General features: G+C 51.1%; 45 protein-coding genes (1 of these 45 running past the window's edge). 22 read left to right on the top strand and 23 right to left on the bottom strand.

Annotated features, from left to right (window positions below; all coding sequences use genetic code 11):
• Nucleotides 1-774, top strand: the 3' portion of a protein-coding gene (locus CHB92_RS11215) for an SDR family oxidoreductase (RefSeq protein WP_089319305.1). The gene continues 111 nt to the left of window position 1, outside the view; the window shows 774 of its 885 coding nt (coding positions 112-885); its start codon lies beyond the left edge, outside the window; its stop codon occupies nt 772-774.
• A gap of 85 nt (nt 775-859) precedes the next feature.
• On the opposite strand, the gene CHB92_RS11210 is transcribed toward CHB92_RS11215, so the two are convergent.
• The 5 genes from CHB92_RS11210 to CHB92_RS11190 form a co-directional block, all read right to left on the bottom strand.
• Nucleotides 860-1,492 (bottom strand): hypothetical protein, encoded by a 633-nt coding sequence (locus CHB92_RS11210; RefSeq protein WP_089319304.1) that lies wholly within the window; start codon nt 1,490-1,492, stop codon nt 860-862.
• Between the two features lie 162 nt (nt 1,493-1,654).
• On the bottom strand, nt 1,655-4,855 hold the full coding sequence (locus CHB92_RS11205) for an efflux RND transporter permease subunit (RefSeq protein WP_089319303.1): 3,201 nt from the start codon (nt 4,853-4,855) through the stop codon (nt 1,655-1,657).
• 36 nt (nt 4,856-4,891) lie between these two features.
• The gene (locus CHB92_RS11200; RefSeq protein ID WP_089319302.1) at nt 4,892-6,037 is read right to left on the bottom strand and encodes an efflux RND transporter periplasmic adaptor subunit; all 1,146 of its coding nucleotides are present in this window, start codon (nt 6,035-6,037) and stop codon (nt 4,892-4,894) included.
• Between the two features lie 15 nt (nt 6,038-6,052).
• The gene (locus tag CHB92_RS11195) at nt 6,053-7,384 is read right to left on the bottom strand and encodes a TolC family protein (RefSeq protein WP_089319301.1); all 1,332 of its coding nucleotides are present in this window, start codon (nt 7,382-7,384) and stop codon (nt 6,053-6,055) included.
• A 155-nt stretch (nt 7,385-7,539) separates the two neighbouring features.
• Complete coding sequence (locus CHB92_RS11190; RefSeq protein ID WP_089319300.1) at nt 7,540-8,109, bottom strand: TetR/AcrR family transcriptional regulator; 570 nt, start codon at nt 8,107-8,109, stop codon at nt 7,540-7,542.
• Nucleotides 8,110-8,358: 249 nt separating this feature from the next.
• Between CHB92_RS11190 and CHB92_RS11185 the strand changes: the two genes are divergently transcribed.
• Entirely contained in the window at nt 8,359-8,922 is a 564-nt protein-coding gene (locus CHB92_RS11185) for a COG4315 family predicted lipoprotein (protein ID WP_089319299.1), read from the top strand.
• Between the two features lie 74 nt (nt 8,923-8,996).
• Here the strand turns inward: CHB92_RS11185 and CHB92_RS11180 are convergent, their stop codons facing one another.
• The gene (locus CHB92_RS11180; protein ID WP_089319298.1) at nt 8,997-9,611 is read right to left on the bottom strand and encodes a hypothetical protein; all 615 of its coding nucleotides are present in this window, start codon (nt 9,609-9,611) and stop codon (nt 8,997-8,999) included.
• A 402-nt stretch (nt 9,612-10,013) separates the two neighbouring features.
• On the opposite strand from CHB92_RS11180, the gene CHB92_RS11175 reads away from it, so the two are divergent.
• The gene (locus CHB92_RS11175; protein WP_089319297.1) at nt 10,014-10,409 is read left to right on the top strand and encodes a hypothetical protein; all 396 of its coding nucleotides are present in this window, start codon (nt 10,014-10,016) and stop codon (nt 10,407-10,409) included.
• Between the two features lie 183 nt (nt 10,410-10,592).
• Here CHB92_RS11175 and CHB92_RS11170 read toward each other — a convergent pair whose 3' ends face one another.
• Nucleotides 10,593-13,235, bottom strand: a complete 2,643-nt coding sequence (locus CHB92_RS11170; protein ID WP_245842494.1) for a DUF5686 and carboxypeptidase regulatory-like domain-containing protein — start codon at nt 13,233-13,235, stop codon at nt 10,593-10,595.
• 424 nt (nt 13,236-13,659) lie between these two features.
• Nucleotides 13,660-14,112, bottom strand: a complete 453-nt coding sequence (locus tag CHB92_RS11165; protein WP_089319296.1) for a YkvA family protein — start codon at nt 14,110-14,112, stop codon at nt 13,660-13,662.
• A gap of 180 nt (nt 14,113-14,292) precedes the next feature.
• Here CHB92_RS11165 and CHB92_RS11160 point away from each other — a divergent pair, with 180 nt between their 5' ends.
• Together CHB92_RS11160 and CHB92_RS11155 are read left to right on the top strand one after the other, a co-directional pair.
• Nucleotides 14,293-14,901 (top strand): SRPBCC family protein, encoded by a 609-nt coding sequence (locus CHB92_RS11160; protein WP_179223018.1) that lies wholly within the window; start codon nt 14,293-14,295, stop codon nt 14,899-14,901.
• On the top strand, nt 14,885-15,421 hold the full coding sequence (locus CHB92_RS11155) for a DinB family protein (protein ID WP_089319294.1): 537 nt from the start codon (nt 14,885-14,887) through the stop codon (nt 15,419-15,421). Before CHB92_RS11160 ends, CHB92_RS11155 begins: the two co-directional genes overlap by 17 nt.
• Nucleotides 15,422-15,743: 322 nt before the next feature.
• Here CHB92_RS11155 and CHB92_RS11150 read toward each other — a convergent pair whose 3' ends face one another.
• The gene (locus CHB92_RS11150) at nt 15,744-17,171 is read right to left on the bottom strand and encodes a PhoH family protein (protein WP_089319293.1); all 1,428 of its coding nucleotides are present in this window, start codon (nt 17,169-17,171) and stop codon (nt 15,744-15,746) included.
• Between the two features lie 288 nt (nt 17,172-17,459).
• Between CHB92_RS11150 and CHB92_RS11145 the strand changes: the two genes are divergently transcribed.
• A complete protein-coding gene (locus CHB92_RS11145; protein ID WP_089319292.1) occupies nt 17,460-17,915 on the top strand; it encodes a toxin-antitoxin system YwqK family antitoxin in 456 nt (151 codons plus the stop codon).
• Nucleotides 17,916-17,948: 33 nt separating this feature from the next.
• On the opposite strand, the gene CHB92_RS11140 is transcribed toward CHB92_RS11145, so the two are convergent.
• The gene (locus CHB92_RS11140) at nt 17,949-18,581 is read right to left on the bottom strand and encodes an RNA-binding domain-containing protein (protein ID WP_089319291.1); all 633 of its coding nucleotides are present in this window, start codon (nt 18,579-18,581) and stop codon (nt 17,949-17,951) included.
• Between the two features lie 170 nt (nt 18,582-18,751).
• On the bottom strand, nt 18,752-19,120 hold the full coding sequence (locus CHB92_RS11135) for a DUF3127 domain-containing protein (RefSeq protein ID WP_089319290.1): 369 nt from the start codon (nt 19,118-19,120) through the stop codon (nt 18,752-18,754).
• A gap of 167 nt (nt 19,121-19,287) precedes the next feature.
• On the opposite strand from CHB92_RS11135, the gene CHB92_RS11130 reads away from it, so the two are divergent.
• Nucleotides 19,288-20,223 carry an isoaspartyl peptidase/L-asparaginase family protein gene (locus tag CHB92_RS11130; protein ID WP_089319289.1) on the top strand — a complete coding sequence of 312 codons (936 nt, stop codon included), beginning with the start codon at nt 19,288-19,290 and terminating at the stop codon, nt 20,221-20,223.
• Nucleotides 20,224-20,235: 12 nt separating this feature from the next.
• Here the strand turns inward: CHB92_RS11130 and CHB92_RS11125 are convergent, their stop codons facing one another.
• Nucleotides 20,236-21,129, bottom strand: a complete 894-nt coding sequence (locus CHB92_RS11125) for a cyanophycinase (protein WP_089319288.1) — start codon at nt 21,127-21,129, stop codon at nt 20,236-20,238.
• Nucleotides 21,130-21,422: 293 nt separating this feature from the next.
• On the opposite strand from CHB92_RS11125, the gene CHB92_RS11120 reads away from it, so the two are divergent.
• A complete protein-coding gene (locus CHB92_RS11120; RefSeq protein ID WP_089319287.1) occupies nt 21,423-21,914 on the top strand; it encodes a YciE/YciF ferroxidase family protein in 492 nt (163 codons plus the stop codon).
• Nucleotides 21,915-22,048: 134 nt separating this feature from the next.
• Here the strand turns inward: CHB92_RS11120 and CHB92_RS11115 are convergent, their stop codons facing one another.
• Nucleotides 22,049-23,947, bottom strand: coding sequence for a M1 family metallopeptidase (locus CHB92_RS11115; RefSeq protein ID WP_245842493.1), 1,899 nt, complete (start codon nt 23,945-23,947; stop codon nt 22,049-22,051).
• 351 nt (nt 23,948-24,298) lie between these two features.
• Here CHB92_RS11115 and CHB92_RS11110 point away from each other — a divergent pair, with 351 nt between their 5' ends.
• The 13 genes from CHB92_RS11110 to CHB92_RS11050 all read left to right on the top strand — a co-directional run bounded on the left by CHB92_RS11110 (nt 24,299) and on the right by CHB92_RS11050 (nt 40,711).
• Nucleotides 24,299-26,053, top strand: coding sequence for a L,D-transpeptidase family protein (locus tag CHB92_RS11110; RefSeq protein WP_089319285.1), 1,755 nt, complete (start codon nt 24,299-24,301; stop codon nt 26,051-26,053).
• A gap of 37 nt (nt 26,054-26,090) precedes the next feature.
• Nucleotides 26,091-26,624, top strand: coding sequence for a plastocyanin/azurin family copper-binding protein (locus CHB92_RS11105; RefSeq protein ID WP_179223017.1), 534 nt, complete (start codon nt 26,091-26,093; stop codon nt 26,622-26,624).
• A 484-nt stretch (nt 26,625-27,108) separates the two neighbouring features.
• Complete coding sequence (locus CHB92_RS11100) at nt 27,109-29,514, top strand: heavy metal translocating P-type ATPase (RefSeq protein ID WP_089319283.1); 2,406 nt, start codon at nt 27,109-27,111, stop codon at nt 29,512-29,514.
• Between the two features lie 138 nt (nt 29,515-29,652).
• Nucleotides 29,653-29,829 (top strand): cbb3-type cytochrome oxidase assembly protein CcoS, encoded by a 177-nt coding sequence (gene ccoS, locus CHB92_RS11095; protein ID WP_089319282.1) that lies wholly within the window; start codon nt 29,653-29,655, stop codon nt 29,827-29,829.
• Between the two features lie 758 nt (nt 29,830-30,587).
• Nucleotides 30,588-32,777 (top strand): cytochrome-c oxidase, cbb3-type subunit I, encoded by a 2,190-nt coding sequence (gene ccoN, locus CHB92_RS11090; RefSeq protein WP_245842492.1) that lies wholly within the window; start codon nt 30,588-30,590, stop codon nt 32,775-32,777.
• A gap of 103 nt (nt 32,778-32,880) precedes the next feature.
• On the top strand, nt 32,881-33,075 hold the full coding sequence (locus tag CHB92_RS11085) for a hypothetical protein (RefSeq protein ID WP_089319281.1): 195 nt from the start codon (nt 32,881-32,883) through the stop codon (nt 33,073-33,075).
• 8 nt (nt 33,076-33,083) lie between these two features.
• Nucleotides 33,084-34,280, top strand: a complete 1,197-nt coding sequence (locus tag CHB92_RS11080) for a c-type cytochrome (RefSeq protein ID WP_245842491.1) — start codon at nt 33,084-33,086, stop codon at nt 34,278-34,280.
• 270 nt (nt 34,281-34,550) lie between these two features.
• Complete coding sequence (gene ccoG, locus CHB92_RS11075) at nt 34,551-35,954, top strand: cytochrome c oxidase accessory protein CcoG (protein WP_089319279.1); 1,404 nt, start codon at nt 34,551-34,553, stop codon at nt 35,952-35,954.
• A 106-nt stretch (nt 35,955-36,060) separates the two neighbouring features.
• Entirely contained in the window at nt 36,061-36,528 is a 468-nt protein-coding gene (locus CHB92_RS11070) for a FixH family protein (RefSeq protein ID WP_089319278.1), read from the top strand.
• Between the two features lies 1 nt (nt 36,529).
• Nucleotides 36,530-37,246, top strand: a complete 717-nt coding sequence (locus tag CHB92_RS11065) for a sulfite exporter TauE/SafE family protein (protein WP_089319277.1) — start codon at nt 36,530-36,532, stop codon at nt 37,244-37,246.
• A 123-nt stretch (nt 37,247-37,369) separates the two neighbouring features.
• A complete protein-coding gene (locus CHB92_RS11060; RefSeq protein ID WP_245842489.1) occupies nt 37,370-38,296 on the top strand; it encodes a universal stress protein in 927 nt (308 codons plus the stop codon).
• 157 nt (nt 38,297-38,453) lie between these two features.
• The gene (locus tag CHB92_RS11055) at nt 38,454-39,794 is read left to right on the top strand and encodes a DUF2254 domain-containing protein (protein ID WP_089319276.1); all 1,341 of its coding nucleotides are present in this window, start codon (nt 38,454-38,456) and stop codon (nt 39,792-39,794) included.
• A gap of 98 nt (nt 39,795-39,892) precedes the next feature.
• Nucleotides 39,893-40,711, top strand: coding sequence for an ion transporter (locus CHB92_RS11050; RefSeq protein ID WP_089319275.1), 819 nt, complete (start codon nt 39,893-39,895; stop codon nt 40,709-40,711).
• A gap of 37 nt (nt 40,712-40,748) precedes the next feature.
• On the opposite strand, the gene alr is transcribed toward CHB92_RS11050, so the two are convergent.
• The 7 genes from alr to CHB92_RS11015 all read right to left on the bottom strand — a co-directional run bounded on the left by alr (nt 40,749) and on the right by CHB92_RS11015 (nt 51,790).
• Nucleotides 40,749-41,900, bottom strand: a complete 1,152-nt coding sequence (gene alr / locus CHB92_RS11045; protein ID WP_089319274.1) for an alanine racemase — start codon at nt 41,898-41,900, stop codon at nt 40,749-40,751.
• Between the two features lie 6 nt (nt 41,901-41,906).
• Complete coding sequence (locus CHB92_RS11040) at nt 41,907-43,064, bottom strand: amidohydrolase (protein ID WP_089319273.1); 1,158 nt, start codon at nt 43,062-43,064, stop codon at nt 41,907-41,909.
• A gap of 253 nt (nt 43,065-43,317) precedes the next feature.
• Entirely contained in the window at nt 43,318-47,640 is a 4,323-nt protein-coding gene (locus CHB92_RS11035) for a PAS domain-containing hybrid sensor histidine kinase/response regulator (RefSeq protein WP_089319272.1), read from the bottom strand.
• Nucleotides 47,641-47,807: 167 nt separating this feature from the next.
• Nucleotides 47,808-49,166, bottom strand: coding sequence for a sigma-54-dependent transcriptional regulator (locus CHB92_RS11030; protein ID WP_089319271.1), 1,359 nt, complete (start codon nt 49,164-49,166; stop codon nt 47,808-47,810).
• A 141-nt stretch (nt 49,167-49,307) separates the two neighbouring features.
• Entirely contained in the window at nt 49,308-49,589 is a 282-nt protein-coding gene (locus CHB92_RS11025; RefSeq protein WP_089319270.1) for a hypothetical protein, read from the bottom strand.
• Nucleotides 49,589-50,422, bottom strand: a complete 834-nt coding sequence (locus tag CHB92_RS11020; RefSeq protein WP_089319269.1) for a DUF1206 domain-containing protein — start codon at nt 50,420-50,422, stop codon at nt 49,589-49,591. Before CHB92_RS11020 ends, CHB92_RS11025 begins: the two co-directional genes overlap by 1 nt.
• 78 nt (nt 50,423-50,500) lie before the next feature.
• A complete protein-coding gene (locus CHB92_RS11015; protein WP_089319268.1) occupies nt 50,501-51,790 on the bottom strand; it encodes an acetyl-CoA hydrolase/transferase family protein in 1,290 nt (429 codons plus the stop codon).
• A gap of 278 nt (nt 51,791-52,068) precedes the next feature.
• On the opposite strand from CHB92_RS11015, the gene CHB92_RS11010 reads away from it, so the two are divergent.
• Nucleotides 52,069-52,656 (top strand): DUF4136 domain-containing protein, encoded by a 588-nt coding sequence (locus CHB92_RS11010; protein WP_089319267.1) that lies wholly within the window; start codon nt 52,069-52,071, stop codon nt 52,654-52,656.
• A gap of 11 nt (nt 52,657-52,667) precedes the next feature.
• Here the strand turns inward: CHB92_RS11010 and CHB92_RS11005 are convergent, their stop codons facing one another.
• The 3 genes from CHB92_RS11005 to CHB92_RS10995 form a co-directional block, all read right to left on the bottom strand.
• Nucleotides 52,668-54,662 carry a monovalent cation:proton antiporter family protein gene (locus tag CHB92_RS11005; protein WP_089319266.1) on the bottom strand — a complete coding sequence of 665 codons (1,995 nt, stop codon included), beginning with the start codon at nt 54,660-54,662 and terminating at the stop codon, nt 52,668-52,670.
• Between the two features lie 116 nt (nt 54,663-54,778).
• Nucleotides 54,779-55,435 (bottom strand): HD domain-containing protein, encoded by a 657-nt coding sequence (locus tag CHB92_RS11000; RefSeq protein WP_089319265.1) that lies wholly within the window; start codon nt 55,433-55,435, stop codon nt 54,779-54,781.
• Between the two features lie 1,262 nt (nt 55,436-56,697).
• A complete protein-coding gene (locus tag CHB92_RS10995; RefSeq protein ID WP_089319264.1) occupies nt 56,698-57,171 on the bottom strand; it encodes a hypothetical protein in 474 nt (157 codons plus the stop codon).
• Nucleotides 57,172-57,671: the final 500 nt, after the last annotated feature.

The raw sequence follows: 57,671 nt of genomic DNA, 5'->3' as shown, positions 1-57,671 counted from the left end.
GAGCTCGGAGCCAATGTTGTTATTTGTAGCCGGAAATTGGAGGTATTGCAGGAGGCGGCCCGGGAACTGGAGCAGGAAACGGGAGGAACTGTACTTCCTCTCGCCTGTGATGTGCGCAAGTATTTAGAAATAGAAACCGTGTTAAAGACCGCTATAGGCAGGTTCGGGAGGGTAGACGCACTGGTTAACAACGCAGCTGGTAATTTTGTGAGCCCCACAGAGCGTCTGAGCCCTAAAGCTTTTGATGTAGTAACAGACATTGTTTTAAAAGGAAGTTACAACTGCACTTTGGCACTGGGCAAACACTGGATCGAGCAGAAGCAGGCAGGTACTGTGCTGAATATTGTGACCACTTATGCCTGGACCGGTTCCGGCTATGTCGTGCCTTCGGCCTGCGCCAAAGCAGGGGTACTGGCGCTGACGCGCTCCCTTGCCTCCGAATGGGCCAAGTATGGCATACGCTCCAATGCCATTGCTCCCGGTCCGTTCCCCACCGAAGGTGCCTGGACACGCCTGTTCCCGAAGCAACTGGCTGATAAGATAGACCCCGTCAAACGCATACCCGTAGGTCGGTTCGGAGAGCATCAGGAGTTGGCTAACCTTGCTGCTTACCTGGTGTCGGACTATGCTTCCTTCGTGAATGGCGAAGTGGTGACTATCGATGGGGGAGAGTGGCTCTACGGTGCCGGCGAGTTTAACAGCTTTGATCAGGTACCACAGGAGATGTGGGACGCCCTGGAAAAACAAATGCGCGGGAAGGGCAAGCCAGAATAGTTCTCCCATAAGGTCAAGGGCGCGAGCCTTATGTCCACGCCCTTGACCTTATGATAAGCTTCTTAGGGATAGATAGAGGGAAATGCTATTGTGTGACAAGTATAACAGCCAGTAGAATATTTACCCCAAGGCCAATGCCCCAGTTTTTCCAGACCTTACCTGATTTGATCTTACGGGCTTGCTTACGGTAGCCGCTTACGTAATCGGGCTGTTCCAGGAGTTCATGGTTTGGCGCGTCGAGGTTGTGTTTCTTAGGTGTGGTAACAGAGCAGGCTACGGCCGGTATCAGTCCGAACAAGGGGTTCACCAGGCTGGATACTAAAGTGCCTGTGCCTGCTGCCTGGTAGCCGTCATAAAAGGCAGTTGCATCAGACTGGCCCTTGGCATAAATAGCCAGGTTTGAAGTTCCTGAACTAGCTTCTGTAATCATTTCGCTTAAGGCTGGTTTTGAAGCTACAGAGGCAGGGGGAGTAGTATCCTCCAGGGCAAAAGCCTCGCTTGTGTTGTTGGCATACTGAATAACAGCTACCTCACTTTTCGGCAAAATATACGTCGGCCCTTCCAGCCTGTCATACTGTTTGTATTTAATCTCCGTGGGGGAGATTTCCAGCACTTTCGCCTCTAGCTTCTCTCCTGTACGTTTCATGATAATGTCCTGTGCTGCAAGCGTAGCGACAGAGAAGAGGAAGACAAGCAGTGTAAGCAGGGTTTGTTTCATAGAAATAAGCGGTTTAAAAAATTTAGAATCGAAAGGTAATAAGGTGATTCCTAAATAGCAATAACACTATACACACTTATGTTAATATTAATATTTGTTAGCCCTAAACAAAAACAGCCCGGCCTACCAGGTCGGGCTGTTCAACTTTTTTAATAATACAGCTTAAGCGTGGGGGTTCACATAAGCCGGGTCTCCTCCTTCATCTGCATCCGGTTTGTAACCAGCCCTTAACTCCGCCAGTTTCTTCTTGCCGTATGCCAGACGGGTAATGACCACAAAAAGCACTGGGACCACAAAAATCGCCAGGAAGGTAGCCGCTAACATACCGCCAATTACTACCCAGCCAATTGTCTGGCGCGAAACAGCACCAGCCCCTGAGGCAATCGCCAGTGGAACCACACCCAGGATAAAGGCCATGGAGGTCATGATAATAGGACGAAGGCGCAGCTTTACGGCCTCAATTGTCGCTTCCAACAGCTCCATGCCCCGGTCTACCCGCTCTTTGGCAAACTCCACGATCAGGATGGCGTTTTTCGCGGCCAGGCCTATCAGCGTGATCATACCGATCTGCGCGTACACGTTATTGTCCAGCCTGGGCAATAGCGTTAGGGCCAGAATAGCTCCGAACATACCCAGCGGAATGGCAAACAGGATCGAGAACGGGACAGACCAGCTTTCATACAGCGCAGCTAACAAGAGTAGCACCAGGATGATGGATAGCGAGAAGATGTAAATAGTACTGCTTCCGGCTGCCAGCTCTTCACGGCTGAGGCCGGAGAAGTCGTAGCCATAACCTGCCGGCAGTACTTCTGCCGCAACCTCCTGCAGGGCCTCCAGGGCCTGGCCGCTACTGTAACCCGGGGCTGCGCTGCCCAGTACTTCCGCAGAGCGGAACAGGTTGTAGTGGGAGATCACAGCTGGGTTCTCTACTACTTTGGAGGTAACCAGCGCACTTAGCGGTACGGACTCTCCCTGCCTGTTGAGCACGTAGTACTGCTTCAGGTCCGAAATGTCCATGCGGTAGGCCGTGTCAGCCTGGGCAACTACCCGGAAATTACGGCCGTAGCGGGTAAAGTCGTTGATGTAGCGGCTACCCATCAGGGAGGACATGGTCGCGTAAACATCCGCGATGTTCACACCCAGTTGTTTGGCCTTCGCCCGGTCTACTTCTACCTGATAGCCAGGGGTGCGGGTATTAAAGAAACTATAAGCCATGGCAATCTCGGGACGCTGGTTGACCGCTCCTAAGAACTGGCCTAGCACGCCTTCAAATTCCTTCAGGTCGCCACCGCCGGCACGTTGCTCCAGCATAAAGCTGAAGCCGCCTGCCTGGCCCAGACCAGGTATGGCCGGAGGGGCGACTACCCGGATGTTCGCTTCCCGTAAGGCAGCAAAACGCTGGTTCAGGGTAGCCATCACGCCTTCCAATTGCTCCGCTGCCTCTTCACGCTCAGCCCATGGTTGCAGTTGCACGAACATGGTGCCGCTGTTCGACTTGAAAGAGAAGTTGATGGCGTTCAGACCACCAATAGCGGTATAGTTGCGGATAGCTGGTATTTCTGCCATAATAATCCCAATGTTCTCTAGAAGCGCTTCTGTTCGGGTAGCAGAGGAGCCTTCCGGTAACTCTACCGCCACGAACAACCGTCCTTCGTCCTCAGTAGGAATAAAGCCAGTTGGTTTTGTGGCAAACAGGCCTACGGTTCCCACATAAAGGCAAACCAGCAGAACAAGTACCAGCGGAGCTGCCTTTATACTTTTGCGTACCCCATGCGAATAAGACTCAGTAGTGCGGGCGAACCAATTGTTAAACCAGTAAAAGAACTTATTGATGCCCCTGGAGTTCTTGTTCACGTTCATCGGTTTCAGCATCAGGGCACAAAGGGCCGGCGTGAGCGTTAACGCCACAAAAGCGGATATAAGAACAGATATTGCAATGGTGATGGCAAACTGCTGGTACAAACGTCCTACAATACCCGGTATAAAGCCCACAGGAATAAACACAGCCGCCAGGATCAGCGCAATGGCAACCACCGGGGCGGTAATGTCCTTCATCGCCTTACGGGTAGCCTCTTTGGCCGAGAGCCGCTCATGGTCAATGTAATGCTGTACTGCTTCTACCACCACAATGGCGTCGTCCACCACGATGCCAATCGCCAACACGAAGCCGAACAGGGTGAGGGTGTTGATGGTAAAGCCAAGCGGGATAAAGAAGATAAAGGTACCGATAATCGAAACCGGGATAGCCAGGATCGGCACTAAGGTAGCACGCCAGCTCTGCAGGAACAGGAACACCACGATAATTACCAGGATCAGGGCCTCGACCAGCGTGTGCACCACCTCATTGATAGATACCTGTACAACCGACACCGTCTCAAAGGAAACTACAAAGTCAACGTCAGCCGGGAAGGCCTCCTTCAGTTCCGCTAAAGCAGCATAAACGCCTTCGGCAGTCTCCAGGGCATTGCTGCCTGGGGCCTGGTACAAGAGCAGAATAGCCGAAGGGTTACCGTTGATGGTAGCTGAGCGGCCGTAGTCGAAGCGGCCGAATTCAATCCGGGCCACATCGCGCAGGTACACCAGACTCCCGTCTTCGGGGTTGGTGCGCACCACGATGTTCTCGAACTCTTCCTGCGTCTGCAAGCGGCCCCTTACCGTGATCGGGTACTGAAAGGCCTGCGTATCGTACTGCGGTTTAGCGCCCACCGTACCCGCTGCTACCTGCAGGTTCTGCTCCTGAATGGCGGCCGTTATCTGGCTGGCACTAATGCCATACTGCGCCAGCTTGTCCGGTTTCAGCCACACCCGCATACTAAAGTCCTGGCCCAGGGCATTGATATCCCCTACACCAGGCACGCGGAGCAAGGCGTCCCGCACAAAGATGTTCGTGTAGTTGTCCAGGAACTCGATGTCGTGGGTGCCCTCTGGTGAGAAGATACCGATCACCATCATGATGCTCGGGTTTCGCTTACGCACCGTTACCCCTAACCTGCGTACTTCCTCTGGCAGGCTTGGCTCGGCAATACTGGCCCGGTTCTGAACGTCCAGGGTGGCAATGTCAATGTCTGTCCCTACCTCAAAAGTAACGGTCATGTTCATCTGCCCCGTACTGGTGTTGGTGGAGGTGATATAAGCCATACCTGGCGTACCGTTAATCTGCGTCTCCACCGGCGTAGCCACCGTTTGCTCCACCGTTTGCGCATCTGCCCCTGTATAGTTAGCCGACACCGACACCGTAGGAGGGGAGATGTCCGGGTACTGCGTCACAGGCAGGTTCATCATGGCCAGGACACCTACCAGCACGATCACGAGGGAGATCACGATGGAGGTGACGGGCCTTCTTATAAATACATCTGAAATCATGTTGCTTTCTAATTTTCTTTAGAAGGGTATTGGAAATTAATGCTGGCCTGCTGCCTGTGGCTGACCTCCCTGTGGGGCGTCCAGCTGCACTTTAGCACCCTGGCGCAGGCGTTGTATACCTTCCACTACAATCTGCTGGCCTTCTTGCAGGCCTTCCCGTACCACGATGTCGCTATTTACACGCGTGCCTAGTTGCACGTTCTGCTGTACCACGGAGTCTCCCTGGATCACATACACAAAGTACTCGCCCAACTGCTCCGTAACGGCCTTGTAGGGGATCACCACTTGTTCGCCGATGTCCTGGTTCAGCACATCCACGCTCACGGTCATGCCCGGGATCAGCACACGGTCGGGATTCGGAAACTCTACCCGTACCGTGGTCGTGCCGGACTGGCGCCCAATGGCCCGGTCAATGGCCCGTAATTTGCCGTTGTAAGGGTATACCTCCCCGGTATTGAGGCGAATAGAGAAAAGGGAATCGGGTTGGTTGCCCTGCTTTAAATTGCTGAAGCGGGCAATTTCCTGCTCGTTGATCACAAAGTCCACAGCGATTGGGTCCATGGAGGAGATCGTGTTCAGGACGGGCGTACCCGGTGATACCTGGGCGCCCACCCTTACTTTGGAGATACCGATAGTCCCACTAAAAGGAGCTTTGATCACGGAGTAGCCTAAGTCCGTTGCCACAGCCTGTACCTGTGCCTCCGCCGCCGCTACCTGCGACCGCGCCGTCTGTACTTCTGTGCGGGCATAGTCTACCTGCTGCCGGGCAATGGCTTCTTTCTCGGCCAGCCTTTCGTAACGCTCCAGGTCTTTCTGCACCCTGGCCAGGTTAGCCCGGGCGCTCTGCAGGTTTGCCTGTGCCTGCTGATAGCCCGCCTGGTACTTGCTACGGTCGATCTCGTAGAGCTTTTGCCCGGCAGTTACCTGTTGTCCGTCCTGCGCGTAGATGTCCGTGATGTAACCGGCAACCTGTGGTCGCAGCTCTACTTCCTGGAGCGCTACGACGGCTCCGGGATAGGTATCCTTTCCTGTCACGGTTTCTTCTACTACATTGTAGGAACTAACCGGAACAGCCATGGCGGCAGGGTTCACCTGCTGTTGCCCGGCCTCCTCACTACCACAAGACAGTAGGGTAGCAGGGCTGATGATGGCTGCAGCCAGCCAAATGTATTTTCTCTTCATGCTCTTTTTCGCTGATTATGGGTTGATGTCGATGTTACCTAAGGCTCTCTGCAGGTCAAGCTTACTTTCCAGCACGTTGTAGAGGGCGTTATAATAATTTAGCTGGGTGGTGCGTAGCTCCGTTTCGGCCACCACCAGGTCTACATAAGCCTTCACGCCCTCATTGTACTGCAACTGGATGATGTCATACACCTCCTGGGCCAATTCAAGATTCTGCTGCAGGGTGAGCCACGCTACATAGTCACTTTTGTAATTGGCCAGGGCCGTCTGGTACTCTGTATTGATTTCTTTGAGGGTGTTTCCTATCTCTATCTCCAGGCGCGCCTCGCGCAGTTGGGCCACTTTTAGGTTTTGGTACCTGCGGGTGCCCTGAAAAATAGGGAAGGCAACCTGTAAGCCCACGTTGGAGGTAGGGTAGGATTGACTGTAGAGCTCGGCGAACTCGTTATTAAAGTAGAGCCAGTTATAGTTGCCGTAAGCGGAAATCGTGGGCAAAAAGCTCCATTTGCGGTATGCTGTGTTGAGCTCTAGTAAGGCCAGTTGCGTTTGCAGTAACTGCAGTTCTATGCGATCGGTAAACTCCACGAGCTGCGTAGTGTCTATCAAGACTACTTCCTGCATCTGGTCGTAGTCGTACGCCAGGTCCAGATCGGCTTCAATCGGATAACCCATCAGCTGTTTCAGGTAAGCTATCTTGGCGTTCATAGCTTCCTGGGCCCGCTTTAAGTCACTACGGATGTTGCCCAGGGTAATGGCGGCCCGTTGGTAGTCTGTTTTATCTACCAGGCCTACCTCATACCGGCTGCGTGCGTCGTTATACTGCTTTAGCTGACGCTCGAGGTTCACTTCCAGGATCCGAAGCTGCTCCTGCGTCAGCAGCACATCGTAAAAAGCCTTGCTGACGGCCACCACTGTATTGATCTTGGTGAAGGCAACCTGCTGGTCCAGCTGCTGCCTGGTAAAGCGTGCTGCCTTGGAGGCCAGTAACAATTCGCTGCTGTAAAGTACCTGGTTGCCCTGTAACTGCACGCTGGAAGTGTACTTCTGCCCCAGGGTTACTACCTGGTCCCCGAAAGGCTGCTGCTGCAACTTTATGTTGCGCACGCCAGTGTAGCCTGCCGATACCTGTGGGAACCAGCCGGCTAGTTCTGCTTTTATCTCTCTTTCCCCGATTGCCTCATCCAGCAGGGCCTGTTCCACTTCGGCCCTGTTCTTTAGCGCAAAAGCGACGCACTGCTCCAGTGTCAGGCTTTCGGCGTCCTGTGGGAGAGGCGTCTGGGCTTGTACCAGCGCCGGGAACAGCAGGAAGGCAAGCAGGAGTATACATAGTTTAGAGGTTATATTCATGTTTCTGGTTGTTTAGCTAAGTATAAGTGGTCGGGTACCTGCAACTGCCAAAGGCAGAGAGCAGGAATAGTGGCGTAGATAGGTTGTTGCATAGGCACTATAGAGTTTGAACATTAAAATAAATTGGAGAAAGAATTTCGGTAAGGTAGGAGAGCTTACAACGATATCCCTTTCCACAGGATTTCGGCTATTTGCTCTATTTCCGGGCTTTCTTGGTTTATTTCGCCGCGACGGATCATTTTCGCCGTCGTGATTACGTTCGTGAGCACCAGTACACTCAACACTTCTGGGTTTACCCGTCGTAAGTATCCCGCCTCAACCCCGTTGCTCAGGAAGAGTTTTAAGTGCTGGCGAAGCTTGTCATGCCGGTTGTGGCCTATGAGCTCATTATAGGGTGAGTTCACGAACTGCTCGAAAAAGACCAACACCTTGGGGTTTTCTAGGTAAAAGCGAAGCTGACTTCTCCAAACATTAAAGAAGCGCGCCTGGTAAGTCATCTCTTCCTTATCATGCTGCTTTACCGCCTCCATCATGTTGTCCATGATGTAGGTGAAAACTTCGCAGATCAGCTTGTCCTTGCTGTCAAAGTAATGGTAAATGGTTCCTGCCGCAACTCCTGCATTCTTCGCTACCAGGCTCATGGGCGTTCCATGGAAACCTTTCTCTCGGATCAGGTCCAGCGTACTCTCCAGGATGGCTTTTTTCTTTTCTGCTATCTGTTCCATTTTACTGCGCGCGCGTCAACCGAACGTTCATTCGGTGGCAAAGGTAAGATTATTTACCAAAAATTAACAGAGGCTTGAAAGAGGGGAGCAAAGAGCCTGATCTGTCAGTTTTCATTAGCATGGGCAGAAATTCTACTACCCGCTGTGGTTGAGAATTATTAGCCTTCGCATTGCTCCCAGGGGCATAACCTTCAGAATTATGACCCAGTATATTGAATTAAACTTAAGTATATCCCAAAGCAACAGACTATGAAAAACAGCGACAACAGAACTGAAAGCTTCCCTTCCTTTTTCTCCTCGTTTATCTGGCTCAACCTCGTGTTTCTGATGCTGCTTTCTATCCTGATGGCAGGCTGTAACCAGGCTGAGGTAGCCGAGACCGAAACCATTGCGGTGGAGGCAGCAGAACCTGCAGTGGAAGAAGTTGCAGTAACCGCAGACGAAGCAAGGCTGGAGGTGGAAAGCGCAGAGAACCTGGGCGAGTACCTGACGGATGGCAGTGGCCGCAGCCTCTACATTTTCCTGGCCGACTCACCTATGGAAAGTACGTGTTACGATGCCTGTGCCGAAGCATGGCCTCCGTTCACGTCTGAGGGAATGCCCGCGGCAGGACCGGAAGTAGATGTTTCAAAGGTCGGAACGATAGAGCGAAACGATGGTACCACGCAGGTAACCTACGCTGGCTGGCCCTTATACTATTATGTTAAGGATCAGGGCAGTGGCCAAAGAACAGGGCAAGACATAAAAGACCATGGGGCAGAATGGTACCTCATCTCCCCGGAGGGAAACAAAGTGGAGGGAGAGGGACATTAGGGAGATACAACAGAACGTCTTAAAACATTTAGGCAGCTATGCCTGATTCAAGTATACAAAAGAAGTCCGCAAGGCTACCGTAAGGTATAGCTAATCAGCTCTCGTCGCTCCTGTAGCTTGTTTGAGTCGATGTAGTAGGTGTTTGTGCGCACCAGGCCTATGCCAGGTGATACATAATCTTCCTGCTTCCGTACCCGGGGTGCCGTATCATGAGGCGACAAATACTCATTTGAGATCGTAAACAAGGAGCAGGAGAGTTCACCGAGGGAGGTGTTTAAAGTACTTGCCTGTTCACGCGGGGTCGTTAACACCCACAAACTGTAGTGAGGGTATTCGTACCTGTAGCCAATCTGGCCATGGGATGCGCTGGGGTAAATTATCACCGGTTGCCGCCCAGCCAGATTATAGTAGACATAGCCATCGCTGCTGTTTCTAACTAACTGCCCGTCATTCATCACAAACCAGGTGTCGTTCTGGATGATCGTATCGTTAAGTACTGTTTTTCGTTGGTAGCTCGTGTTTAAGACATTGCCAAGGGTATCATAGTACGATAGTTCATACACCCACTCGTTTCCTACCTGTAGCGGCACTTTCTCTTCCACTGGTGGCACTTCGACAACTTCCTCGCAGGAGGAGAGGGATATTTGCGCCAGTATAAGGCAAAGGGCCGTCAAAAGAACTCTGTTCATCGCTTTGTTATGGTTTGGTACTGCTTTAGCAAGAGGAGTCTCTTTTTGTACGTTTCGTTGCATGCGCCTCGGAATTCAGACCCTCACAGCGCCCTTGGTAGTGCCTTTTTTGTGAAAATAGCAAATAATGTTTGGTTTTCTCATATTAATTTCGTATAATATAGTAAATCAAGAGATTAAGCATTCCCAGACAGGAAACCGAAGCCTCATATCGTCTCTCCACAAGGAGAGCCCTGTGGCAGTTACTAGCTTGTAAACGCCCAGGCTTCACCTACAAATGCTCCCCTGCGCTGCTCAACCTTTGCTTTTAGCCGAAGACAGTCTGAATGTAACCTGGCGCTGATGGTGCTTCCTTGTTGTTGGGGTGCTGAGAAACATATTTTAATACTAAAAACAAAATATATGCTATACACGCAAAAAGAAACACAGGACTACGACACCTATGCAGAACAAATTGTCCATTACGCGGAAAGATCAGGATTTGAAGATATAAAAGCTGACTTCAATGGATATGACAGCCCGGCTTCTTTAACCATGGTTAACCGGGGCTTAAAGCTCACCCCTGACTTTACAGCAAAACGCGGCGATAACAAGTACTATTTTGAGTTAGTTGTGAAAGACAAAGACGAAGAGGACCAAAGCAGGTTGGTGAGCAAATGGAAGGCACTGGAGTCGATTGCAAAGATGAAAGGTGGTAAACTCAGGCTCTTCGTACCGCATGGCAGTTACAAGTATGCGGCAGACTTGATTCAGAGCCATGATATAGATGCGCAGCTGATGAAAATGTCGGATCTGTAAGCGATACTCCTCTGTTAAGGTCACCCGTGAAGCGAAACAAGAAGAAGTATTTTCTGCTCAGAGGGTACTTAGAAAGCCTGTTCAAACAGAGCAGGCGCATGCCCCAACTTCATTTTTACGAAAATGCAAAATTATACAGAAAGAGCCGGCCTCAATTGGCCGGCTCTTTCTGCTTTCCTGGGGCTATGGGGTGTTCAACTGAAAAATGGTGGCTACACCGATCCGGAAGCCTAGCTCCTGAAACTGGTGGTCTTTAAAGGAAGCAGCTGCTTCGAGGCGCAGGAACCGGAACACGTTGTCCAGTGCGTACCCTAGTTCATAGTAATGTGGTGATTTACTTGTTTTAAGGTAGTTGAAAAAGATGTTTTCCTTTAAGCCTGCAAAGCGCACTTCGGGGATCTGAGTTAACAGGAATTTACGGAACTTATAATGGGTGTGCCCGGAGAAGTAGCTGCTATTGGAGCTGTACTGGTAGTAGTCCAGCAAGCGGAAAGAGCCGGCGGGCTTCAGGCTGCTCAGGATGGTGCGGTTGCCATCAAAATGCTCGTAATCCATAAAGTACAGGCTGTTGCTATTCAGGAAAGTACCGCCACGCAGCTCAAATTCCAGACGGCCGCGCGCACCGAAGGAGAAAGCATGGTTAACGCCTGCTTCAACCTGGTCGAAGTCCACGTCGCTGCCTGCCACCTTGGCTATTCCTTTCCTATACTGCAACAGCAGCTCGGGGGAGCGGTCCAGGAGCGGTGTTTTTGTGCCATTGTATACGCTGTAGCTAGCACCAGGCCTGTAACTAAGGTTTACCTGCAGCATCAGCGCCTCGTGCCGGGGAAAACCAGTGTCGTCCAACTCAAAGTTATCCGGCAGGCTGGGGGAGAATTCCCGCTCGTCTGAGTAAAAAAGGCTGTAGTCGATGTGGTTGTACACCTGGCTTCTTCTTGCCCACTCCAGGCTGCCGCTTAGTTCTAGGAAGGGGTTGGGCTTGTACGCAAAGCCGGCTTTGGCATACTTCTTTTCATAGAGCTTCATGTAGTTTCGCCGAAACAGGACAGTACTCAGCGTGTTGATGTGCGGATGAATCGGGTCTTCTTCATTGAACTGCGCTACAAAATTGCCCCCTTCCAGGAACAACTCCCGGGAGTTCTCCCCGCTTTTTACCTTGTGCGCAACGCGGGCCTTTGCATAGAAGTCCTCGCTGGCAAAGCCGTACCGCAGGGTAGGCCTTACTTCAAAACTGCGTCGCAGGCTATCGTACTGGTGTTTTAGCTTCGCGCTAAGGTTCACGTTTACGCCTTCCACTGTGTTGTAGTACGCCTGGGCCAGAGTTGGTGCAAGCTGCAGCCGCGTACGGGGCGACAAGTTATAGCCGCCCCCGAGGAGAAGGTGCGAAGGCTTGAACTTTCCTTTCCTGATCACATGGGTAGAGTCTTTGCCTGTCAGGCGTGCCGCGTGTACCTGAGCCAGTGAGTCGTCGCGCTGGTAGCCGCTTACCTCTTTCGGCGTAAGGGGGACCGGCCGGATAGCGGCCCAGTAAGTGGAGTCGCGGCGGGTGGCCAGGCTGTCAATCGTAAAGTTCCTTTCACGGGCTACTTTCGGCTCCGCTTGTTCCTTCAGCGCCTCTTTTTCATACTGCACCATCATCTGGCGGAACTGCTTGCGCGTGACCTTATCTTGCGTAGCCAATTGCTCTATCACCTTATCTGCTTCGGAAGGCTTGGTGGCGGCCACCGCTTTGGGTACATCCTCTACCTTTTCGTCTATAATTTCCGGTGTGGTAAGCAGGTCTTTGTTCAGCACCACCTTGTAATCACTACAAGAGGCCAGGAAGTTAAATTGTCCGCCAAAGCCCATGATCTTCCCGGAGAACTTGTAACGGTGCGTTACAGGCATCCAGACAGATGGCGCAACCTCGGCGAAGTTTTGCTTCACTGTGATGGGGAAGCCCATCAGGTGCACCTTCAGGTCCAGGCTGTGGATAGCCCACTCGTGCTCAATGATGTAGATGTACCCATCAAAAACATTGTCTCCTCTGGAGCGGGGCGTCACCTTTATCTTGTTCACCTCTGCAGCACCTTCCCGGAAGCTGCCTTCGTACTGAAACTTATAGTAGGCAAAAGCCGCACGGGACAAAGGGGATACTGCCTCTACTATTTGATCGTTGTAAAAGCTCTGGTGAATGAAACCGGAGGGAGAGGGAGACCCTTTGTCGTCGCCGGTCGTACGAATGGATACCACCTTTTCCTCTACTTTATTCGGCTGTGTAAACTTGATGATGCTAACTGATTCTTTCGTGTAAGCCTCGTTTAACTTAACGCCCTCCTCCTTTAACTTATTCTTCAAAAAGAAAGGCGCATCTGTCAGCTCTCCGGTGCCTTTGATGTACACCCGCATCTGGTAGCTGTCGTACTGCAGCAGGTGGTATTTCCGCTTGGCGATTGCCTTCCGCATAATGGTGTAAGCCGGGTCTTCTCCCTTGCCTCTTACCTGTACCTCCTTCAGCGCGTAGCCCTGCTCCGTTAGCGTGTACTGCTGGTCCAGCCATCCGTTTTTGATGTCCACCTGTTTTTCCTGCGCCTTATACCCGATGTACTGTACCACCACCTTGTGCGGGCCGGGAGGAAGCTTGATCTCAAACTGTCCGTTCGCGTTGGTCGAGGCGCCATTGTTCAGGTCCGTGATGTAGATGGATGCAAAGGGGAGCGCTTCTCCCTTGCTGTTCCTGACCGTGCCGCGGATGCCCTGCGCCAGCAGGGGAATTTGTACCAGGAGGAGGCATGCCACCCCCACAAGTTTTAAGGAAAGATGCTTCATGCAGTTGTTCTCAAGCATGGTGTAAGGGTTTGTTGTCTGGTAAACGGGGTATTATGCCCTTTACTTCAAGCCTGCACCGGCAAGTGGCATAACCAATACTTGTACAATGCGGGCTAATATTAGCAGGAATAAGTGAAAGCAGACCTATATGCCAGGAAAAATCATTGGTTAAACCTTGTTTAGGTTTAGGATGCCCTTTTGGGACAAATGGTTGCATCGGAGTTGATCTTTTGCCGCCTTTGGTGGCCTTTGCCGGTGTGTTTAGAGAAGAGGTGCTTGGCTGGTGTTGTGGCAGCCACAGTTAACGGAAAGCAGGAGAGGAGCTGTTGAACAGGATGTTTTAGGCGAACAAAGACAAAAAGGCTGCCCTGCAACAGGAACAGCCTTTTATAACAGCCAATGTATTAAACTTATACCTCTTATACGGTAATGGGTACAAAGGTTATAGCGAACCAATGCGATAGTGGTCAAAGTTCTGGTCCGACTCCCATTGCCTGAACTTCACGATCTCTTTCTGGAAGGTGTCCATGAACCAGGCCATCAGGCTGATGTCATCCAATATGCCCAGGGCTGGTAAAAAGTCCGGGATTATGTCCAGCGGGGAGACGAAGTACAGCAACACCGCCACTCCGATGACGAGGGACTTTGTGGCAACGTTGCGGTAGTCGCCGTTCATGTAAGCCTTCACTAGCCGGATAAAGGTTTGCATATAATCCTTTACCTGGTCAAAACCACTTGCCGTGCTTTCGGTGTTTACTAACTTTTTATAAGCAGTGGTGAGCATGAGGCCCATTTTCAGGGGCTTGGCGAACAGGCCGCTTGCCTTGCCCATGAACTTTTTAAAAAGCGGGTTCTGAGAGTAGACAAGGCCTTTATGTATCCAATCGTTTAGCATATCTCTTGTTATTTATTCCAATTATTCTCCTGTACGTGAGCCTAGGCGTATTGGGTGCTTTGGCCGCGGTTACAGTTCTTTTGGCAAGTATACTTAAACTAAAATATTTATGGCTACTCGCTTGTTTCCTTGCTCAAAGGTCCTTTAAATTGGACATGTTATCATAACGATAGTACAAGCTTGAATCAATTCGCCGTGTTAAAAAAAACGAAGCTGAAGTACCTGGTGCTTATAACACTGCCACTGGTTTTGGCAGTACTGCTTGGGGCAACCTACCTCTTGCCTACTGTGCTCCTGATAGAGCACGCTGCCGTGCTTGAGGCTGAACCGGAGGAGGTGTACCCCCTCCTGAGCAACCCGATGGAATGGGAGAAGTGGAGCGTCCGTAACAAAACAGAAGACCCCACCATGATCCACCTTTACGGTGGACCAATGGCTGGCGTAGGGGCCAGGATGCAGTGGAGTGGGGATAAAGTGGGCAATGGCCAGCTAATCTTTACAGAAGAAACGAGTCCCAGTGCTTTAACTTACCTGCAGACAGAGGAGAGCGATACCAACCAAATTACCGGAACCTTTACCCTGGCGGCTACGAGGGGGGGCACTAAAATCGTGTGGCGGCAGCAGGCCAACTATGGCACCAGCCCCCTAAACCGGGTAAAGGGCCTGCTGCTGCGATACAAAAGGGAGAGGGAACTGGAGGCCGGCTTAGCAGGCCTTAAAACATTGTTGAAAAACAACAGTAAGAAAAGCCTTACCAATTCTAAAAAAGCTTATGCCACTTCACGTTAACAAGCCAACCCCAGAGGAATATCCTTCCATGTACCAGCCTTACATGGACCAACTGCCCGCAAACGAAGAGATCCTGCCATTGATGGAGAAGCAGGTGAAGGACCTGCGGGACTTGTTACAGGACCTGCCGGACGAACGGGCAGCGGAAGGTTACGCAGCGGGCAAGTGGTCGGTAAAGGAGCTGTTACAGCACTTAGTCGACTCTGAACGTATCTTTGGCTACCGCGCGCTTTGCTTTAGCCGTGGTGAGGAGACTCCGCTCCCGGGCTATGACGAAAACAAGTACGTCACTACCTCGCAGGCGAATAGCAGAACACTGAAAGACATCCTGGACGAATATGAACTGGTACGGCGTTCGAACCTGGCGATGTTCCAAAGCTTTAAAGAGAAGATGCTGGATAAAACGGGCATTGCCAGTGGCCGTCGCTTGTCCTTGAGAGGGTTGATTTACCTTATAGCAGCACATGAACGGCATCACCTCAATATTTTAAAGGATAGGTATTTGCAGCATCATCAGTAGTTATTTCCGAAGGCGAAATGTAACACCAATGGCGCAGCCTGATAGCGGCTACGGAAGACAACGGTTGCCTGATACAGGCGATAGCAGCGGGCCTGCCTATACTCACTGGTTCTTGGTATAGCCTAGCTTGTCTATTGTTTGTTGTTCACACGAACCTACTGTTGTTTCATCTTTTTGTCGAGCGCATGAACCATTCAGCCGCTTTGCTGGTGTTTTCCCTGCTCTGCCACCGGCGAAAGCAGTGTCAGCCTTTGCTGCTGCAGGAGGCATAAAACAGAAAGGAGGTCATCTTACTGTGACCTCCCTTCTATTTTATGCTGTCTTACAGTAACTCGTTGGCCAGGTTAGCCAGCTCGGAGCGCTCTCCTTTTAGTAAGCGGACGTGGGCGTAGAGCGGATGATTCTTGGCCCTGTCAATCAGGTAGGAGAGCCCGTTGCTCTGGGAATCCAGGTAAGGGGTGTCGATCTGGTAAATGTCTCCCGTAAAAATGATCTTTGTGTTTTCGCCCGCCCGGGAGATAATGGTCTTCACTTCATGCGGCGTCAGGTTCTGTGCCTCGTCCACTATAAAGAAAATGTTAGACAGGCTACGGCCACGGATATAAGCCAGGGGAGTGATCACCAGCTTCTCGAGGTCCACCATATCGCGCAGCTTCTGGTACTCCTTGCTGGTTTCCGGGAACTGATTCTGAATATACTTCAGGTTATCCCACAACGGCTCCATGTAGGGGTTCAGCTTCGACTTAATGTCTCCTGGCAAATAGCCAATGTCCTTGTTGCTGAGTGGCACGACAGGGCGCGCCAGATAAATCTGTTTGTACTCGCGGCGTTGCTCAATGGCGGAGGCCAGGGCCAACAGGGTTTTACCTGTACCGGCCACCCCCTGTATCGAGATCAGCTTGATCTGGGGGTTGAGCAGGGCGTGCAAGGCAAAGGCCTGCTCGGCATTGCGTGGCTTTACGCCAAAGGCTGTCTGCTTGTCTACCCGCTCCAATTGCTTTTCGGCAGCGTTGTAAAAGGATAATACCGAGTTCTTGAAACTTTTGAGAATAAAGAAGTGGTTGTCTGCTGGCGGCGTCTGCAGGACTTTTTCGGGCTCACAGTGCCCCGTCTCATAAAGCTCATTAATGATTTGTGCCGGCACGTCCTCTACCGTATCGTTTCCGGTATAGAGTTCTCCCACATCCTGTATTTTGCCGGTCTCGTAATCTTCTGCCGTCATGTTCAGCGCTCTGGCCTTCAGGCGCAGGTTAATGTCTTTGGTTACCAGGATGACCTTGCAGTCGGGCTTTTCCTGTTGCAAACGGAGGGCAGCATTCAGGATGCGGTGGTCGTTTTTCGTGCCAAAGATGTTTACCGCGTTTACCTCTGCCGCCTCATTCATCAAGACCTTAAAGTAGCCTTTGTTCTTTCCGTTTAGCGGGAGCCATTCCTGCAGGCGGTGCTCCGACGAGAGCTTGTCGATAAAGCGGATAAACTCACGTGCCTCAAAGTTCTTAATGTCGTTTCCTTTCTTAAAATTGTCGAGTTCCTCCAGCACGGTGATCGGAATGGCTACGTCGTGTTCCTGGAAGTTCTGGATGGCACTATGGTCATACAGGATCACAGAAGTATCCAGCACGAAAACCTTTTTTAAGTTCTCCTCTGCGGCTTTAGGGCTTGCCTTAGGTGCTCTTTTGGACTTTCCGTTAGTAGCTACTTTCAAATGAGGGGTACTGGCTTTAGGGGCTTTGGGGGTAGGAGTGGCCATAAGCTTCGGGTTTAGGGTGAAACAGGGTATTGGCTCTATCGGTATTGCTTTGATTCCTGACTAAGGAAAGATTTATATTGTTTACGATATATTTCAATCGGTGGCTAAATACGCCTTCCTGTTTTTGAAGGATTTTGGTGGCGTATACAGCATGAGATGCTATACGGCTTCATACCTGTCTGTTATAAAGTTGCTTACGTTTGGCGTGCCTGTAAACTAATATTTTAGTTATTAAAAAGATTTCATACCTTCATATCACTGCAGTTATGTATACAAAAGCCGTTGCCCATGAAAGCACTCTTCCTGATAATGGTCCTGCAGTTTTGCCTGCCGCTTGTGCCACAGGCGAAACAGAAGCCGAAAAAGGGTTTCCTATTTTTCAGAATGAATCGCTTTGACAAAGCGGGGGAGTACCATGGCCGGTGGAAAGTTTTTTTCGGAGACGACGAAGCGCTTATACACAAAGGCAGGTACAGGCACGGGACAGCAGTGGGTACCTGGAAGTACTACTACCCAAGCGGTGTCCTGTACATGAAAGAAAAGTACAGCCGGCAGAGTAACCTGATCAGGGTCCAGATTTTCCACGAGAACGGAGAATTAGCCAAAGAGGGGAATGCCCGCATGAGTAACAGTTCCACAGTAGAACATTACTATTGGTTCGGCGACTGGAAGGTGTATGACGCGCAGGGGGATTACTCCCACACAGAACTATACGAAGGGGGTAATCTGGTCGGTAAGAAGTAACAGAGCCACAGCATCATGCTGCGACGCTGTTTTTTAGCTTAAGGTATAGTAATATTCCTTTTCTTTATCGTGCAGGCGAAGGTAGCCGTGCAGGACCAGTTTAACTAAGATGCGATAGGCGCGCCGCTCGGAGAGGTTCCCAAGTTTCATGTACTGCCGCAGCGTGATGCGGGGATTCTTTTCTAAGTAGTCCAGTACCGAGTGCTCGTGACGGTCCAGGGGCAAGCGCTCCAACTGGTTTTGCTCCTCCTCTTCCTGTGCAAGTACTTTATTCACCATCTTGCTTGTCTGCACGCTGGTATCCTTTACCCGTACATAGCCCCGCCAGTCATCTTCCTTTACTTTTGCAAAGTGCGGCTTGGTGGAACTCTCCGGGATAATTACTTTCAGGACGGTACGCTTATCCTCTTCTATCTCTTCATAGAGTAACTGTACCGGAGGGTCGCAGTAAAAGTCCGCGGCCTGCTGGAGGGTATGTTTCTCTTCTTCCGGATCTACGCCGCTGATCGTCCCATTGTCTTTTACCCCTACTAGCAACACGCCGCCGCGGGTATTGGCAAACGATACCAGGGTGCGGGCTATTTTTTCAGGTTGATTAATGCGCTGTTTAAAATCTACCGCGTCATTTTCGCCTCTCAAAATCAGGCGCTGTAGTTCTTCATCCATAGGTATGCTTGTATAACAGCAGCACAAAAGGATTGTAAGTGCCGCAGCAGTGAATTAAGTGCTGCTCTACTCATAGCACATACTCAAAAACCGTACTACAGTTAGGGGCAGGCACAAAAAAAGCGAGCCTTTCGAGCCCGCTTTTGCACTTGTATATAAAACGACTTCGCTTAGAAAGGCAGGTCGTTGTCGGCATCGCTGCTGTAAAAAGAGGGAGCATCTGGCTGAGCAGGAGCACCAGCGGGAGAACCGTAATTGTTGGCGGCTGGCTCTAGTCTCCACGCCTGCAAGTTGGTGAAGTACATGGTGGTACCGTTCTTTGTGAAGGGTTTACCGGTCAGGTTAAACGTTACCTTTACTTCATCACCGTTTTTGTAAGCGTCAAGCAGGCTGCACTTATCCTGCGTCAGCTGAAACTTTACGTATTGAGTATAAGAACCATCAGGAATCTCAAGCACAAACTCACGCTTTCTGAATTTGTCACTTACCTGCTGCTCCTCAAATAACTCGTACAGCTTTCCTTGGATATCAAACGACATAATTACTTTTTTTAATGGTTATAGTTAGAACAAAGATAACCATTTTTCTGCTGAAAAGGGTCCATTAGAAGCCTTTCTCGGCCCAAAATTTATACTGCTTTTCAGGCCTGTAAAAACAGCCCCGCGCAAGGCGGCGTACCTAGGAGCAGGCCCAAACTTTAGATGAAATGAAGAATATTGCGATTGCCATACACGGGGGAGCAGGCACGATCACAAAGAAAAACCTGACCCCGGAGCAGGACAAAGCTTATCGGGCAGGTCTGCAGGAGGCAGTAACGGCTGGGCACGGGTTGCTGGCAGCAGGGGGTAGCGCCCTGGATGCAGTAGACCTCGCTGTAACCCTGTTAGAGGACAACCCCTTGTTCAATGCCGGGCGGGGATCTGTATTTACAAAGGAAGGGAAGCATGAGATGGATGCCGCTATCATGTGCGGCAATACTTTGGAAGCAGGGGCTGTGGCCGGGGTACGAAGTGTGAAGAACCCCATCAAACTGGCACGGGCCGTGTTGGAGCACTCCGATCACGTGATGCTGAGTGGCTACGGGGCCGAGGACTTTGCCCGTAACCATGGTCTGGCCTTTGCCCCGGAGGCTTACTTCTTTGATGCACACCGTTATAAGCAGTGGAGCGAGGTACGCGACTCTGCTGTTTTTATGCTGGACCACACCGAGCAGGTAGATGCGAAGTTCGGTACCGTGGGGGCGGTGGCCTTAGATCAAAACGGACATACCGCCGCAGCCACCTCTACGGGCGGTATGACGAACAAAAACTACAACCGTATCGGAGACACCCCTATCATTGGAGCCGGTACCTATGCCAATAACGCCACGTGTGCCATCTCCTGCACTGGCCACGGGGAGTATTTTATGCGCGCCGTCGTGGCTTATGACGTTTCCTGCCTCATAGAATATAAAGGCTTAAGCCTGCAGCAGGCCTGCGACGAAGTGGTCATGCAAAAGCTCGTTAGGTTTGGAGGGGAAGGGGGCCTCATTGCGCTAAACAAAGCAGGGGAGGTAGTGCTGTCCTTTAACTCCGAGGGGATGTACCGCGCCAGCAAAAAGAACGGGGAGCCCACCTTTGTAGGTATCTACAGGGAACAGTAGGGCCCTTTTGCCTTAGCGGTCCGCAGATTGTAGCTGCGCCAGATGGTAATCCTCTTCGCTACGGTAAAAGGTGCGGGAGGTGATGTCATAGAGGTTGCCTTTGGCCAGCACGTGCATCACCATGTTGTCAATGGCTACCGGACGGCCCTGCTCCACCTCGTTCACATTGGTATAACGGACCTCGTGCCCGTCAGCCACCACCACTAGATTAGAGCCAATCGTTTCGATCAGGCAACCATCCGTTATCAGCACCCCGGTATCCTCTCCCAGGCCGATGCCCACTGTTTTCGGATGCGTCACGACAGCCTCCATCAGGCGCCCGAAGCGGCCCCGGGTCACAAAGTGGGTATCGATGATCACGCCTTCGATCAGGCACAGCCCTTGTCCTATCTTTACAGATCCGCGCAGCAGCGACTCCGGGGCGCTTCCCCCTTTGATCATCACTTTAGACATGGCCATGGCGCCTGCGCTGGTGCCGGCAATCACGAAGTCCTCGTTCCAGTAACGGTGCTTGAGCACCTCCAACAGCTCGGTGTTCAGGAACATGCGTGTAATTCGTGCCTGATCTCCTCCGCTGAACATCACGCCGTCTGCTTTCCGGATACGCTCCAGGTATTCTGGTAGCCGGGCGTCTTCTTCATTCCGAATGTGCATCAGGTGCACGTTTTCGATCCCTAATATGCCAAAGGCGCTGGCGTAGCGCTGCCCCACCTCCTCTGGTATCATAGAAGCGGTTGTAATTACTTCGATGTGTGGCCTTTTGGCCTGAATTTCCTGCAGGAAGCGCTTGAGTATCCCCAACTCAAAAAAGTCCAGGTAGTACTTCTTCTTCGATTTAGGGTTAGGGTAGGAGCCCTTGTCTTCGTTACCGCCTACAGCAATAAGTTTTCCTTTTGGTATGTCCACAGGTAAACAGCTTTTCTTTCTTCTTTTCTTTTAGCGTCCCTTTTCAGAAACTTCTAAACTAAGAGTACCCCTTTCGGCCGATTTCGTTTCATTTTAAAAGCGGCAAAAGGCCTGGGACAGGGCTTTTATTGCCACTATATATAAAAGGTTATATTGTTGAATACTGTTGCTAAGTCAAAAGGCCGGTTTACTAATAAAAAGTTATAGAATTAAACTCAGGCAGGGGTGTGCCGTATAGAAGTGCACAAGCTTAATAACAAACAGAATTTTTAAACGCGTAACCTTTCCAAGCTATGAAACTTAATAATTTAAAAGACCTTTTGATCCACGAACTGAAAGATATCTATAGTGCAGAACAGCAGATCACGAAGGCATTACCTAAGATGATAGACGCCTGTTCATCCGAGAAACTAAAAGGTGCTTTCCAGGATCACCTACAGGTGACCCAAAAGCAGATTGAGCGCCTGGACATGGTGTTTGAAAAATTGGGTGAGAAGTCTTCTGGCGAGAAATGCAAAGCGATGGAAGGCATTATCCGGGAGTGTGAGTCCATGATGAATGAAAGGGCTGACGCTAGTGTGATGGATGCCGCCCTTATTGCCTGCGCCCAGCGGGTAGAGCACTACGAGATCGCTGCGTACGGTACCGTATGTACCTATGCGAAGGAACTGGGTATGAAAGACGTCCTGGATCAATTGCTCCGAACACTCGACGAAGAGAAAGCGACAGACCAACGACTGACGATTATTGCCGAGGAGGCAGTAAACATGAGAGCCGAACGGTAACATCGCTTTAAAGTGATATTGGAAAGGCTCTGTACCTTCGCCTGGCTCTCCAAGCGGGTAGGAAGGTTACAGAGCTTTTCACTTGGTCATAAACAGAAAGGGCTGCTAAAAAAGCAGCCCTTTCTGTTTTCTGTTTACTTCAGCAGTTCATCTAAGGTAACGGTAGACACGGCATGGTAATTAGGCCTTGCCTTGGCATAAATGGCCAGTGCCTTTTTCTTGCCCTCCGGTGTGGCGATGAGCGCCTTGTAAATAGGGACCAGGAATTTGCGGCGGCCTACCTTTGTCAGGAAAGCCTCCAGAGCCTGGTCTGCTGTCGTATAATTGTTCCGGATGGCGTGCAGGAACCAGGCAGCCAGCACCTCGGAGTTGCCGGAGTTGGTGAAGTTGAACGCCCTGTCCAGTTCTGCCATCTGTTGCTGCGTCATGCTCTCAGGCAGCATCCGGATAAAATGCAGCCATTCGTGGCTCGACCAGTCTTTGGTGTCCAGTTGTGCGGCAGGTTTTCCGCTTATCCAGCTCTGAAAGGCTTCCTCCACTTGGGCAAAGCGGGCAGAGGTCGGCTTTTGGAAGTCCTCCGGTAAGCCCGGGCTGTACACCCACCCTTCTATGTTGATCTTTTTAGCTAGTGCTTCGTCCCCCTGGATCAGCTCACTTCGCAGAAAGTCCAGAAACTTATCGGTATTGGTGCTTTGGAAGGCGAAGGTGCTAAAGTACTTGTTCAGGAAGGCATCGAAGCGCTCGCGGCCGACAGCCCGCTCGATGTTCCGCAGGAAAAAGTTACCTTTCTCGTACGCAATATCGGTCAGGCCCTCATCCGGGTCGCGGCCCTCCAGGTCCAGTTTCAGGCGGGTGTCTGCACTACCAGGCCCCAGGTCGTTGAGGGTGTTTGTCAGGTCCTGGTAGCCCAGCACCTGCAGCATGTCAGCGTATTCTTTGCCATAGAGTTCTTCCATGATACGGCGCTCGAAGTAAACGGTAAAGCCCTCGTTCAGCCAGAAGTCATTCCAGGTGGCATTGGTCACCAGGTTCCCGCTCCAGCTATGCGCCAGCTCATGGGCAATTAAACTTGTGAGGGATCGATCCTTTGCCAGCACGGTAGGCGTTACAAAGGTGAGGCGAGGGTTCTCCATGCCCCCGAAAGGGAACGATGGTGGTAGCACCAGCAAATCATAGCGGTCCCAGCGGTACTTGCCATAGAGTTTCTCTGCGGCCTCCAGCATTTTATCCAGCTCTGCGAACTCGTAAGCCGCTGCCTCTATCGTGGCAGGTTCCGCATAGATACCCGTTTGCGGTCCCACTTGCCGAAACACCAAATCCCCGACAGATAAGGCCATCAGGTAAGAGGGAATCGGCTGTTCCATCTCGAAGGTATATACGCCGGTGTTGTTTTTTTCTACCGGGTTTTCAGCACTCATCACGGCCAGCAGGTTTTCCGGTACTTTCACTTGCGCGTTATAGGTGATGCGGATTCCCGGACTGTCCTGAATCGGAATCCAGGTACGGGCGAGGATGGCCTGTGACTGTGTGAACAGGAACGGGTCTTTTTTACCTGCTGTCTGCTGCGGGTTCAGCCACTGCAGAGCAGCCGCATTGGGAGAGGTCTTGTATTGGATTGTTACTTTCTTCGTGTCAGGCTTTATGTCCACGATCAGCGGACGGCCCAGGTACTCCTTCGAGTCCCCCAGCCGGAAGGTGGTTTCCTCCATTTCCTCGCCCAGGAAAACCTTTTCTATCTCCAGGTCCCGCGTGTCGAAAATAATCTGGTCGGTGCCGGTCAGGTTCTCGATCTGGTAAGCCGCAGTGCCACTAAGAATTTTCTGGTCGAAGTTCACGTCCAGGTCCAGGTCCAGGTGGCGCGCAACGGCCTCCGTTGGCTTGGCGTAGCTGTGTGCATCGGCAGCGGCCATGGCTAAATCGCTTTGTGCTTGCGTCATCGTTTCATCGTCTTTTGTAGGTTGGGTAGAACAGGAGGCTAGCTGCAGGCTACCAGCCAGGCTGAGCCCGAGTAAGCAACGTTGGTACAATCTCATAGGTTAAGGCTTGGTCTTTAGGTTGTAAGTTAGGCATTATTGCCGAACCGGGAAACAGGGCTTTTACAGCACAGCCTGTGCCAAAACCAGCTGGCGCGAAATCATTAGTGCATGTAATATGTTAAGCAAAAGGAAAGCAGTGCCCTGTATCGCTCTCTCCGCGAAGCAGCAGGAGGGGAGTAAGCCACCTATAACATTTTGCACTGTTTTGTAGTACATAAAGGAACAATTCCTCACAACTGATGCGAGCAAGTCTTTTATTGTATAAATCTAATAAAACGCTTGGACTGCAAACTCTGAGATAAAAACTGCTGGCAAAGGAGGAAATGACCTTCACAAACGGATATACATATGATTTCAGATAGATGCAAATACTTAGATATACGGTTATGGGCCCTTATCGGGCTGTGGCTGTTGGCGAGCTGTAACCAGATAAATTCTGGAGGTGGAGACTTCGATCTTTCCAGCGCGTCAGAAGGAATTTTTGAAGGCAAAGCTTTGCCGCAGGCCTCCACCGATAGTGTTTTTGTGCAGCAGTACCTTAGCAAAGAGCCAGCGTTTAAGGAGCATGAGGACTTTATGTTTCTTTTCTATGGTGACCGTGACTACGAACTGGCCTGGTTTAAAGACAATGAGCTGGTGCCGCAGGTAGAGAAACTTTTTGCTACCATAGAAAGAGCTGATAAAGAAGGCTTAGATCCGGACGACTACCAGGTGGTAGACATAAAAAAGATGCTGGAAAAGTACAGCGAAATGGCCCCGCAGGACTCTGCCCGGCTGGACCTGCAACAGAAGATAGATGTAGCCCTGACTGCCTCCTACTTCAACTACGCCTCTGATTTTTACCGGGGGCGTGTTAATCCGCACGAAGACAACAATGTGCACTGGGATGTCAAGAAAAACAAGGTGAAGCTGCACAAGGCGCTGCAGACAATTCTGGAGGAGCGGGAGAGTACCTATCCCTACTACGAGTTTGAGGCGCTGCACGAAGGCTATATCAAGTTACGCGAAAAGCTACAGGAGTACCGGGACCTGCAGGCAAAGGGCGGCTGGCCTGTGATAAACCTGGCCGACAAGAAAAAGCTGGAGAAAGGGGATACTTCTGAACTTGTACTCAAGCTCCGGGAAAGACTGAATCCCGGTCAGCGCTTGACCCGCAGCGAAGACCCAGAGTTGCGCATATACGACGAAGAACTGGAAGAGCAGGTAAAGCGCTTTCAGCGGCTGCACGGCCTGAAGCAGGACGGTGTTGTGGGGGGCGCCACCCTGACGATGCTCAACGTACCCATAGAGGATAGGATCAGGCAGATCCAGATTAACATGGAGCGATGGCGCTGGCTCCCGAAGCGCCTGGTCCCCAAAAGCCTGGACCAACAGTTTATCTGGGTGAATATTCCCGAGTTTAAGATGTATGTCTACGAAGACCCGAACAACGACCCGGAGGCAGAGCGGAAGTACAAGGAGGTTATGAACATGAAGGTGATCGTGGGTAAGACCATGCACTCTACTCCGATCTTCAGCGATAAACTGGAGTACGTGGTGATGGCCCCGTACTGGAATGTACCGAACAGCATCGTTGCAAACGAGATCAAACCGCACATGCTGAAAAACCCAAGCTGGCTGGCCGAGCATGACATGGAGGTGGTGACGCGGGAAAGTAACCCCAGAACAGTTTCGCCTTATGCCATTAACTGGAGCAGTGTAACGGAAGACAATTTCACCTACCGCGTGCGGCAGCGACCAGGGCCTAACAACTCCCTGGGCATGATTAAATTTCTTTTCCCCAACCAGTATTCCGTATACCTGCACGACACGCCTGCCGACGTCCTGTTCCAGGAGACCAGCCGCGATTTTAGCCACGGCTGCGTACGGGTTGAGAAGCCCGTAGAACTGGCCAAGTATTTACTTGAAGGCATGCCCGAGTGGGATGAAAATAAAATACTTACCACCATGAAAGGCAAAGACGAGACCTGGATAACCCTTCCAAAACGCGTGCAGGTGTACATCGTATATTTTACATCCTGGGTAGATGATAAGGGTGAGATTCATTTTCTGCAGGACTTGTACGGACATGATCAAAGGCTGGAGCGGGAGTATTTCAGCTAAGAAAAATAAGCCTTGCTTTTCGGAAAGGCAGTACATTATGAAAAAGACTTTTTACATCGTGCTGGCTACGTTTCTCTTAGCCACTTACAGCTGTCAGCAGGCAGAAGAGGAGAATGTGGTGACAGAGGTAGCCCCTGCTGTAGTAGAGAATGTGCCCGTGGAAGAGGAGCCGGACACTACTCTGCAACCCGTAGAGGAACTTATTCTGCATGCCGTGGGGAATACCCTCGAGGAGATCGCCTATGCGGAAGACACTTTGACAGTAAGTTCGGGAGCACTTGTGAAAATGGTGCTCGTGAATGAAGGAATAGACATGCCCATGGTACACAACGTGGTGTTTACCCAGCCAGGGGCTTACCAGGAGGTGGCCCTGGCGGCTGAGGAAGTAGGCGCATCGGGGAATTACGTGCCTGACATGCCCTTGGTAGTGGCGGCTTCGCCCATGGCCCTTCCCGGGCAAACGGTGGAGCTGAACTTTACCGCGCCTACTGAGCCGGGGGCTTATGACTTTGTTTGTACCTACCCCGGCCATTGGAAGCTAATGCATGGCACGTTGCTGGTAGAAGAATAAAGCGAGCCAACTGGTGTACAGGTCTCCTTCTCAGGCAACAGCTACGCTGCCGGCGAGTTATAAAGCAAGAGGCTTGATTTGCGAGTAACCTCAAGTCGCCCTTTACATAGCAGTGATGCAAAGCAGGTGAGCGTAAATGACTCGCCTCTCTTATGTCGCATCCGAACGCACCTATCCTTCAGAAGATAGAAAGGCAGGCTACAAAGTAACCTGCCTTTCTTGCGAGCATGGTTCTCATACTTCGCTAACACCATATTATAACTAAACTAAACTCTAATCCTTTCGCATGAGGCGGTTCCAAAAGCTTTTCTGGATCTGCCTCTTTTGTCTTCGGCAGCTGTTTACCAGCCGCCTTACGATTACAAAGATGCACGCTTCTTCATCCCCTCACACTGACAAGGATCACTCGCTGCACTGACATTCATCATCTTTTAAGGCTGGCATCAGAAGTACTTTTGTATGAGAACCTTATAAGAAGATTGAGATGGATACCGCACTCCAAACCAATATTCAGACTTGTTACCACTGTGGCGATAGCTGTGTTGAAGAGCTCATTGTAGCACATGAGAAAGCGTTTTGCTGCGCCGGTTGTAAAAACGTCTACGAACTGCTGGAGGAAAACAACCTCTGTACTTACTATAGTTTTGAGCAAAGCCCTGGCACTACAGCAAAAAGAGCTGCCGCACTGTCCCGTTTTGCTTACCTGGATGATGCTGGCGTAGAAGCACAGCTCATTAACTTCAAGAACGACACTATCTGCAAACTGACCTTTTACATTCCGCAGATGCATTGCAGCTCCTGCATCTGGCTGCTGGAAAACCTGTTTAAGCTGAATGCGGGAGTGTCTGAGTCGACGGTCAACTTCCTGCGCAAGGAGGTGTCGATAACCTATTTCCACCAGAAGACGACCCTGCGCGAAGTCGTGCAGCTCCTGGCCCAGATCGGCTATGAGCCTGCGATAACGCTAGCCGATACAGACGGAAAAAAGGAAAAGAAGAAAAGCAACAGCCTCATCTTTAAACTAGGTGTGGCTGGTTTCTGCTTTGGGAACGTGATGCTGTTGGCCTTCCCGGATTACCTGGCCTTGGGGGAGGAAGTACAACGCGACTACGGGAAGTTTTTTGGCTACCTGAGCCTCTTGCTTTCCCTGCCTGTTTTCTTCTACAGCGCTCAGGGCTTTTTCGTGTCAGCCATACAGGGTATCCGGCAGCGCATGGTCAACATCGACCTGCCCATTGCCACCGGCTTGCTGGCTCTGTTCTGTGTCAGTGTGTACCAGATCGTAACAGGTACAGGCCCCGGTTACCTCGACTCCTTTACCGGACTTGTTTTCTTTATGCTGATCGGTAAGTATTTTCAGCAGAAGAGCTACGATACCCTTTCTTTTGACAGAGACTATACCTCTTACTTCCCGGTATCTGTTACCGTGCTGAAGGAGAACGGGGAGGAGGAATCGGTAGCGGTGCGTAACCTGAAAGTTGGGAACCGCATCCGCATTCGTAACCAGGAACTGATCCCGGCTGATGCCATCCTGCTGAGAGGCAGCGCCATGATCGACTACAGTTTCGTGTCCGGGGAGTCCGAGCCTGTAGAGAAAGTGGTGGGTGAAGTAATCTATGCCGGGGGGCGCCAGGTAGGCGAGAGTGTGGAGCTGGAGGTAGTGAAGGAAGTATCTCAAGGCTACCTGACACAACTCTGGAATGATACGGTGTTCTCTAAAAACGAGGAGCAGACCATGGAGACCTACGCGAACGTAGCGGGTAAATGGTTTATCATCGTCACGTTAATTGTGGCCGCTGGTGCCCTGGCTTACTGGGTACCGCGCGACATCAGCATGGCCATGAAAGCCTTTACCTCGGTTCTCATCATTGCTTGCCCTTGCGCTTTGTCCTTGTCTACGCCTTTTGTGCATGGCAACACGCTGCGCATCTTCGGGAAGAACAAGTTCTACCTTAAAAACACGGCAGTAGTAGAAACGTTGGCAAAGATCGATACAGTGGTTTTTGATAAAACCGGTACCTTGACGGAGCCTAGCGCGGCAGAACTAACCTATAGCGGCAAAGCTCTAACACGAGAGCAGGAGCGGCTGATCAGGTCTGTATTGCAGCACTCCACGCACCCCCTGAGCCAGCGTATTTTTCAGCATTTGAAAGGGGAGACCCTAGAGGTGCAGGATTTTAAAGAAGTGGCCGGGAAAGGAATTTCCGGAGAGGTAGAGGGCGTACTGGTTCGCCTTGGTTCTGCTTCATACATAGGTGTTAACACCGATAAAGTTAAAGACACGCTTAAAACAACGGTTTATGTATCGTTGAACGGGAAAGTCCTGGGGTACTATACCTTTTTTAATGTGTACCGTGAAGGGCTGAAAGAAGTGCTACAACAGTTAAAAGGCAGTAAAATAGCTGTACTCTCAGGGGATAATGACCACGAGGAGGCCCGTTTGCGGGAGTTGCTGGGCAAGGAGGCTGAGCTGAACTTTAACCAGTCGCCGGTGCAGAAGCTGGAGTACATACAGCACCTGAAAAAGCAACACCGTCATGTGCTGATGGTAGGGGATGGCCTGAATGATGCGGGGGCTTTAAAACAGAGCGATGCCGGTGTTGCCCTCACAAACAGCATCACCAATTTCTCTCCTTCCTGCGACGCTATCCTGGACGCCACGGCTTTTGACAAACTGAGCAAGTTCCTGGGCTTCTCCAAGAAGACGATGAACATTATCCTGGCCAGTTTCGCAGTATCGCTGCTATACAACGTGGTAGGCTTAACCCTGGCTGTACAGGGGCTGTTCACACCAATCATCTCTGCCGTCCTGATGCCGATCAGCTCCATCAGTGTGATTCTGTTCGCCACCCTGTCGGTGCGTTTTGCCGCGAAAAAGGCAGGCTTATAAGAAAGAAGGGACTTCAAAGCGTGCGCAGCTCCTGTGCGTGTCTGAGGAGCTAAGAGTTAAAGCTGTTCCGTGATTCTTGAAGACATGAGAGAACATGGGGCAGTATTAATCGAGTTCATGACTTAAAATGATCTAGCCATGTTTATCATATTCCTATTAATTGGTATCAGCGTTACAGTGGCTTCCGGCTTTCTGCTCGCCTTTCTGTGGGCCGTTAAATCCGGGCAGTACGAGGACGATTATACCCCAGCCGTGCGCATGCTCTTCGAGAATGAGGCAACTAGCGGAAACAGCAAAGACAGTAGTAGAAAGTAAGGAGGCTTGAACAGTGGCTAACCCTTTGGTACACATGCCTGGATCTGCTTTGGGACAAGGCTGCGCATCAGACGTAGCGTTAGGCTGTTTTATACCCTCTAAACCTTCGGAAGAGGTAGGGTTATTTCATTCTAAAACTGTAGTGCTAAAGTAGCCATTGTCATTCTGTTAAGGAACCTGGTAGGAAAAGAGGGTCCTTTACCCCGCGAGGTTAAGCCATGACTACTGGCAAGGATACGAGGCCCTCTGTTAACAAGATATTTAACAGGATGACAAAAAGGAAGCATGAAACGGACCTGCTCTAAAGTAGGAATTCATGCGCCTGTAGTAGATGTCTGCACTTGAGCAGCAGGGACAAGTATATCCTATCCTCTAAGGTTATAGAAAAGCTTTGCTCCTCCAGCTGTCTTATCTAAATGACCTGTTTCGCGTTGCTCCCTCGGGGCCACCAATTTAATAAACAGTCTCATTCCCTATAAGTACCGCCCAGTTGGAGCTAGCGGGGCTTCTTACTAGCCAAATTGCATCATTTTCTCCTCAATTTCCTTGAATCCTCTCTTTTTAGCAGCCTTTGCTGACATCAATCATACCTAAAGGTGACCTGCATCATCTTTTCCGGCGGGGGTATTTAAGAATTTTGTAGAGCAGGAGAGGGAAACTAAGCCCAGCTCACCGAAAGACCTGCGCACTTGCTGGATTTGAGTGGAAAATCATCAAACAACCAATAGAAAAACTAAACAAAATGGAGGACACCGCACATGTCAACTAATGTAGAAGAAGTCTTAAAAACCTCCCCCGAACCGCTTATCCCAAAAGGGCCGGACAAGGGAGTGACCGACACGTTCTTTTATGACAACAAGATCGTTCGGGATTTTGGTATCGCCACGGTTTTCTGGGGTATCGCTGGGATGCTCATCGGGGTGATCATCGCCTTCCAGTTAGCAAACCCTGATGTAAACATGGGCACGCAGTACACCACGTTCGGTCGCGTTAGGCCCTTGCACACGAATGCAGTGATCTTTGCCTTTGTGGGCAACGCCATCTTTATGGGCGTATATTACTCGCTGCAGCGCCTGTGCAAAACGCGTATGTACAGCGATATGCTCAGCAAGATCAACTTCTGGGGGTGGCAGCTGATCATCCTGTCGGCAGTGATCACGCTTCCGCTTGGTATTACAACCTCAAAAGAGTATGCGGAGCTGGAATGGCCGATTGATATCGCGATTACCCTCATCTGGGTGGTGTTCGGCTGGAACATGTTCGGCACGATTGCCAAGCGTCGTGAGAAGCACCTGTACGTGGCCATCTGGTTCTACATCGCTACGTTCCTGACGGTGGCGGTACTGCACATTGTGAACTCTTACGAGATGCCGGTAAACTTCCTGAAGAGCTACTCAGGTTACGCTGGGGTGCAGGACGCGCTGGTGCAGTGGTGGTATGGCCACAATGCGGTAGCGTTCTTCCTGACCACGCCGTTCCTGGGCCTGATGTACTACTTCCTGCCTAAAGCAGCGAATCGCCCGGTATACTCTTACCGCCTGTCTATCATTCACTTCTGGTCCCTGATCTTTATTTATATCTGGGCTGGTCCACACCACTTGCTTTACACAGCTTTGCCAGACTGGGCACAGTCGCTGGGTGTGGTTTTCTCCGTGATGCTGATCGCGCCTAGCTGGGGCGGTATGATCAACGGCCTGCTTACCCTGCGTGGGGCCTGGGACAAGGTGCGAGTCGATCCTATCCTGAAGTTTATGGTAGTGGCTATTACAGCTTACGGTATGGCTACGTTCGAGGGGCCAATGCTGTCGCTGAAAAACGTGAACGCCATTGCCCACTTTACGGATTGGATTGTAGCGCACGTGCACGTTGGTGCCCTTGGCTGGAACGGCTTCCTGACTTTTGCCATGCTGTACTGGCTGTTCCCACGCCTGTATAAAACGCAACTACACTCAACTAAACTTGCGAATACACACTTCTGGCTGGGCACCCTGGGTATCCTGTTTTATGCCATCCCGATGTACTGGGCTGGCTTTACACAAGGCCTGATGTGGAAGCAGTTCTCAGAAGAAGGCATGCTGCTGTATCCTAACTTCCTGGAGACTGTACTGCAGATCGTGCCGATGTACTACATGCGTGGTGTGGGTGGCGTGCTGTACCTGAGCGGCGTGTTCCTGATGGTGTTCAACCTGTACAAGACGGCAAAAGCAGGCAAGTTGGTTGCCAACGAGCGTACAGAGGCGCCGGTGGTAGTTCCTTCCGCCAGCCTGAACGCAGGACACTGGCACAGCTGGATCGAAAAGCGTCCGACGCAGATGGCCATCTTCGCGACGATTGCTATCCTGATCGGTGGTCTGGTAGAGTTCATCCCGGCTTTCGTGATTAAGTCGAACGTGCCGACAATTGCCAGTGTAATGCCTTACACGTCACTGGAGTTGCAGGGCCGTGACCTCTACATCAAGGAAGGCTGTGTGAACTGCCATACCCAAATGGTTCGCCCTTTCCGGTCAGAAACAGAGCGCTACGGCGAGTATTCTAAAGCAGGTGAGTTCGTGTATGACCATAACTTCCTATGGGGTTCCAAGCGTACCGGTCCGGATTTGCACCGTGTCGGCGGCAAGTACCCGCACTCCTGGCACTACCACCACATGATGGACCCTACCGCTATGTCACCAGGCTCGATCATGCCGTCTTACCCTTGGCTTTTTGAGCAGGACATTGACCTGAGCACGACACAGGACAAACTGACGACGCTGAAAAAGCTGGGCGTACCTTACGAAGACAGCTACATCCAGAACGCAAATGAGGAGCTGATGAAGCAGGCAAATGAGATTACCACCCAGCTGGCTAAAGAAGGCCTGGAGGTAAGACCTGAGACGGAAATCGTTGCCCTGATCGCCTACCTGCAGCGCCTGGGCACGGACATCAAAGTAAAAACCGAGGAACAGTAAAACTGACAAAGGGGTAAGGCAAAAGAGTAAAGGCACCATTGTACAACAGTATAAGAAGCTTTCTGTCTTTTGTTCTTCATCCCGCGTCCTAAAAGAAAAAGATATGTATAAGAACGTTTTGCAAGCCATAGACGGGATCGAAATATACCCCTTGATTTCATTCGGTATCTTCTTCCTGTTCTTTCTGGGGCTATTGGTGTATGTGTTTCTGCTGGATAAAAAGCATGTGGAAGTCATGAGCCAGGTGCCCTGCGGAAAAGAAGAAGAACATACGACAACAGGAGGGCTAAGACAATGAGCTGGAACATGATGAAAAGCAAAAAGAACATCCTAACGCTGGCAGCCGGCCTGTTCTTGCTGGGCTCTGGCCATGTGCAGGCCCAGGATGCGGTGGAAGGCAAGAAGATCTTCGAGGCAAACTGTAAAGTGTGCCACAGCATGGATGCCGATGTCGTTGGCCCTGCACTTAAAGATGTACATGAGCGGCGGGGCGATGAGTGGCTGGTGAAGTTCATCAAAAACTCGCAGGAGGTTGTGAAGTCTGGCGACAAAGACGCGGTGGCCCTGTTCGAGAAGTTCAACAAGGTACCAATGCCGAGCTTCGAGGGCTCCCTGTCGGATGAGGATATAGCACACGTAATTGCCTATATTAAAGAGGAAAGCGACAAGCCAGCTGAAGCAGAGGCTGAAGCGGTGGTAGTGCCTGTGGCCGGTGAAGGAACAAACGCACCTGCCGCTGAAGTGGAGGTGGCTTTCATGGACCTGCCGCCCCTCGTACATTTCACTTTCGCACTGGCAGGGGTTATCCTGCTGCTGATCGTAGCCCTGCTGATCATGTTCTTCCGCATGTTTGTGCCGATGCTTGGGGACGGGATCTACGACGAGGACTTCCGCAGTTCTTTTGCCGGTAAGGTGCTCTTCCTGTTCCGTGGCGATGCTTCTGTGGTGATGGGTAAGGTAACAGACCAGATCCACTCCAACCACGACTTCGACGGCATACAGGAGTATGACAATGACCTGCCACCCTGGTGGAAATACATGTTCTATGTGTCTATTGTGTTTGCGATTGGTTACATGCTGTACTACCACGTGTTTTATGCCGGAGCCCTGCAGGCAGAGGAGTATGAGATCGAGATGCAGCAGGCCGCTCTGTTTGCAGCAAGCGCCGAGAATGATCCGAATGCTGTGACTAACTATGAGCCACTGACAGACGCTGCTGCTCTGGAATCCGGTAAGTCCGTGTTTATGACCAACTGCGCGGCCTGCCACGGACAAGAGGGGCAGGGTACGGTAGGACCAAACCTGACAGATGAGTACTGGCTGCACGGAGGGGATGTAAACGACATTTTTAAAACTGTGAAGTTCGGCGTACCGGCAAAAGGCATGGTGCCCTGGCAGGGCAAGCTCAGCCAGGATCAGATCCTGGAGGTATCCAGCTATATCCTGAGCTTACAGGGTACCAACCCGGCAAACGCGAAAGAGCCGCAAGGCGAGAAGATGTAAGCTGAGATTTAAGCATGAAATACCTTACAGAAGCAGGCGCTTTTTATAGCGCCTGCTTCTGTCGTTTTTAGGGTGCTTGTCGGCCTGTAGGAGGGGACATAGACCTCCCTGTGGCTCTGACTGATATCAATCACCCCTTTACATGACCTAGGTCATCTTTTCGGGAAGAGCATTTGAGGACCTTTGTAACAGTAGATTTTATAGACCGCTGGGTCTGATTTTAAATATTTATAACCGGCAGGACTAATCTCCGCACAAGTTATCGCTGCCATGACAACACACACAACATCAACCGATGAGTTTCGGGACCATATTTCAACTGTAGACGAGGAGGGTAAGCGCGTCTGGGTATACCCGAAAAAGCCGAAAGGCAAGCACTTTAACTACCGCAAGTGGGTTAGCTACGGCTTGCTGACTTTCTTCTTTGTGGCACCCTTTATTCAGATAAACGGGCTTCCTTTGCTCATGCTCAATTTTGTGGAGCGGAAGTTCGTGATCTTGGGCGTGCTGTTCTGGCCCCAGGACTTCTTTATTCTGGTACTGGGCTTTCTGGCGCTCACCTTATTCATTGTCCTGTTTACGGTCGTGTTCGGCCGGATCTTCTGTGGTTGGGTTTGCCCCCAGACGATCTTTATGGAAATGGTGTTCCGCCGCATTGAGTATGCCATAGAGGGCGACTATACGAAGCAGCGGGCGCTGGACAAAATGCCCTGGAACACGGAGAAGATCCTGAAGAAAGGCACCAAGACGCTGGTCTTTCTCGCAATTTCCTTTCTCATTGCCAACACCTTTTTGGCTTACATCATTGGTGTAGATGCCCTGCTGGAAATTATTAGAGATAACCCACTTAACCACCTGGCTGGCTTAGGGACCATGGTCGCTTTTACAGCTGTTTTCTATGGCGTTTTTGCCTGGTTCAGAGAGCAGGTGTGTACCATTGCCTGCCCGTATGGCCGCTTACAAGGGGTGATGCAGGACAGGAAAACCGTGGTGGTTGCGTACGATTATGGCAGAGGGGAGCCACGCGGAAAGTTGCGTAAAAACCAGGAACGCACGGAAGGCGACTGCATCGACTGCAAGCAGTGCGTGAGTGTTTGCCCGACAGGGATCGACATTCGGAACGGGGCCCAGCAGCTGGAGTGTATTAACTGCACCGCCTGTATAGATGCCTGCAACGACATCATGCGGATGATCGACAAGCCGGAAGGCCTGATCCGCTACGATTCGGAGGAGGGTATCGCGGAGGGGAAACCCTGGAGGTTCTTTACCCCGCGTGTGATGAGCTATACAGCTGTACTTACCATCTTGCTAGTTTCTTTGAGCACGCTGCTGCTGATCCGGGACGATGCCCAGGCGACGATCCTGCGCACCCCAGGGCAGCTGTATCAGAAAACAGCGCAGGGGCACATCAAAAACCTCTATAACATTTCAGTGATCAACAAAACGAATCACGAAATGCCGCTTACCCTGAAGCTACAGGGAAAAGAGGGGACGATTGAAGTAATTGGCAACAAGCTGGTGCTCCCGGCGCAGGGGATCGCGGAGGGAGTGTTCTTCGCAGAAATTCCATTGGAGGAGTTAAAGGGCCTTAACTCAGAGATAGAGGTGGGGGTGTATCATGGCGATAAGCTGATCACAACACAGGAGACCAAGTTCCTGGCTCCAGCCAAATAGCGACAACGCATAATTATAAAGAAGCAGTATTATCCTTTTACTCCTCTAGGCGGGTGAAAGGAAGGCATCCATTAACGAAAGACGGACAACGATAATCGAAATTATCATGACAACAGATAAAAATAAAAGTTTCACACTCTGGCCTTATGCCATTGTTGGAGCCATGGTGCTCTTCATGAGCTACATTGCCTTTTTCGTGTACAAGGCAATGGGCAATGATGTGGGACTGGTAAGCAAGAACTATTACGAGCAGGAGATTGCCTACCAGGACCACATGGATAAAGTGGCACGCACGCAGGCCCTGGGAGAGGTAAGGGTTAATTACCAGGAAGCTCCGCAAAGCATTCTGGTCCAGTTACCGGAGACACTGCAGGGCCAGCGCATCAGCGGAAGCATTAGCCTGTTCCGCCCCTCTGACGACAGCCAGGACCAGGAAATAGCCTTGCAGTTGGGGCGAGACCTGAGCCAATTGGTAGCGGCCGACAGCCTGCAGCAGGGGGTGTGGAAAGTGCGCGTTAACTTTTTGGCCGACGAGGTTACTTATTATGCAGAGCAAATTGTCCGGGTAAAGTAACATGATCTGGGCAGGTTTTTTATTCGGACTTTTAGGCAGTTTCCACTGCGTCGGGATGTGCGGCCCGATTGCGATGGCCTTACCATTTGGCGGGAGTAGCGGCTGGCGTTATTACACTGGCCGCCTCCTGTACAATGGGGGGAGGCTCACTATGTATACCGCACTGGGGGCCCTGGCAGGTGCCTTTGGGCAGTCGCTGCAAATGGCGGGGCTACAGCAAACCGTGTCTATCGTGTCCGGCCTGCTCATCCTTCTACTGTTGGTTGTGCCTAACGCCTTTAAAGGCAAAGCTGCGAACGCATTAGGCACCGACAGGCTGATGAACTGGGTGCGCCGCAAACTGGGCTACTTCTTTGGCAAGAACACGTACAGTTCCCTTTTTATGGTAGGCTTGTTAAACGGCCTGCTGCCCTGCGGCTTTGTATACATTGCCTTAGCGGGCGCCCTTAGCGCACCAGGGATGACAGGCGCCATGCTGTACATGCTTTTGTTCGGGTTAGGGACTTTCCCGCTGATGTTTCTGGTTTCTTTGTCGGGTAAATTCATCAGCTTAAAGCTGCGCAGTACCTTTAACCGCCTGGTACCCTACGCAGGCATGGCGCTGGCGGTCCTGTTTATCGTGCGCGGCCTGGACCTGGGTATCCCATACCTGAGCCCCAAGGTCACCCACACCGCACACAACACAACAGAAATCACTTGCTGCACAAAGCCCCGCTAAACTCACCCCCCATGCCACTGCATAAACAATTCGGCATTCTATCAAATGACATATATCACTTTTGAAAAATGATTTGTGTCACTGTAAGTTGATAAAAGAGCGCGCAATTTTACCCTCTTACTAATGGAAACGAACATGAGCAAGGCTAACAATGTGAAGCGGGTATTGGTGCCCATACAGTTTGATCAGGAGAGTGAGCGCCTGTTGCGCTATGCGGGTTTCTTCGCGAAGGCTTTAGGGGCAGAGTTATTGCTGTTGCACGTAACGCAAACAGCAGAGCTAACTTATACCCAGCAGTACAGGGCCATACAGGCGCTGCGTATGCTGGCAGAAAGAGCGCTGCAACAACTGTCAGGCAATGCTTTCCTGCAATTTGAGTGCGCTGTGCGGCCCGGCTCTTTAAAAAGTAGCATAAAGACTGTGGTGCAGGACTATGGGGTAGACCTGGTGCTGATGCAGCCTTGCCCGACGCCAGCAGAAGAACAGGCAAAAGATAGCCATGCTGCTACTGTGATGGGCTTACTGGAGTGCCCTGTGTTAGTAGCCCCTGCAACCATGCAGTTCCGAGACCTGAAGCACCTGGTGTTTGGCACAGACTTCACTGATCGCGACCCGCAGGTCATAAAGCGCATCGCCAGTTTTGCAGGACAGGCAGGAGCCAGGCTCACGTTGGTGCAGGTATACAGCAAAGAGGACCGAAGCCAGCTGTGTAACTTAAAGTCAGCTATGAAGGAGGTTGAAACCTTACTCCAAGGTAGGAACGTCGACCTGCTGCTCTTAGAGGAGGAGGATACCCTGGAAGGAATTAGCGAGTTTTCGGAAAAGGCGGCAGCGGATATGCTTGTAATGGCTACGAGAGACAGTTACCTGATGGAGCGGCTCTTTAGCAAGGCCTACGTAAAAACGCTGGCCTACCATACCCGTATTCCTTTGCTAACATTCCGACAGCACAAAAAGAAGCCTTGCTCCGGCTGCTGCGCCAACTGCCAGAAAAAAGCGGCCGTACAACAAACGATAGACGCCATACAAATAATAGGAACACAAGCTTAACATGTCTTTATAAGAGGCCCACAGGTCCCTGTAAATAAATTTATGAAAGGCCACCTGGCAAACCTGCCAGGTGGCCTTGTCTTTTAAAACCCGACAGGCCGCGTAGCAGTACATGAGCGTGAGACCAAGGTCAAACCGTTTCCTGTGCCTTAGCTGCATGAAGAAAATATTCAGCAAGATAAAGTTTGTTTACCAGTACATCATCAACAGTATTGGCTTTTACCCTACGCTCATTTCGCTGCTCTTTGCGGCACTAGCCTTGCTCATGCTGTACCTGGAAGGCCATGGGATGAGCAAGCACCTGAAGGACAGGCTGCCCTTCATGATCATCACCAATGAGGCAACGGCTAGGCTTATCCTGAGCTCCATCACCACCGGTGTTATCTCTCTTGTCGTGTTCAGCTTTACGATGGTGATGCTGGTGCTTAATCAGGCGAGTGCTAATTTCTCGCCCCGTGTTATACCAGGTCTGATATCCAACGAATCCAACCAACGGATACTCGGCTTATACCTGGGTACGCTCGTTTATACACTGATCATCATGGTCAATATAAACTCCTCGTATTACAGTATTCCTTTGCCGGGCTTCTCCATTTTCCTGGCCATGTGCTTTACCATCGTATGCCTTGCCTTTTTTGTTTACTTCATTCACGCCATCTCGCAGTCCATCCAGATCGGGAGCATCCTGGAGAGCATCCACAGAGCTACCTCGAATGAGCTGAGGGAGGAGATTAAGCAGGACAAGCGACGCTCCCCTCCGAACAGCTATGACCCGAGCGGGTGGTTTTTTATAAAAAGCCTCCGTACGGGCTACTGGCAAACGATAGATGAAGAACCGCTGGTGGGGCTATGCGAAGAATTTGGGGTCGTATTAGACTTTGATAGACCTTTGGGTAGTTTCCTGATCGAGGGGGTACCATTTGTGCGTATAAACCGAAAGTTGCCTGACGAGGCGAATTTTAGGGAAAGGCTCTTTCATCATATGGACTTTTTCCGCGAAGAACGCCCCGTGGTGAATTACCACTTTGGCTTTAAGCATATTACCGAGAGTGCTGTGAAAGCACTGAGCCCCGGCATTAATGACCCCGGCACGGCCATGCAGGCGATCGACTACCTGACGGATTTACTGGCCCTGCGCATGGAGTTAGGCGATCAGAAGGTGTTGTATGATGCAAAGGGGCTTGCCCGGGTTCATTTAATGCAGCCTTCGTTTGAAGAAGTGCTCTCCCTTAGTCTTTCCCCTATACGGCATTACGGCAAAGAAAGCACAGTCATTGTCCTGGGCTTGCTGTACTTGCTCCGAAACCTGCTCTACAAAGTAGTTGCATATCCACACCAGAAGCTCTATTTGTATAAAGAAACGGCCTTGCTGTTGCAGGACGCGCAGGCTGAGATAAAGAACACAGGCGATCGTGAAAAGATAAACCAAAGCGTGCAGGAAATAAACCAGCTTCATGTACTGCACAAACGCTTGCCTTTGCTCGAAATGAATGGATAAAGCTTGTGTGAGCGCTAGTAAGCCATGGCAGCGGCGTGTCTGGGCAGCACTATGCTTTTTGCGTATACAAGCCTGTCTCGTACACGTAACAGTTGTGTATGGCTAGGATCTCACTTAGAAGGAAAATATACCGCGTTGTTTTTGAGGCTGAAACGCCGGCAGGAAAAGTTTTTGATGTGGTATTACTCTTCCTGATCCTGGCCAGTGTGTTAACGGTTACACTGGAGAGCGTAACAGAGCTCCGGCGTTTATACTTGCCTTACTTTATAGCGCTGGAGTGGGGGTTTACCATCATTTTTACCATCGAGTACCTGCTTCGGATTTACAGTTCCCCGCACCCCTTCAAGTATATGGCCTCTTTTTTCGGTATCGTGGACCTCCTGGCCATCATTCCGACCTATCTGAGCTTGTTTATCCTAGGTGCGCAGTACTTTTTGGTGATTAGAGTCCTGCGTTTGCTGCGCATTGCCCGTATCTTCAAACTCACGCATTTCATTAACCAGGGGCAAATCCTCACCACTGCTTTGCGGGCGAGTGTCACCAAAATTGCTGTGTTCCTGGGGGCCGTGCTGACGATCATCGTTGTCGTAGGCTCCCTGATGTATATCATCGAGGGCGCTGCCAGTGGTTTTACCAGCATCCCTAAGAGCATTTACTGGACTATCGTGACACTTACCACGGTAGGTTATGGCGATATCGCCCCTGTCACACCCTTGGGGCAGGTACTGGCAAGCTTTATCATGATCATGGGATACGGCATTATCGCTGTGCCAACGGGTATTGTATCGGTAGAGCTTGCCAAAACAGACAAAAGCAGCTTTGCGAACACCCGCGTTTGCCCGAACTGCCATGAAGAGGGGCATCCTGCAGATGCCAATTTCTGCTATAACTGTGGGTACAGGTTTTTAAATGAGTAGTTCGTAGCCTCTGCCCATATCACTGCGCTGCAATCTGTTACTCCACCACATAGCGTGGGATAGTAAGCGGTAGCCGGGTGAGTAGCTCGTAGTTGAGTTGGGTACTGAGTTCACCAAAGGAGGCAACCGTAATAACCTCGTCTCCCTGCTTCCCGAGCAATATAACTTCATCGCCTCTTCCGGCCTCCGGAATGTTGGTAACATCTACCATCATCATGTTCATGTTAACAATGCCTACCACGCTTGCCCGATGGCCGCGTACCAAAACCTGCCCTTGATTGCTAAGCGAGCGGCTATACCCACAGGAGTAGCCAACCGGGATAAGTGCCAGATTCATATCGCGTGGTGCCTGGAAAGAAGTACCGTAGCCGATGTACTCGCCCTGGGGCACATGCTTGAGGCCCATGACCCGGCTTTTCCAGGAGATAACCCGTTGTAGCGGGTCAACCTTGTCCTCGTGCTGGCCTATGAACTGCCGGTAAGTCTCCGGGCTGGGCCAGAGGCCGTACTGCATGATGCCCACCCGGACCATGTCCAGATGGCTTTCGGGGTAGGAAATCATGGCCGCGGAACAGGCAACGTGTCGTTGATTGGGAGCATGGCCCTGTCCCCGTAAACGTTGTAACGCTTTCGCAAATATTTCTTGCTGCCGTAAGACCCGCTCGTGGTTCTGCAAGCTCTCGGCTCCGGCAAGATGGGTGCATACTCCCTGGAGCAGTAAGTGTTCCTTATTGTTCCGAAGCATGGCCTGCGCATGCACGAGGTTGGTTCTATCAAAACCAGACCTGTTCATCCCTGTCTCCAACTCCAGGTGCACTTTGGCTTTTTTGCCTGTTTTTTTAGCGGCCTCTATTGCTTCCGCCAGCCGCTCCACATCAAACACAAAAAATTCGATCTCGTTTGCCACCACCCACTCCATCGCTGCTTCGTCTATAAAGCCTAAGATCATGATCGTAGCCCGCTGCGGAAGTGCCTGCAGCAGGCGATGTGCCTCATCTGTGCTGAAAACAGAAAAATGGTTTATACCGCATTCCTGCGCGAGAGGGGCAAACTGCTCAATGCCATGGCCGTAAGCGTTTCCCTTTATCACAGAAGAGAGCTGTACCTGTGGGGCTATTTGCTGTTTCAGGAACTGGATATTGTTTTGAAGGGCAGATTTACTTAGCTCGAGATAAGAGGTGTGTAGCATAGGCGGTTAAGCGTCCAGGATGTCCTGTGTGATGGTGTAAAACAAAGCCGCTCCTGTTCGGATGAGCGCATCAGGAAAATCGAAGTTGGCGTGGTGCAGCTGCGCTTGTGTAAGCCCGCTGCCCAGCCCAAAGAAGGCTCCTCTGTACTTCTGGGTAAAACGCCCGAAGTCTTCCGACCACCTGAAGGGCTGTTCCGCTTCCTGTACGGCTAAGCCCAGTTTATTCGCTGCCTGCCGCACGAATTGTACCGCCTTGCTATCGCTTTCTATTGTCTCAAACTCCTCCACGTAGTACAGGGTTTGCTTTAGCTGATGCTTCTGAGCAATCTCTGCGGACGCCTTCTCTACCAGTCCTTTTAGCTTTTTGAAGTCAGCTGCACGGTAGGAGCGGAGGGTCGCCATTACCGTGGCAAAACCAGGGTTGGTTCCAAAGGCAACATCTCCCAGGCGGGCGTGCACCACGGTGAGCAAGGTCAGGTCCTGAAACTGCTCTTTCTGTGCTGTTATGTCCTGTAAACGCAGCAAAAGTTCGGCCATGGCCTGCCCGGGGCTTCGGCCTTTCTCGGGCTCTGCGGCATGCGAGGATTTCCCGTGCAGTTCTACGATCATACCAGTGGAAGCAGCCGCAAAAACGCCCTCCCGCACCACAACCTGGTGCAGCGGAACGCCGGGCAAATTGTGCAGGGCAAACACAAAGTCAGGTTCTAAGGCTCTGAACCGCTCATCCTGTAACACGCTGTAGGCACCGGCACCCGTTTCTTCAGCAGGCTGGTACAGCAAAATTACCTTTCCCTTTTTGGGTTTGTGTTGGTGCAGCAAGCTCCCTAAGCCCATCAGTATGCTCATGTGCCCATCGTGGCCACACAAATGCCCTTTGCCCTCGGCAACAGACGTATACGCCAGTTCATTTGCTTCTTGTATGGGCAGAGCATCGAGCTCTGCCCGAAATAACACGACAGGGCCTTCCGGCTCCTCTCCTTTAAAAACAACGGCAAGGCCAGTGCCGCCTAAATTTTCCAGTACCTGGTCGGGCTTGTAACGCTGTACAAATTCTGCTACGGTCCTGGCTGTTTTCTGTTCCTGGCCCGATACCTCCGGGTACTGGTGCAGTTGCCGGCGCAGCCGCTTCAGTTCCTCTAGATCGTTTAGCGGGTGTAAATGCATGAATTATCATCTTCTTAATGCTACAAAGCTTTACGAAAATGCGAGAAGATGTTTGGGGAGCTGTTTGCTTCAGGAAGGGAAAAAGCAACTGTTGCCTGACCATTTTGTGCGCAGGGGACTGAAAGAATGCTGTCCTTCCGGCTGTTACGAGGAATTTGAAAGGTCGTCCGTGCCCCCCTTCAAATTCCTCCTTTGCTATGACTGATAAACGAAAATAGACCTGCGCCTAGATCTTAAAGCTCTTCAGCAAACACTACTTATTTTGGTCTTGTACTAGAAGATCCGCATGGAGTTGGGCCACTACCTGATGGATCACTTCAGCTAAGACCTTTATGTTTGCCTTTACTGCTGCCAGGTTTTCCTGTGCTTTTGCCTTGCTCTCGATCTGGCGAACCACGTCTTTTAATTTCTCTATCCGCATGGTATCGATCGTGGATTTAAGCTTGTGCGCTCCGGCGCTCACGGCAAGCCAGTCAGCCATTTGGCTCTTTTCCTGTATTTCTGCAACAGTCGGGGGGACAGTTTCGATGAAAAGCTGCATCGTTTTCCGGATGAAAGCGTCATTTCCTCGGGACATCTTGTGCAGCAGCGCCAAATCATACAAGGGCTCTAACGGTAAAGGAGCTATGTTCGCCTCTGCAGGAGGCACCATTGCCCCCTGTGCTTGCTCCCGGCGGGGCAGGTTGGCCGATATTCTGGCAAACAGCTTTTCTTCCTCAAAAGGCTTTGAGATGTAATCGTTCATACCCGCATTCAGGTACTTTTCGGCATCGCCTTTTAAAGCATTAGCGGTAAGGGCAATAATGGGTACGCTGGCCTTGTTGGGGTCCGGGCTTCTGCGGATCGCCTGGGTGGCATCTATGCCGCTGAGCTCCGGCATTTGTATGTCCATCAGGATGATATCGTACAGGTTTTGTTCGGCAAACTCAACCGCCTCCCGTCCGTTTCTGGCTATATCCACTTTCACGCCCCAACCGGTTAAGATGGACTGCGCCAGAAAGATGTTTATCTCGTTATCTTCTGCCAGCAGTACGTGAATCGGGCCTAGCTGCCCATATGTGCTCAGGTCCTCCTGTTGTGCAGGGGCAGGTTCCTCTGTTTTTTTATAGCGAAGCATAAACTTAAAGCAGCTGCCTTTCCCTTCTGTACTTTCTACCCAGATGCGGCCTTGCTGCATTTCAATTAAATTCTTACAAATGTTCAGGCCCAGGCCTGTGCCACCGTACTTGCGGCTGGTGCTGGAGTAGGCTTGGGTGAAGGTTTCAAAAATATAGTCATGCTTTGACTCCGGAACGCCGACTCCGGTGTCTTCCACGGAGAACTCCAGTGTCAGCTCCTTTTCTGTCTCTTCTAGCACCAGGGCCTGCAAAGACACGCTCCCTTCATCTGTGAACTTGATTGCATTGTTCAGCAGGTTCAGCAGGACCTGGTTCAGGCGGTAGGGATCGCCCAGCACCATGGGTTGTTTTAGTTCCAGGGGTCTAAGCAGGTAGGCGATTTCCTTTTCTTCCGCTTTGTAAATTAGCGTCTGGTAGGCAGCCTTTACCGCATCTGTCAGGTTGAACGGGATTTCCTCCAGCTCCAGCTTCCCTGCCTCGATTTTAGCTATATCCAGTATGTCGTTGATGACCACCAGCAGGTTGTCGGCTGACTGGTGTATGATGCCCAGGTAATTCTTTTGCACTTCGTCGAGCGGGGTTTTACGCAGAAGGCCAGCCATGCCCAGTATGCCGTTCATGGGGGTGCGGATCTCATGGCTCATGTTCGCCAGGAAGTTCTCTTTTACCCGCGCAGATTCCTCAGCCGCCTCTTTGGCTTTCTTTAATTGCTGCTCTGCCAGCATCCGGTCGGTTATGTCCTGGGCAATACCGATGATGTAAGGGGCCATTTGCGGCTCCTCCACCTTGTAGTTCTGGTAGTACAGGTAGCGCTTCTCCTTTTCCTTGTTTAGGATCGTCAGTACCCCGTCCACCACGTTGTTCCCCTGGAACTGGCGAAGGTAGACATCCATGTTCTCCTGGTGGCTCTCTGGGAAAAAGTCTTTCAGGCTCCTGCCTATCATTTCCTCTGCCGTATAGCCCATGCTGTTTACCATGTACGGGTTCACCCCCAGGATAATACCGTGGATGTCGTGCGTGCAGATAAAGGCCTGGCTGTAGTTGATCAGGTCGCGGTACTTCTTTTCGCTGTTTTTTAAGGCCTCCTGCGTTCTTCTCCGGATGGTTATGTCCCGGGACGATGACTGTAGCTTTACGACTGCTCCAACATCGTTCAGGATCGGTTTCACGCTGCCCTCCACCCAGAGGTAATCCCCTGTCTTTTTTCTGAGCCTGTGCTGAACAACCGTATTGCGCTTTTCCCGGATGGCTCTGTTCTGGCCTTTCTCGAGGAAGGCGGTTAGATCTTCCGGGTGAACGAAGCTGGTAGGGGACAGGCCGACTAATTCATGCGCCTGATAGCCCAGCAGTTCCTCTACCGCGTTGGAAACATAAAGGTACGTTCCGTCCCGTTCGTGCAGGCAGATCAGGTCACGTGAATTCTCAGAGAGCAGGCGGTGGTGTTCCTCGCTTTCCTCCAACCGCTTGTTTGCCTCGCGCTGCTCTGTCACGTTTGTAGCGATGCCCAGGATATGGACCTGCCCGTTGGCTGTTCGCAAAGGCTTTTTGATGGTGTTAAACCAGGCTACTTCGCCATTGGACCTCGTAAAGCGTTCCTGCATGATCAGCTCCCTGTTTTCGCGGATAACCTGGCGGTCCGTTTCCATGTAATAGGCAGCCTCGTGTTGACTGGTGTGAATCTCCGCGGCATTTTTGCCCACCAGGTCCTCCACCTCCAGGCCAAAAAGTGCTGCAAACTCCTGGTTTGCCAGCAGGAAATTACTATTCTCGTCCTTTACGAAGATCAGGCTGGGGCTGGAGTCCAGTACCAGTTTAATGAAGTCATTCTTCTCTTTTACCTCCAGCGCTACCTTCTTCTCTTCTGTTGTGTCGCGTATAATGGTGAGCACTTCCGTTTCGCTGTAGCGCAAAAAGCGGCCTTCATAGTAACGCAGGCCGTCCGGAAACTCCAGTTCATACTCTGTTTTCTCGTGCTGGCCTGTGGAGATCACTTTCTTTAGAAGCCCCAGGAGTTCCTGCGCTAGTGGGGCAGGCAAAATGTCCCGCATGTTGCTCCCGATCAGTTGCTCCAGCGGTACGAGTAGGTGCTTCTGCTCCACGTTTTTCATGTCCAGGTAATAGCCGTCCGCGTCCATGATGAACATGATGTCTGGAATAGCCGCCAATATGGCCCTGCTTTTCGCCTCGCTGCGCACAATACTTTCCTGCGCCTTTCGCAGGTCCGTTACGTTAAGCCCGTGCCCAATCACGAGCTGCACCTCGCCGTCCTGGTCCAGTACTGGGTTTAACTTGCGGATATGATGGGATAGGTTACCTGCCCTGTCCTGCAGCTCCTCTTCAAATTCGACAGGCCCTTTGCTCTCCAACACCCGGCGTAAATGCCTCCCGCGGAACTCCATCCGTTCAAGAGGCACATTCCGGTAGTGGCTGTAATCTTCGTTTGTCTTGCCAATGATCCACTGCCGCAGCTCCGGGTCTCTTACAGCCGCAGGATTCAGGAACAGGTACTGCAGCTTGTTGTTGTAAACGGCAATGTCGGAGGGGATGTGGTTTAGGATGGACTCATAGAACTCCTTTTGCTGTAGCAGCTCCCGGCTCTGCTTCCGCACCTCTGTCACGTCCTCTGCCGCGCCAATGATCTGCCTTACCTTTCCGTTTGCATGGCGCTTAAAAACGCTTTCGCGGCAGCACAGCTCTTTTATGCTGCCGTCTTTGCACTGCATCAGGTACTCCACTTCCAAAATGTCGCCGTCCCCGGCCTTCAGCATCCGGAAAACATGGTGGTACATTTTGGGGAGGTCCTTTGGCAAGGTAATCGTTGTGAGCACCTGGTCGCCCATCTGCTGTATTTCGGTAGGGGAATAGCCCAGCACCGACTGTACCTTCTCGTTCAGGTACACGTAACGGCCCTCTTCCAGGTCGTAGATATAAACGATGTTTGGAATCGTACGCGCAACATTACGGACAAAGTTCTGGGAGTCCTGCAAAGCCAGCTCTGCCTGTCTCCTGTCCGTAATATCGGTCATATAAATATTCACAAACCCTTCGTCTGCCGTTGGGGTGGCCATTATATAAAAATGACGCTTAGCTATGAAAAGCTCGAAATAGACGGGAGCAGTGGTAAGGGTAGGGGCAAGCTTGCTTATCTTCCTGATCAATAGCCGCTTCAGGGCGGGTATACGCTCAGCTGTCAACTTTGCGATAAAACGCCTGCCTGCATGGTTCAGGACCTGGAGATCTCCGTTGTACCCAAAACGCAGGATGGGGTTAGGGTATTCGTCTCCTAATTCCGGTGGCAACTCCAGTCCCTTTGGGACTTGCCTGAGGTTCTCCTGCTGGTGGCGTAGGGTCTCCAGTTCCTGCAGCCTTGCCTCTGCCAGTTTCTCTGCCTCCAGGCGCGCCTTTCGCTCTTCCTCCAGCTGCTTGCGCAACACCGCTTCCGTATTTTCTAAACCCATGCCAGGTAACAATTAGATGTTCAAAGGTAGCTTGTTTGTCTCATACCGTGAATAAGCCTTTTAAGAACTTTGTGTACTTTCAAAAAAGCACTCAACTGAAAGTCTCTGCACCTCCCGGGCAATTTGCTACTACTGGTAAAGCCCTTGTTTTTGGATGAACAGGTAGCTTAGCTGTTTGTCAGCTCTTTGTTCTGGATCATGCGGTAAATGGTAGACTTGCCAATACCCAGTTTATCAGCGACTAAAAGCACGTTGTGGTCATACTTGTTCAGGTAGTGCTGAATGATATCGGCCGTATAGGCTTTTAATGTCCGTTCAGGGGTCAGAAAGTCTTTCTCAACATTGTTCGCGGACAGGTTAATGTCATCTCCCTGGATAACATCCCCCTCTGCCAGAACTGCCGCCAGCTCCACAATTGCTTTTAACTCCCGCACGTTGCCTGGGTAAGAGTGGGAGAGAAGCTTTTCCTGCGCACCTGCCGAAAAGGGCTTTTTAGCCATCCCGTTTTCTTTCGCAAAGGCATCCATAAAGCTTTTCGCCAGTACCAGTATGTCTCCGCCACGGTCCCGGAGCGGGGGCAGGTTAATGGGCAGGCCCAGCAGGCGGTAATACAGGTCTTCGCGGAAGGCACCCTTCTTCACTTCCTCGGCCAGGTTCTTATGGGTGGCCACAATAATGCGTACATCCACCGGGACTACCGTATTGCTCCCCACCCGGCTAATCTCTTTTTCCTGCAGCACGCGCAGCAATTTCGCCTGCAGGCTAATGTCCAGTTCCCCGATTTCATCCAGGAAGATGGTTCCCTTGTTGGCCTCTTCAAACTTGCCGAGCCGGCGCGAAACAGCCCCGGTAAAGGCGCCTTTCTCATGGCCAAAGAGCTCACTTTCGATTAGTTCCCGGGGGATGGCAGCCACATTCACGGCGACATAAGGCATTTTCTTTCTTGGGCTGTTGTAATGGATGGCCTTTGCCACTAGTTCCTTGCCCGTGCCTGTCTCGCCCATAATAGAAACAGTGATGTTGGTCTTGGCAGCTTTGTCCATCATAGAAAACACGCCCTTCATCACATCACTGTTGCCAATAATAAAATTGCCAAAGTCATACTTATGGCCAATTTCTTCCCGGAGCTGTGTTATCTCCTGGCGGAGCGAGAAATTTTCCCTGATCTTGTTTACGGCATTCCAGAGGCGCTCGAGGGTGTCTTCGTCCTTCACGAGGTAGTCATAGGCCCCGTTTTTTAACAGGTCCACGGCGGTAGCTACATCCTCCTGCCCGGATATCACCACTACCTGGGTGTCAGGGTTCTGTTCTTTGATTTTCTGCAGCACTTCCGCCCCGTTCTTGTCGGGGAGCGAGTAGTCCAGGGTCACGACATTGGGCCGCTGGTGCATCTGGCTAAGGCAGTCCTTTGCGGAGTGGAACTTCTTAAGCTCGTAGTCCGGGTTCAACGAGAGGTGATACTCCAGCAGTTCGCCGTACCACACGTCGTCGTCCAGAATGAAGATCTTAAAGGGTGTTTCGTTCATCTAGTTTGTTTTGCCAATCGTCTGCGCCTCCAAATAGAGGCATAGCTGCTGCTTGCTTCGATACTAGGTAAAGTTACAGCGAAGACTTGGCATTCTATATCCCTAAGGATAAGATTTTTAACAAGACCTCTGGTTTATATATTAATTTTTGAATTTATAGTAACTTTTTTGATTGGAGGATGATGAACCGGCATGAAAGCGGGCCGCTTGCTTCGTCTTGTCGTCGAACCACGGCTTTCTGTCGCGACCTGCCCCGGTGTCCCCGAAGCCGAAAGTGGGGCACTTGTTGGCAGCTTGGAAAGAGAACAGAGAAAAGACGAAGGTGACGGCTCCGTTAGATGTTTTTGCGCTTATTTGGAACAAAAAGTCCCCCTTGCCTGGTGTTAGCACAGACAAGGGGGACCCATACGGAAACACCAGCATCAAGTATAAAGCGGCTTGTACTTGGCCCGCATAAACATAAACACACCGTAGCAAATGAGGCCTAGCGCAACGGCGCCTAAGAGATAGGAGCCATAAGCGGCACTTTCCAGAAAGGAAAATGCGCTGCTGCTGCCACCCGCCTCCTGGGCGTTAGCGTGCAGGGCAGCCTGTAAAAACATGTAACCGATGATCAACCAGACAATGCCGCGGGCCATGTAGCCCACCTTGCCAGCCCGGATCATCTTTTCCTCCAGATCTTCTTTCAGGCCGGGCCCCCTTACGTTCTTCTTGTACTTGTCGGAGTACCCATAATAGATCTGGTAGAGGCCAGCCAGGATGGTTCCGGCGCCCAGAATGCCCACCAGCCACTGACCAAAGGGTTGCTGCAAGAGTTCTCTTGCGATCGTTTCGCGGGAATCGCCGCTTCCCGTCTGGCTGCCGCTGCCTAGTGCAAGCCGGGCGGCCAGGTAGGCTAAGGCTCCGTAAACCAAGCCGCTAAAGATATAGCGCAGCCGCATGGCGGTACCCTTGGTATCAGAGCCCTTGCTTTTAGTATCATAAAAGGCTTGTATAAAACGCCAGAGAGTATAACACAGAAGGCCAAGTGCCACCAGCCCTAGCAGCCACTTACCAAAAGGCTGCTCCAGGATAAACTGAAAGATGCCTATTTTACCGGCTTCCTGTGTTGATGTACTGCCTAATTCGAAGGCAGCCATAAAAGCGAGGGCGCCTACTAAGCAGTAGACAACCCCCTTGGCCACCAGGCCAGTCTTCGCCAGGTGCTCCACCCATGTTGGGGGAGGAGCGGGAACCTGAGTGGATATATCAGCCATAAGTTTAGTGCTATTACGTGCATGAATTCATTCCCTCTATTACACGTAAGGCGCTACACTTGGTTGTATAGTACAATACTATAAATTTTTGAACCGCTTCATGGCCTCCTCCGACAGGCGCTCCCGGTGGTCGGGATGCGCAATGCTGATCAGTGCCTGTGCCCGCTGCCGCATGTTCTTTCCGTACAGGTAAGCAACGCCATACTCTGTTACGACATAATGCACGTGTGCCCGGGTCGTCACCACGCCGGCCCCCTGATTAATGTAGGGGCTAATGCGAGAAACGCCTTTACCTGTCACCGATGGGAGGGCAATGATGGGTTTACCCCCTTTGGACAGCGCGGCCCCCCGCATAAAGTCCATCTGCCCGCCAATGCCGGAATACTGGTAGGTGCCGATGGAGTCGGATACCACCTGCCCTGTCAGGTCGATTTCGATGGCCGAGTTAATGGCAGTCACCCTGGGGTTGGTCTTGATCACAGCGGCATCATTCACATAGTCGGTTCCGTGCATGGAAATCAGCGGATTGTCATCTACAAAGTCATAAAGCTTCCGGTTGCCCGCCACAAAAGCAGTTGCAATATGCCCTTTGAGGACTTTCTTATGTTCGTTGGTGATAACCCCATTCTCCACCAGGGGCAAAATACCATTCGAGAACATTTCGGTATGCACCCCGAGCCCCTTATGGTTGGTCAGGCTCTGCAATACCGCATCCGGTATGCCGCCAATCCCCATTTGCAGGGTGGCCCGGTCTTCCACCATTTCGGCGATGTATTTGGCAATAGTCCGTTCTGTTTCTGTGATGCGTGTGCTGTAGTCGACCTCCGGAAGCGGCTCGTTTACCTCGACCAGGGCATCAATACGGCGCACATGGATCAGCGCATCACCGTGCGTACGGGGCATTTGTGGGTTTACCTGGGCAATGACGTACTTTGCGCTCTTCACAGCTTCCCGGGCCACGTCCACCGACACGCCCAGCGAGCAATAGCCATGCTTATCGGGTGGCGACACATGCACCAGGGCTATGTCGAGGGGCATGATGCCGGAGCGGAACAGGTGCGGGATCTCACTCAAGAAGATCGGCACGTAGTCGCCCCGCCCGCTGTTAACCGCGTCGCGCACGTTTGCCGACACAAAAAGCGAGTTGATGAAAAAGGACTCCCGGTATTCCTCCCGGGCACAGGGCATATCGCCGAAGGTACTGACGCTAACCAGTTCTACATCCCGCAGTTCAGGGGCTCTTTCGGCCAGTTTTTGCACCAGGTACTGTGGTGTGGCGGCACTGCCATGTATAAAAATCCTGTCGCCTGACTGTATCACTGAAAGGGCTTCTTCGGCTGATTTGTAGGTAAGTTTTCTGTCTGCCATTATTCTGTTGCTTTGTTAGCTATACTTTAAAGTAAGTGCGCTTGTTTACATGCGTTGCTGCGAAAGTATAGGTCGGTACTCCGGCATCAAATGATAAATATCAACTTAAGGCTTTCCCTCTTCCTGAAATTTATGAATAGCCGTTTTGTTCGCTCCGGTTGGTTCGGGGCAGGATAAAAACGGCATTCTGCACCTAAATGCGTATATTTGAGTTTTGAAACGGAGTAGTCCATGGATTTGATCAAACTGTTTCCGTGGAAGATGCGTGTAATTTTACTATGAAAAGACCTTTTGCCCTTGCAGGTTGCTTGCTCCTTCTGGCAGGCACTTTCTTTTTACAATCCTGTGTAACCACTTCCGCCTCTGTTGGGGCAAACACGATTCAGGCGCCTTATGTGCAGACAGGGAGCTACAAGACGTTTGCCTGGTTTCAGCCCGATGCCATGGCACCGGCAGCTTATGAGAAAGGCTTTGGGGCTAGTTTGAATAAGAACCTGCGGCGCGCCATCGAAGAAGAGTTACAGGAGCGGGGCTATCAAAAGGTAACGACCAACCCGGATGTACTGGTGGCATACGATGTGAGTGTTTCTGTGCCTGAAGAGAAGGATAAGCCCGAGAACTTCGCCCCTGGTTTTGGCTATAGCTATGGCTACATGAGCGGCTACCGCTACGACTACAAGCAACCTGGCATGCCCGGCTACCGCAGCGTCGACCTCTTTAAGGAAGGCACCCTGATCATCGACCTCATCAACCCCAGAACAAACATGCTGGAATGGCGCGGCTGGGCCGAGGGCGCCATCAACAACTTTAAAGCGGGTTACAACAAGGTGCATGGGCAAGTAGAGGAGGTGATGGAGAAGCTTTAATGGTAGCGGTGTCAGTCCTTTTTCAAAAAGTTGTTAAAGCGCATCACGTCACCCGGCTTGCCTACCACATACAAGATATCCCCTTGCTGTAAGCGGGTGGAGGCGTTGATATCCAGCAGCGTCTGTTCTTCGCGTTTGATGGCTACCACGGTGATGTTAAACCTGTTGCGTACGTTTGCTTCAATAAGGGGTTTATTTAAAATAGAGCCGTCATCTGTAAACACGCGTAGGCTGGCTACCTCTATCTCCGGGAGATCCACCCCTAGCTTTGACACCGTATTGGAGCGGCCGGCCAAACTCCGCAGCATGTCATAGTTATCGGAGCGGATCATGTCGGTAAAGTTTTCTATCTCGTCGCGCGGCATCAGGTATTTGTTCAGTACCCTGGTAAAGATCTCGATAGAGGTCTCAAACTCTTCCGGGATCACCTCATCTGCCCCGATCCGGTAATTCTCCTCCATTTCCTGCACAAAGCGCGTTCGTACAATGATGTGCACCTTGTCGCTTATCTCGCGGAGGGTGGCAATGATGCGCTTCGTTGCTTCCGGATCTGAGATGGCCACTACCACTACACGGGCCTTGTTGATGTTCACGTGGGAGAGGATGGTGCCGTGCACGGCATCTCCATACACGATAGGTTCGCCGAGTTTACGTTCCTGCTTCACGGTGACGGCATTCAGCTCAACGATCACATAGGGTATCTTGGCATGCTTGGCTGCTTTTGCCACGTTACGGCCGTTGATGCCGTAGCCAATGATCACGATGTGGTCGTCCAGCGCCGGCAGGTCGGAATGCGCATCGGCTTGGTGCTCTTGCAGGGATACCTGCTCTTGCTTCCTGGAGAAAGGAGCCTCTATAAAGGAAGCGATGCGGTGGTAGTAGCCGATCACGAAAGGGGTAATGGCCATGGTAAGCAGCGAGACGGAAAGAAAATACTGGTAGGTTTCTTCCGACAGCAGGCCATAGGTAATACCGGTTCTGGAAAGAATAAAGGCAAATTCCCCCACCTGGAAAAGCGACAGCCCGACCAAAAAAGAGATGCGCAAGGGATACTGGAGCAGGCGCGTTGCCAGCGTAGCGACAAAGCCCTTTAATACAAACGTCAGCAGGGTAAACAGCAGGATGACGGGCAGGTGCTGCAGCATGAAGGTAAAGTCCAGCAGCATGCCAATCGAGACAAAAAAGAAACTGGTAAAGATCTCCCGGAAAGGCAGGATGTTGCTGGTGGCCTGGTGGCTGTACTCTGACTCGGATATGATCAGGCCGGCCATAAAAGCCCCTAATGCCAGGGATAAACCAAGGCTAGAGGTGAGCCAGGCTACGGCAAAGCAGATCACCACGATACAAAGAATGAAGAGTTCCTGGCTCTTCGTTTTAGCAACGGCATAAAGCAGCTTCGGCACCAGGTAGCGGGCACTGATGAGCACGAACACAATCACAAAGGCTCCTTTCAGCGCCATCAACAAAAGCGCTGTTCCCACATCCTCCGCGCCTCCTGCCATTAAGGGGGCTAAGAGCATCATCGGCACCACCACAATATCCTGAAAGATCAGGATGCCCAGCACTACGCGCCCTTGCGGTGTGTTGATCTCACTCTTGTCCTGTAGCAGTTTTAGGACGATGGCCGTGCTGCTGAGCGCGATCAGGAAGCCCATAAAGAACGCTTCGCCGGTGTTGAAATTCAACAGCAGCATCACCAGGGCTACTAAACCGATGGTCGCGAGTACTTGTGTGGTTCCCCCTAGTAGCACCGTGCGTTTAATCAGGGCAAGGCTGCGGAGCGAGAACTCCATACCGATGATAAAGAGCAACAGGATGACGCCAATCTCTGCCAACACCTCAATGTCATGCATGGCTGTGATCAGGCTGAGCCCGTGCGGACCGGCGATCACGCCCGTTGCCAGAAAGCCCAGGATGGTAGGCAGTTTGAAGCGCTGGAACAGCAGAATCACCACCACCGCCAGCCCTAGTATGATCACGATATCCGAGAGTAAAGGTATCTCCATGGAGCTAATTTAAGGAATAATACATATGGCTTAAGGGAAAAACGAATAGGGAAGCAGGTACTGTCAGAATTACCCTACGCTAAATCGGGTGCTTCGCATAGCAGTTTCCCCTGAGACTATCGTTCTCCTTCCCACTCCGCGTAGAACTGCTGCAGAAAGTTCTCCATGTACTGGTGCCTGTCCTGCGCCATGGCTTTGGCGGTGGTGGTGTGCATCCGGTCCTTCAGTAGCAATAGCTTTTCATAAAAATGATTGATCGTAGGGGCAGTGCTGGCTTTATAGGTCTCAAAGGAATCGTGCAGCACTGGCTGTATGTTAGGGTTGTAGAGTTCCCGGTTCTTATGGCCTCCGTAAGCAAAGGTACGGGCAATGCCAATGGCACCAATGGCATCTAAACGATCCGCGTCCTGCACGATCTGTCCTTCTATGCTGGCCATCGCAGAGGAGGTCCCAGCGCCCTTGTAGGACAAGTCTTTGATAATGGTGCAGGTATGGTTGATGACTTCTTCTGGCACCTGATGCTTTCCCAGCCATGCCCGCGCCATGCGTGGGCCCACGGTTTCATCCCCATCATGAAATTTGTGGTCTCCAATGTCATGGAGTAGGGCTGCTAGTTCCACTATAAAAAGGTCTGCCTTTTCCTGTGCCGCAATGGCTTTGGCGTTTTTCCACACCCGGTAAATGTGCCACCAGTCATGGCCGGAGCCTTCGCCTGATAAAAGTTCTTTTACATAGTCTGCCGTTTCGGCTATGATTTCTTTCTGATTTTGCATGTAGCCTTGTTTTTGCTTCTAAGCCCAAATTGGTGATTTATCGCGGAAGGGGCAACCACCTGAATCAGGATTTACAGGATGAAAGCGTTTGTTTTTAGAGGCAGCGTTCTTTTTCAATATAAAGTTGCTGTGCAGACAGACAACTGATAAGGCAAATAGGAGGTTGACCGGCTCCTATGTAGGCATGCCGTTGTCGGAAAGAACGAAGGGTACGGGAATTTTGTGGCTTTCCTACGGAAGTAGTAAGCGCATAACAAAAAAAGCTTTGTTTGGCTGTCCCCAGCCCCTCTGAGGAGCAGAATTTTCCCTTCTTTTGCAAAATCCCCTGTTGGGAGGGGTAGGGATGGGTTCAGTCGCATTTTTTCATCCTGTAAAGGATCTTGTTAGTAGAGGACTTCTACCCTCACCACTAGTAAAGGCTTACCCGAAGGAAGGGCGCTCTATTTCTACCAAGTTTCTTAATAGCATGCCTGTGACTTTAAAACCAAAAGTACCTGCTCCAAGGAGAGGTGTGTTTACATCCAACAGGAGTGCTATCGAAAGGAAAACGAGGGCGTTTACATGTCGCTCCGCTGGAGCTTAAATCGGCAGATGTTTTATTTCTACAAACATATCGTCCCGCTGGGACTTTAAAAGCAAGACAAGGCTTGCCTTCAAAATCAAGAACTCTGTTCGGATATATTACAAACTGGTAAAGAAGGGCTTCCAGGAGTAGCAACCTGCGACAATACAAGAGATGAGAACAGTTGTTGTGATCCTGTCTTTTATCTGCTTATTTTAAAGATAATCAGAACCTTATAGTAACACATGAGCCTGTAGCTTCTAAAGCAAAAGAGATGCTGTAGGTGTGTTCCTCGTCGGCCATCAAGTGCAACAAGGACAGCAGAGAACCGTTCGAGCTGCAGGTGGCAAGGGGCAGGGCTAAGCGGTTGGCGCTGATAGCTGTGGCAAATAAATTCATAGAGTAAGCTTCCGTCCTAGCCACTAGCGTATTTCTTAGAAACCCAAGGCATTGCTTTTAAACACAGTGCATTTCGAACACCCCGCAAGCGAGAGATAACGAGAGTCCATGTCGCAGTGAAAAGATTGCAGTTGTATTGGGTTTAAGTTCTTTTAGCCTTCTCCTTGCGTCGGAATGATAAATTAGGAGTAGTACTTTATGTACCTATAAGTGGTAGCTCTAAGATAGAGCATGTAAGAGCTCTAAGGAGCTAATTTATCTACTTCTAGCCAATATCAAGTGAGGCTATAAACAAATTGGGCTAAATAGTTACTGAGCTGCTATGTAAACTAACTTCTGAAGGCATAGGCAAGTCCTCAGTTAAGTCTTCCTCCAGCATGGTAGCCCAGGTTGTCAGGTACAGGACCACGTCGTTCCGCTTGTTGTGCTGTAGGTGCCGTTGGACTTGTGGAAGCCGGGCTAGTATGGCCGGGTGTGACAGGCGCTCCAGGCGGGTTAAATCATCTTGCGTGAGCCCGAAGTCCAGCATTTGATCAATGACTTCATCCATAGGCAGGCCGCTTTGTGGACAATAGTCCCGCAGCTGCTCCCGCCAGTCGCCGTGGCGCCACATGGCTGCCCCGTGTATCTTGCCTTTGCTGTACTGGGTGATGGTTTGTGCTAAGTGTCCGCAGTTACAGCTGCCCATATGGCCCCATTGGTACCTGGCACCGTCTGCCAGACGTTTTGCTGTTTCCCGCAGGGCTTGTATCAATGCTACAGAACTTCTTGCCATGGCTGCGTAAATTGTTTTACTGAAATTTGAATACCTGTAGGAGGTGGAAGGTACTGGTCTACGATATAAGGAACCCCCTGCTACCTCCTTCCTGTCCCTTTTTAGCTTAGGAAGAGCTGTTAAAACCGCACGTCATAAATGACTTCTTCTAGATCTAACAAAGTATTGCTTTCCAACCGCTTGCTATAATAAACGGTTGGGAAAAGAAATGTTTTGTTGATTAGCTGCTTTAGCCAAACTTATAACGTGGCGACAGGCTTCAATCAGCCGATTGGAGCATCTGTAGCAGATCTTTGTCTTTTCAGCCTACCATTTTCTTGTTTGCAGATGTTTATGCCTTGTGAAGGAGCTTCTTAAAAGGCTGTTTTGATTTAGCTGGATAAAAAAGCAGGTGTCGGCTGTTGGGTAAGAAAAGTTTGCAGGCTTATGTCTTACCCCAGTGATTTAACCGACACCCAATGGCAATGTATAGAAAAGATACTGGAAGATGAAATGCTTGA

The organism is Pontibacter ummariensis (assembly GCF_900188175.1).
In the GTDB taxonomy this organism is placed as follows: Bacteria; Bacteroidota; Bacteroidia; order Cytophagales; family Hymenobacteraceae; genus Pontibacter; species Pontibacter ummariensis.
The sequence above is the reverse complement of the archived record's forward strand: the minus strand, read 5'-3'. Positions and strand labels throughout refer to the sequence as shown.

Bases quoted from the DNA above. Each gene is read 5' to 3' on its own strand.
- CHB92_RS11070 (WP_089319278.1), top strand. From the start codon at position 36,061: ATGACAACAGATAAAAATAAAAGTTTCACACTCTGGCCTTATGCCATT.
- CHB92_RS11060 (WP_245842489.1), top strand. From the start codon at position 37,370: ATGGAAACGAACATGAGCAAGGCTAACAATGTGAAGCGGGTATTGGTG.
- ccoN (WP_245842492.1), top strand. From the start codon at position 30,588: ATGTCAACTAATGTAGAAGAAGTCTTAAAAACCTCCCCCGAACCGCTT.
- CHB92_RS11190 (WP_089319300.1), bottom strand. From the start codon at position 8,109: ATGGAACAGATAGCAGAAAAGAAAAAAGCCATCCTGGAGAGTACGCTG.
- ccoG (WP_089319279.1), top strand. From the start codon at position 34,551: ATGACAACACACACAACATCAACCGATGAGTTTCGGGACCATATTTCA.
- CHB92_RS11115 (WP_245842493.1), bottom strand. From the start codon at position 23,947: ATGAGATTGTACCAACGTTGCTTACTCGGGCTCAGCCTGGCTGGTAGC.
- CHB92_RS11015 (WP_089319268.1), bottom strand. From the start codon at position 51,790: ATGGCAGACAGAAAACTTACCTACAAATCAGCCGAAGAAGCCCTTTCA.
- CHB92_RS11135 (WP_089319290.1), bottom strand. From the start codon at position 19,120: ATGTCGTTTGATATCCAAGGAAAGCTGTACGAGTTATTTGAGGAGCAG.
- CHB92_RS11030 (WP_089319271.1), bottom strand. From the start codon at position 49,166: ATGAACGAAACACCCTTTAAGATCTTCATTCTGGACGACGACGTGTGG.
- CHB92_RS11040 (WP_089319273.1), bottom strand. From the start codon at position 43,064: ATGCATTTACACCCGCTAAACGATCTAGAGGAACTGAAGCGGCTGCGC.
- CHB92_RS11145 (WP_089319292.1), top strand. From the start codon at position 17,460: ATGAAAGCACTCTTCCTGATAATGGTCCTGCAGTTTTGCCTGCCGCTT.
- CHB92_RS11200 (WP_089319302.1), bottom strand. From the start codon at position 6,037: ATGAAGAGAAAATACATTTGGCTGGCTGCAGCCATCATCAGCCCTGCT.
- CHB92_RS11155 (WP_089319294.1), top strand. From the start codon at position 14,885: ATGCCACTTCACGTTAACAAGCCAACCCCAGAGGAATATCCTTCCATG.
- CHB92_RS11165 (WP_089319296.1), bottom strand. From the start codon at position 14,112: ATGCTAAACGATTGGATACATAAAGGCCTTGTCTACTCTCAGAACCCG.
- CHB92_RS11150 (WP_089319293.1), bottom strand. From the start codon at position 17,171: ATGGCCACTCCTACCCCCAAAGCCCCTAAAGCCAGTACCCCTCATTTG.
- CHB92_RS11035 (WP_089319272.1), bottom strand. From the start codon at position 47,640: ATGGGTTTAGAAAATACGGAAGCGGTGTTGCGCAAGCAGCTGGAGGAA.
- CHB92_RS11130 (WP_089319289.1), top strand. From the start codon at position 19,288: ATGAAGAATATTGCGATTGCCATACACGGGGGAGCAGGCACGATCACA.
- ccoS (WP_089319282.1), top strand. From the start codon at position 29,653: ATGTTTATCATATTCCTATTAATTGGTATCAGCGTTACAGTGGCTTCC.
- CHB92_RS11205 (WP_089319303.1), bottom strand. From the start codon at position 4,855: ATGATTTCAGATGTATTTATAAGAAGGCCCGTCACCTCCATCGTGATC.
- CHB92_RS11025 (WP_089319270.1), bottom strand. From the start codon at position 49,589: ATGCTGGTGTTTCCGTATGGGTCCCCCTTGTCTGTGCTAACACCAGGC.
- CHB92_RS11020 (WP_089319269.1), bottom strand. From the start codon at position 50,422: ATGGCTGATATATCCACTCAGGTTCCCGCTCCTCCCCCAACATGGGTG.
- CHB92_RS11175 (WP_089319297.1), top strand. From the start codon at position 10,014: ATGCTATACACGCAAAAAGAAACACAGGACTACGACACCTATGCAGAA.
- CHB92_RS11050 (WP_089319275.1), top strand. From the start codon at position 39,893: ATGGCTAGGATCTCACTTAGAAGGAAAATATACCGCGTTGTTTTTGAG.
- CHB92_RS11080 (WP_245842491.1), top strand. From the start codon at position 33,084: ATGATGAAAAGCAAAAAGAACATCCTAACGCTGGCAGCCGGCCTGTTC.
- CHB92_RS11055 (WP_089319276.1), top strand. From the start codon at position 38,454: ATGAAGAAAATATTCAGCAAGATAAAGTTTGTTTACCAGTACATCATC.
- CHB92_RS11105 (WP_179223017.1), top strand. From the start codon at position 26,091: ATGAAAAAGACTTTTTACATCGTGCTGGCTACGTTTCTCTTAGCCACT.
- CHB92_RS11065 (WP_089319277.1), top strand. From the start codon at position 36,530: ATGATCTGGGCAGGTTTTTTATTCGGACTTTTAGGCAGTTTCCACTGC.
- CHB92_RS11100 (WP_089319283.1), top strand. From the start codon at position 27,109: ATGGATACCGCACTCCAAACCAATATTCAGACTTGTTACCACTGTGGC.
- CHB92_RS11140 (WP_089319291.1), bottom strand. From the start codon at position 18,581: ATGGATGAAGAACTACAGCGCCTGATTTTGAGAGGCGAAAATGACGCG.
- CHB92_RS11010 (WP_089319267.1), top strand. From the start codon at position 52,069: ATGAAAAGACCTTTTGCCCTTGCAGGTTGCTTGCTCCTTCTGGCAGGC.
- CHB92_RS11000 (WP_089319265.1), bottom strand. From the start codon at position 55,435: ATGCAAAATCAGAAAGAAATCATAGCCGAAACGGCAGACTATGTAAAA.
- alr (WP_089319274.1), bottom strand. From the start codon at position 41,900: ATGCTACACACCTCTTATCTCGAGCTAAGTAAATCTGCCCTTCAAAAC.
- CHB92_RS11085 (WP_089319281.1), top strand. From the start codon at position 32,881: ATGTATAAGAACGTTTTGCAAGCCATAGACGGGATCGAAATATACCCC.
- CHB92_RS11195 (WP_089319301.1), bottom strand. From the start codon at position 7,384: ATGAATATAACCTCTAAACTATGTATACTCCTGCTTGCCTTCCTGCTG.
- CHB92_RS10995 (WP_089319264.1), bottom strand. From the start codon at position 57,171: ATGGCAAGAAGTTCTGTAGCATTGATACAAGCCCTGCGGGAAACAGCA.
- CHB92_RS11210 (WP_089319304.1), bottom strand. From the start codon at position 1,492: ATGAAACAAACCCTGCTTACACTGCTTGTCTTCCTCTTCTCTGTCGCT.
- CHB92_RS11185 (WP_089319299.1), top strand. From the start codon at position 8,359: ATGAAAAACAGCGACAACAGAACTGAAAGCTTCCCTTCCTTTTTCTCC.
- CHB92_RS11180 (WP_089319298.1), bottom strand. From the start codon at position 9,611: ATGAACAGAGTTCTTTTGACGGCCCTTTGCCTTATACTGGCGCAAATA.
- CHB92_RS11110 (WP_089319285.1), top strand. From the start codon at position 24,299: ATGATTTCAGATAGATGCAAATACTTAGATATACGGTTATGGGCCCTT.
- CHB92_RS11170 (WP_245842494.1), bottom strand. From the start codon at position 13,235: ATGCTTGAGAACAACTGCATGAAGCATCTTTCCTTAAAACTTGTGGGG.
- CHB92_RS11120 (WP_089319287.1), top strand. From the start codon at position 21,423: ATGAAACTTAATAATTTAAAAGACCTTTTGATCCACGAACTGAAAGAT.
- CHB92_RS11005 (WP_089319266.1), bottom strand. From the start codon at position 54,662: ATGGAGATACCTTTACTCTCGGATATCGTGATCATACTAGGGCTGGCG.